The following is a 57,425-nucleotide window of genomic DNA, read 5'->3' on the forward strand; positions in this document are numbered from 1 at the left end:
CAGCGGAATGACAGCATCAAGGCGTATGAAGAAGCCGGGCGCTGTGAGTTGGCTGAGCGTGAGCGTGAAGAAATTGGCATCATTCAGGACTTCCTGCCCAAGCAGTTGACGGACGCTGAGATCAAGGCTGTGTGTGAAGCTGTAGTGGCAGAGATTGGCGCGACCGGCCTTAAGGACATTGGTCGCTGCATGGCGGTGCTGAAGGACAAATACGCAGGCCAGATGGATTTTGCGAAAGCCAGCGGCACGATCAAGGCTCTGCTGAGCTAGGCTGCACTTGGTATAATGGCCAGAGAATTATTAGGGGGCTTGGTCCGCGAGGTTACCAAGCCCCCTTTTCGCTGTCGTTTCCGCTGTCGTGGGGTGACTAGTGTGGGCATCCTGTCGGCTAGACACTGCCTAGATGCCGGGCGGAGCGGATGAGGATGAACGTCGGCTTGCCGTCGCGGTCATACTCAACACCCTTGCGCTCGTCTTTTGGTGCCTGCATGGCCGCATAGCGCATTAACTCGTCCTGCGGTGCCAGCATCACCAGAAGTTTCGAGAGAAAACTCCTCTTGTATGGTGGGGCTTCGGTGTCCTGTGTCTCTTCTGCTTTGGTGCTCATTTTATCCTCTTGCTGTTTTGGCTTATGTGTTTCGGGGGGGCTCGTTCAGCAACTCGGTGCCTGGCAGACTTGATCAAAGGACGGACCCGCAACGACAGGCGTTGGGCGTTTCGGTTCAGTCTGCTCCAGTTTTTCTGCTTCCTTATGGATAATGCGGGTGGTGTAGAGCAGCTTCTTGTCGTTTGGTGCCAATAGCGTAGCTAAATTCTGCCAGAAGCTGGTGTTGTGTCTGTGGTTTGGATATTTCTTAGTCATTGTTATCCTCCTGCGTGGCTGTTATCGTTGATTTTGTTACGATGAGACGAAATTACAAATTCGTAGTTTTAAGCCTAAGGCTTAATTTAACTAAGGCTTGGTATGCGCTATAAATTGCAATCACTCTCAGGTTTGCTTGCCTTTGACGCCACAGCGCGGCACGGCAGCCTGACCCTTGCGGCAAAAGAGCTGGGCCGTACCCAAAGCGCGGTTAGCCAGCAGGTGAAGGGTCTTGAAGAGCAGCTTGGCTTTTCCCTCTTCATCCGTCGTCCGCGTGAGGTTGAGCTGACACCAGCCGGGCGGGCGCTCGCGAAATCTGTCAAAAACGGTCTGGAGGGCATTGATGCGACTGTCACGCGCTTAAGCAGGCGTAACGAGCCCAATGTTATTCGTCTTTCGGCCTATCATTCCTTTGCCATCCAGTGGCTGATCCCGTGCCTGCCGCGCTTCAACATGATCCACCCTGAGATTGATATTCGGGTAAACGCTGACGATCATCAGGTCGATGTGGCGGCGGAAGGATACGATCTGGCGATCCGTGGTGGCTGGCTCGGCAAGTTGCCGCCCGGTGTGAAACCGCTCAGGGTTGAGACCTATATGCCGGTGTATGCGCCCAGCCTTTCCGGTGGCGAGCTGATCACGCGGGACAACTTGGCTGACTATCCGCTTGTTGGATATGAGGACCGCAGCTATTGGAACGACTGGCTCGAGCATAATGATATCCAGCTTGAAAAACCGGATTACAGCAAAACCTATAGCCACTCAGGCCTCCTCGTGCAGGCAGCTATTGTGGGGGCAGGGGTTGGCCTTGCGCCACTCGCGACGGCCGCACAGGCATTGATGGACGGGCGGCTAAAATGTGTGGGTGGTAATCCATCCAGCAACGGTTACTGTTTTTACACCGTGCCGTCAGAAGAACCGCCGCAGGAAAAAGTGGCTGTGTTTATCGATTGGCTGCATGATGAGATGGCGCAGATGGAAGTGGACCTGCAGCAGTATTTCGCCGGATAATTTCTGCGTCTCGTACTGGCATCATATGGTGGACACCTGCTAGCTTTCTCCGTTAAACAGAACAGGTTGCCACGCTGTGGTTGGGCGCGGCGAGGGGACGATTTCTTTTCTCTGATGGTTTGGTGAGTATGGCGCTTAGTCCGCAATTTCTGGATGAGCTGAAGCACAGGTTTACACTGTCTGACGTGGTTGGGCGGCAAGTGAAGCTTGTGCACCGCGGGCGTGAACATTCCGGCCTGTGCCCTTTCCATAGTGAAAAGTCACCGTCTTTTACCGTGAATGACCAAAAAGGCTTTTATCACTGCTTTGGCTGTGGCGCGCATGGCAGCGTGATCGACTTTGTCATGAACACCCAGGGTATGGAGTTCATGGAGGCGATTGAAGTGCTGGCGGGCGAGGTAGGCATGGAAGTGCCGAAACCAAGCCGTGAGCAGGTCGAGCGGGACAAAAAGCGCGGCACCCTCTCCGAGGTGATGGAGGTTGTGACCAATTGGTATATGGCGCAGCTCAAGGGGCAGGTTGGCCGCGCGGCATATGACTATATTAAAGGCCGTGGCCTCACAGATGAGACCCTCAAACGTTTCCAGCTTGGATATGCACCTGCGAGCCGCACCGCGCTCAAGGATGCCATGTTGGCGCGTAATATTGGGGAAGATCAGCTTATCGAAACCGGGATGCTCATAAAACCGGAAGGCGGCGGCGCATCCTATGACCGCTTCAGGGATAGGCTGATGTTTCCGATCACCGACCGGCAGGGCCGGGTGATCGCCTTTGGTGGCCGTGCGCTTTCAAAAGATGCCAAAGCGAAATATCTGAACAGCCCGGAAACCCCCATCTTCCACAAAGGGGCAACGCTCTATAATTGGGCCAACGCGCGTGCGGCATCCTATGATGCGGGCCAGGTGATGGTGGTTGAGGGCTATATGGACGTGATTGCACTCGCGCAATACGGCATTGATTACGCAGTGGCGCCTTTGGGCACAGCCTTGACAGAAGAACAGATATCGCACCTTTGGCAGATGGCGGATGAGCCCATTCTGTCGTTCGATGGGGATAACGCGGGTCTGAGGGCGGCAAGCCGGGCGGTTGAGCGCGCGCTGCCGATGCTGAAGGCGGGCAAATCGCTTCGGTTTATCATTATGCCGGAAGGGGAAGATCCCGACAGCCTGGTGCAGAAAGAGGGCAGGCAGGCGATCGAGACACTGATTGATAGCGCGAGCCCACTTGTGAATGTGCTCTGGAATAACCTAACCGGTGGTGTGGCATCTGACACACCAGAGCGGCGTGCAGGGCTTGAGAAGAAGATATTTGGCGCGCTTTCCGAAATTGAAGACGAAAACGTCAAGAAGCTTTATCAGAGCGAGTTTCGCTCACGACTGTGGGACCTCTTCAAGCCAGCCAAGGCAAAAGGGCAGCAGACGCGCGGGCAATCCGCTTTTGTGCCGTCACGTAACGCGGGTGGGTTCAAACGCCGGCCACCCCCAGCCACTGGGCTTCTTGGCCAAACATCGATCGGGCGCAGCCGGGGCATTGGTCCCGTTACCGACCGGATGGAGAAGGTGATTATCCTCACACTGGTGCATCACCCGGAAATCATGATCAAACATGAAGAAGAGGTGGCGCACCTTGAATTCAGCGTTCCGGGGCTTGACGGCATCCGCAACGCCCTATTAGAGAAGGCCGCACTTGCGGAAAGACTTGACCATGAGGCTATCCTTACCCATCTGGAGGGGAAGGCCGAGATGGTAACGCTCACGAAGCTTCTGGGCGAACGCGCGTTGAGGGACGACTGGTTCGCCTGGGATGATGCGGCCTTGTCCGACGCATTGACGGGATTTGAACACACGGTATCGAGGTTTCAGCACATTACGGCGGCGCATGCAGCTTATGTGCAGGCTGAGGCCGATTATGCGGCCGATATGACGGATGAAAATCACGCGCGCTTTGTGGCTGCACAGGAAGCCTATCGTGCGCTTGAGGAAAAAGTTGCAGATAAAGAAGGCTACCGGCTCGAATCAGGACGGTTTTCTTTCAATTAATATGGTATAGACTGCGATTCGCGCAGATCTGGAGATAAAATACATGGCAAAAGAAGCGAATCAGGACGACGATAAAGACACCGGCTCGGAAGAAAGTGGTTCCGGCCCAATCGTCGATTCTGCGGAAGCTGCTGTCAAAAAGATGATCGCTAAGGCGAAGGAGCGGGGCTACATCTCCTATGATGAGCTCAATAGTGCTCTGCCGACCGAAGAAATGTCATCTGAGAAAATCGAAGACGTCATGACGATGCTGTCCGAGATGGGCATCAACGTTACGGATGGCGATGATCCTGATGAGGGTGATTCGGACGATAAATCCGACGATAATGACGACGACGAACAGGAAGAATTTAAAACCACCGATAAAAAAGAGGCGACAGACCGCACGGATGACCCTGTGCGTATGTACCTGCGTGAGATGGGCTCGGTTGAGCTATTGTCTCGTGAGGGTGAGATCGCCATCGCCAAGCGGATTGAAGCTGGCCGCGCGACAATGATTGAAGGGCTTTGCATGAGCCCGCTCACATTCCGCGCGATTATCGAGTGGGCAGAGCGTCTTGAAAATGAAGAGATGCTGCTGCGCGATATCATCGACCTTGAAGCCACGCTTGGCAAAGAGCCGGATAGTGCCGACCTCGAGGACGAGGATGGCGGTGACGTGCTCAAGGAAGGCGCGGAAGGCAAGGACGAAGATAAAAGCGAAAGCAAAGCCGAAGCCAAGCCAAGCGAAGCACCTGCGAAGCCATCACGGTCTGATGATGACGAAGACGATGAAGAGAGCGACGGCGAAGAAACCTCGAGCTCCGACGACGATGACGACGACGATGATGAAGAGGCAGCAATGTCGCTTTCTGCCATGGAAGCACACCTGAAGCCGGAAACCATCGAGAAGTTTCAGCTCATCACCTCGACCTATAAGAAGTATGCCAAGCTTCAGGACGCGCGCCTGGCTGCTGCTGTGCAGAATGATACGCTGACCACACCGCAGGAACGCCGGTTCAAGAACCTGCGTGAAGAGCTGATTGCGCTCGTGGCGTCGGTCAAGTTCAACAATATGCGTATTGAAGAACTGGTGGATGAGCTATACGGCCTGAATAAGCGTTTGATGAGCCTTTCCGGCCGCTTGCTCCGGTTGGCGGAAAGCCACAAGGTTAGCCGCACCGCCTTCCTTGATGAATATCAGGGCAACGAACTTGAAGAGGGCTGGGCTGAGCGTGTAGGCAAGCTCAAAGGCAAGGGCTGGGCGTCATTCGTGGCGGGCGAAGCCGTGGCCATCAACAACATCCGCGACCAGGTGGGTGAAGTTGTTGGCCGCACCGGTCTTCATGTGGCTGAGTTCCGCCGCATTGTACGCACGGTACAAAAGGGTGAAAAAGAAGCCCGCATCGCCAAGAAAGAAATGGTGGAGGCCAACCTCCGCCTCGTGATCTCGATCGCGAAGAAATACACCAACCGTGGCCTGCAGTTCCTTGACCTAATTCAGGAAGGTAACATTGGCCTGATGAAGGCGGTGGACAAGTTTGAATACCGCCGGGGTTACAAATTCTCGACCTACGCCACATGGTGGATCAGGCAGGCAATCACGCGCTCTATCGCAGATCAGGCCCGCACCATCCGTATCCCTGTGCATATGATCGAGACGATCAACAAGCTGGTGCGTACCGGTCGTCAGATGCTGCACGAAATTGGCCGCGAAGCGACGCCGGAAGAACTGGCTGAGCGCCTCTCCATGCCGCTTGAAAAAGTGCGCAAGGTGATGAAGATCGCCAAGGAACCTATCTCCCTCGAGACGCCGATTGGCGACGAGGAAGACAGCCACTTGGGTGACTTCATTGAAGATAAAAACGCGATCCTGCCGGTGGACGCTGCGATCCAGTCAAATCTTCGCGAAACCACAACCCGCGTGTTGGCGTCCCTGACGCCGCGCGAGGAGCGCGTGCTGCGTATGCGCTTTGGTATCGGGATGAACACCGACCACACGCTCGAGGAAGTTGGCCAGCAGTTCTCGGTGACACGGGAACGTATTCGCCAGATCGAAGCAAAAGCGCTGAGGAAACTCAAGCACCCAAGCCGGTCGCGTCAGCTCAGAAGTTTCCTCGACACCTAGGATGCGGGTGAGAGCTATAATGACTATATCAAGGGGTAGCCTTTATTGGCTGCCCCTTTTTGTCATGTGGGTATGTGTCGCCACAAGCGTCGCGGCGAATGAATATTTCACGAGCAAAGACGCACAAGGCCGCCGCCTGATCGACGTTCAGGTTGACCATTACGGTAATTTCCCTTTTCTGATTGATACAGCAGCGAGCCATACGGTGCTTTACCGTCGCCTTGTGGATGAACTCGGGCTGGAGCCGATCCCTCGGCGGTCCGCCGCCGTGATTACGGCGACGGGTGAGCGGCCCATGCGTTTTTATCAGGTTCGCCGGTTTTCCACGCTTGGGACAGTGCTGGAGTTGGAGCGCACCATCGCGATGCCTGACCAGAATGGGCCTGATACACCGTACGGCATTGTTGGCGTTGACCTTATGCGGGGCCGGGTGCTTATGCTCGGGCCAGACGGCGCCCAACTTTTTGAAAGTGCTGCTGTTTTTGAGACGGCGGAACATGAGGGAATTCGTTGGCAAAGGGCGGACGGGCGACCAGTGGGGCGTGGCTCCGTTGCGCTTGATATCAACATTGGTGGGCACATTTTCCCGGCGGTTGTGGATACCGGCGCAGGTGCAACCGTGATAAACCGCGCGGCAGCAGACAAACTTAGAAAAGTGCAAGGGAGCGAGGTTGAATTTCGCAGCACAACCTTGTCAGCCGCAGGTGGCCGTATGCGCGCGGAAAACGCTCATGTGGGGCGCGTGTCAATCGGTGATGTCAATCTCGGCTCAAGGGATATTCTTGTCGCGAACCTGCCAGTTTTTAACACCTATGTGCCGAGGTCTGTGCCTGCAGTAATATTGGGCGCTGATATTCTGCTCAGCCAACCAGTAGCGATCGATTTTGATAGCTGGGCCATCTATCTGGGGCAAGTAGAGAAAGCTGCTGAATAAAGGAAAAGCCCGATGAAGATCGGGCTTTTTGTTGGAGCGCTGTGGCAAGTGATTAGCTCTGGAAAAGGCCCAGAATTGCCGCAGGTTGTCGGTTCGCGATAGAGAGGCTTTGAATGCCCAGCGCCTGCTTCACCTGACTTGCCTGTAGGTCTGCGCTCGAAGATGCCAGGTTTGCGTCTACCAAATTACCGATACCAGCTTCCGTCGTGTTACTGAGAGCCTCAGTAAAATCTTTGGTTTGCTGCAACTGCCCTGCACCCGATCCTAATTCTGAAAGTGCGCTGGTGAGGTTGCTGAGGGAATCGTCAATTGCTGCGACTGCGGCTTGTGCATCGGCGGCTGAGCCAATGCTTTGACCCTCAGAGAGCGTAATATTACCGCCGCCTAAAGATAGGTCCTGTGCTTCAATGGTGATATTGCCGTCACCTTCCGCGCCTGTAACGGCGACGATGTCGTCACCGCCAGCTTTGATGGCGTTCGTGCCGTTAAATTCGGCTGTGCCGACGATGCTGGTGATCTGATCCTTGATCGCCGCAAAATCCTGGTTGAGCGCACTGCGACTTGCATCGTCAAGGCCCGGGTCTGCGGCCTGAACGGCCTTCTCCTTGGCTTGCAGGAGAAGATCTGAGATTGAGCTGCCAGCAGCCAATGCCACATCCGTGCTTGAGATAGCGCGGTCGAGCGAGTTTTTCACGCTGCCAAGCCCCGCGACATCGCTTTCCAGAAGCTTCGAGATCGCGAGGATTGCAGCGTTGTCTTTCACGCTGTTCACGTCTTTGCCGGTGGCAATCTCCTTCTGGGTGCTTCCCAGCGTGGAGTTTGTTTTCTGCAGTGAACGAACGCCCAGCAGACTGCTGGCGTTTGTATTAATCGAATCTACCATTTTCAGCACCACTTAGCGGTTTCGCAGTCCCCACCGCAAAACCTGTTACCCAAGCGCTATTATGGCAGATATCAGTGAAAAAATGAAGAGATGGTTAAAATTGTGCGGGCTAAGTAGGCCCGCACAATGTGCGCTGCCTTTACCGGCTGTAGCTCAGGAAGGCCGCAACTCCGTCCTTGAGCGCCAAAACGTCCATCTTGTCGCTCACTGCGTAGGGGGTGTGGATGGAAAGCACAGGCACGCCAAAATCGATGGTATCGATATTATAGTGCGCGAGCTCAGACCCAAGCGTGCCGCCACCCGCACGGCCAACTTTATAGGTGGTGGTTTGCCAAGCAACATTGCGGTCATCGAGTGCGGCGCGTGTCCAGGCAATAAATTCGCTGTTGGCGTTAAACCCACGCCCGTAAAGCTTGATATTCACACCGTAGCCAAGGCGGGGCGCGTTTGTGAGCTCCCATGCACCCGGGTTCATAGGGTTTACACCGGGGTTCACATCGATCGAGAGCGCTTTGGAGGCAGTGAGCGCACGGGTCAGCATCGGGTGGCGATAGTCAGAGCCCTTCTCGGCGTATAAAAGCTCACCAACAAAGTCGGTCAGGAAAGTGGAAGACGCGCCTGTCACGTTCACGTTGCCACTCTCTTCATTGTCGGCAAAATGAATGAGTGCAGTGTTCGGTGGTGTTTCGAGCTCATAAGCTGCCTTAAGGCTCGCGAAAGCACCAAGCCTGTCATCCTGCCCATAGGCCGCGAGCAGGCGGCGGTCAAAACCCACATCGCGCGGCGCGAGTGCGGGCACAAGGGAAAGCTCGGCCGAGACAAGGTCTGCGGCGTCCACCCCGTAAGTTTCTTTCAAGTGCTCAAACACCCAGTCAGCGACAGCGGTTTTGCCGTGCGGGCCGGAAGCCGCGAGTGGGTCAAGGTCCTCATGGGCCACCACTTCGCTTGCGCTCCGTTTCATCTGGTCGCGGGCTGTGTGGGGGGAAAGGTCCGGTATGATGAAAATCGGGTCATCTGCCTTTAGCCCGAGCGACACTTCAACCGTGCTGCCATCCTTGCGGTCGATCCGGCCAATCAGGGCGAGCGGGATATTCGTCCACTGGTAGGTTTTGATGCCGCCATGATAGTTGGTCTGGAAAAGGGCAAAACCCTGCGCGTTATCAATGGGGCGTCCCTTCAGCTCCAGCCGGGGGCTATCGATATGGCTCGCAACAATGCGTACCCCTTTTGAGACCGGTTCACGCCCCCCAATTATCAAGGTGAAAGCGCGGCCACGGTTGTGCACAAAATAGCGGTCACCCGCTTTGATGCGCTGGCCCTCTTTCCAAGCCTTGAAGCCAAGACGCTCAGCCTCGCGCTGGATCATTGATACGGTGGAAAGCTCTGTGCGCGCCCCGTTCAGGAAATTGGCGTAGTCTCGCGCGAGCTCCATGGCGGTTGCGGCGGTTGCGTCGCTCGCGTCTTTCCACGCACTTTCACACGTGCCTTGGGCACAGGGAGCGGCGGCTGAGGGTTGTGCGATGCTCAGGCAGGCTGCAGCCAAAAGCGCTGCGCCAAGGGTAGGGCGGATGGTCACGGGCTTTCCTCCTATCGTCCGTTTCTTTTAAAACTTTCTTAGATTGTCACCCGGCCCATTGCAATCGACATTGGGGCAACTTATATCGAAATGATACAGGGATCAGCTTCACATCTGTGAGAGGGGGAGTAATGAACGAGTTTGAGATGGTGCCGCTTATTGTGCTGTTTGTGATGTCGGCGGTAATCGTGATGCGCTGGATCAGTGCGAAGGAACGTATCGCAAAGGCAGGCAGCCTGAATGTCGCGGCAGATGAACGCATCAAAGCGCTTGAAGAGCGGGTGAAGGTGCTGGAACGCATTGCGACCGACAAGCGCACCCAACTGCGTGATGAGATCGACGCACTTTCAGACTAAACAAAAAGGAAGAGGCGCGGGAAAACCAGCGCCCACCGACCGAAAAATGCGAGGATAGGAGCAGGCCGATGGAAGGCAAAACATTTGTATTGTTGATCATATTCGGGACATTTGCGTTTGCAGGTATCTCACAGTGGTTGAAAGCAAAAACCGATGCCCTCAAGCATGCGGCAAAATCAGGGGACAGTGACTTGAAGGCGCAAGTGCGGACCCTTGAGGAGCGTGTGCGGGTGCTTGAGCGTATAGTGACCGACAAGAAAACTCGCCTGAAGGAAGAAATCGACGCGCTATAAGGGGCAGTGGGGGTTGGTGACAGCGTATGCTTCCCGCCATCTCGGCACTTATCTGCATGTGGGTCATTTTTCCACTACCCAAGCCAAGCTTCATTTGCTACACGAAGCCCCGTGGTTGGGGCCTGTAGCTCAGTTGGTTAGAGCCGGCCGCTCATAACGGCTTGGTCGGGGGTTCGAGTCCCTCCGGGCCCACCACTTTTCCCTTGTGTTGCAAATGACCGCGACATTTAATTGGATCGTGAAACACTGACGATAATCGCTATAGTCGGCGGACAGTCGGTTCTTCGTGCACGATCTTACAGGGTCAATTTGTGACAAAATATATCCAGACCGGTGATTTTCATATCCACCCTATGGCCGGGCAGGTCTGGTATAATGGCGAGACCGTCAAAATCCGTCCAAAAACTTTTGAGCTTCTGTTGCTGTTAGTGGAAGCTCGCGGTGAGCTTATCAGCAAACAGGAAATTTTGCGTGAAATCTGGGATGACGTCAGCGTTGACGAGCAGGTTGTTTTTCAGTCAGTTAAAGAACTGAGAAAGGTTTTTGGGGACGCGAGCGTGATAAAAACCGTGCCCAGAAAAGGTTATGCTTGGGCGCTGGCAGTTGAGCCGTGTGATCAAGGGGGGCAACCGCGGCAGCTTGGGCACGGGCCCAGACGGGAGCACACCGCCGCATCAGGTTGGAGGCTCCGCTATATGCTCTCAGCCATAGGCGGTTTGGTGCTTCTGCTTGTTTTTGTGATGACGTTTTTTTCTTTGAATGAAGATAAAACCCCACCCAAAACAGGTGCGGTTATTGTTTTGCCGGTCGCGAATAGTTTGTCCGACGCGGACCACCGATGGGTGCGTTACGGTGCGATGGATCATCTCATTCACCGTCTACCGGCTTCCGATACATATGGTGTTTACCAAGCGGGTGATGTGCTGGATGTGGTGAAGCGTGCGGGTATAACGCACCAGCTTTATTCCCGCGCCGATATAGCAAGGATATTTGCCGTCACCGGGGCGACTTTGGTGGTTGAGGTAACACTCGCAGGTACGCCGCGCGAATACCAACTGGTATATAGGTTGCATGAACGCGGCGGCATGGAGAAGGGCGCCCTCTTGGCAGACCGAGTATATGGCGGGCTTGATCAACTGGCGACAATAATAACCCAGAAGGTCGATCGCAGGCTGGTGGTTGAAGATAGTGCATACAGTTCCGATTTTGCGAACGAGATGATCGCCACAGCGCTTGAGCTGATACAGGCGGAAGACTTTAGCTCAGCAGAGAAATTTCTGGTTGCTGCAACAGCTACCGAGCCGGACAACATTGTTGCCAAGAGGTTGCTTGCACAGGCTCTGGTATCTCAGAACAAGTCATCTAGTGCGCGATCGGTGCTGGAGGCTGGTTTAAAGCAGGCACGTGACAAGGGTAACAGGCAGGAACTGCTGCGCCTCAACTACTGGGCGGGCGTTGACAGGATGCGAAACAGGGAATGGCAGCTTGGGCTCGATTTTATGGAGCAAGCCGCTATTGAAGCAGAGGCCCTGAAAGATTGGCTCTATCTGGGCTATATAGCGGAATTCAAGGGTCATGCTCAGCGGGCGATGGGTGATCTCATAGCTGCTGAGGAGCTTTATCAGGCAGCGATCAAACATCATCAGGTTATTCAATGCCCCTATGGTCAGGCCCAAGGGCTTTTGAACCTTGCTCGTGTGTCGCTGGAGTTGGATGAAATGCCTAATGCTGTTGAGCTTACCCGGGCTGCACTTCGCATTATAGAAGATCGGGACCTGCATTCTCTTGAACAGGCCGCCACTGACTGGATGGCAGTCCTCAAGGCACAAAGGTCTGAGCCAGCGAGCTGAAGTGCTCGGTGCCTTCAGTGTTTGGAGGCGTTGTCTATTAAGCTATTGATATAAATAATTTAAAATCAATTTCAGATAATTTCAGAAGATTTCATTGGCGCTTCCGCTGTGCCAAAAGCATCTATCCAGCACCAGTCGGTGCAGGTTTGCGCTGCAGATCAATAACAACAAATAAAAGGTGCTTTGATGAAACAAAATACGTTTGGAAAAGTGAGCTATGGCGCGAGGAAAACACTTTCACGTCTTACCTGTGTCGCGATATTTAGCGCGAGCGTGATGGCGCAGTCATCTGCCGAGACACCTCCTGCGGGTGATCAGTCGGGCCCAGATAATGACAGGGTCGCTTTTGTCGGGGGTACAGTGGTAAGCCCCCATCTGGCATCGCCGATCTTGGATGCAGTGGTATTAATCCGGAATGGCAAGATCGAGGCTGTTGGCCCTGCGTCGCTGACGTTTGATGACGACTATCAGGTGATTGATGTTGCGGGGCGCTTTTTGGCACCGGGGTATATTGATGCACATATGCATTTCTTCCAGTCAGGCAGCGCGTTCACTCGGCCTGACAGTTTTGATTATAGCCAGATTCAACCCTATAAAGATGATCGCACCTGGGTCGAACAACATTTAGAAGACACATCTGTTCGATACCTGATGAGCGGTGTTACCAGTGTTGTGGATATGTGTGGGCCGTCACTCAACTATGAAGTTCGCGAAAACGCCAACAAGTCTTTGTTCGCGCCAACGGTAGCGACGGCGGGTGCCTGCATTTCCAGTTTCGCGGCTCCCGTTCTTGATCTCGGCGATGATGACCCTGTGTTTCAGCGTGCCACCTCACCGGAGGACGCTATCACCTACGTGAGAGAGCAGTTAAAGCGTGAGCCTGATTTGATTAAAATAATCTGGTCTCCAGATAATGGCGAAACACCCCAGCAACTTTTTGACCTGTTTGAGCACGCAATAAGGTTGGCGCGTAGTGAAGGCGTTCGGGTTGCCGTTCACGCGACAGATCTCGAGAACGCCAAAATGGCAATTCGGGCAGGGGCAAATGTTCTGGTGCATGGTGTGATGACCGGCCCGATAGATGATGAGTTTATCGCGCTTGTTAAGCAGTATCACATCACTTATGTGCCGACACTTGCAGTGCATCAGAAAATGGCGGACATCGCGCGAAACGATCTAAGTTTTTCCGGCCACGAACATGAGCTTATTCACCCCGACGTGCTTGAGAGTTTTCGAAAGGCTGCATCCATGCCGGAAAAGGCTGGCATGATGGTTCAGATGCTCAACAAATATATGCCCTATATTGATGCTGAAGAAGCGGCTATTGCCGAGCTTTCGCCGCAAGAACAGGCTATTGTCGCTCAGTTGAAGGGTCTTTTTGCCGAAGAAATAACCCATGTTCAGCGGGACAACCTTAAGCGTCTCTACGACGAAGGCGTCACCCTGGCTCTCGGCACAGATGCAGGTAACCCCGGTGTGTTACACGGTGGTTCGCTGCTAACAGAGATGGCAGAATGGCAGAAAGCAGGGCTTCCACTTCACGCTATATTCAAAGCGGCTACCATCAATGGTGCCAAGGTGATGGAACGTGAAACTTCTTTGGGTTCTATTGAGGTTGGAAAATGGGCGGACCTTGTTGTCCTTAGTAAAAACCCGCTGGATGCACTTCAAAATCTAGGTGCTATTGAAGGGGTGATGAAACACGGCCGGTATCACACCGTTGATCAATTGCAGTACAGGATTCAGATGCTGCCATAGGTGCCGCCTCGCACATAACGGATCAACTTGCGGTACATCAGGTACGAATTACTGCAAGTTGAACCTCTAAAGAGCTGTTAGGCTTTTGGTCAGATGCTTATGACAACGCGCTGAATCAATACTCTAAACGGTCAGGTCCTGCGTATAAAACTGCTCGTTTGAGAAGATGGTATTGAGAATACGTTCTTCCGTTTGCGTGAGGATGTCGTGAATAACCGTGCGGATGCGGTTGGGTTCGTCACTTTTCATCACCTCAATAGTCATGCCTTGCTGATCTGATGAGTAGGGGAAGCGTTTCTGTGTTTTGAGGTAGAGCCAATAGATGCGCATGGCGGTGTCTTCCAACTGTCGCGCCCAATCAATCATCAGTGGATAACCAGCATTTTCACAGAAAATAAGGTTCAGTTCCTTGTTCTTCTTGAGAAGGTTGAGGGCAGCGTCGTCATCTTTGATCGGTTGTAATTCCTCGATCTCTTTATTGATCCTTTTCATCTTCTCGAAATCCACATTGGCTGCCGTGAGCGCAAAAATCGCCGGGAGCAACACCTTCCTGAGGGTGAAGTTCTGTTTGATGTCGAGGAGCGTTAGCGGCGCAACAACTGTCACCCGTGGTGACACGGAAACCAGAAACTGCTTGGCGATAAGGCGTTCAATAAGGTTGCGGGAGATGGTGCGGCTTATGCCAAACATATCACTGAAGATATTCTCAGACACCTTCTGACTCGGCGCCAGCTTCTGCGTCACAATAGCATCCATGATCATCTCGGATGCTTTTCGTGCATCGCTGTTTTGTAGATCTTCTCTGGTCATCCCTTGCCCTTTTTAATCCGACCTTGTCCACCCAAGTGGCTGCTAACGGCAGCTTCTTTCAGCATTATTAAACAGGTCAGCCGATATTTTCAACGCGACAATCTTGCTATTTTCCATTTAAAGCGGTCAAATTAATAATTAAAGCTGCCAAATTATGCTTGATAAAGGAATTAAGGCAGCTATAGTCGAATCAAACAGAACAGGAATTGTCGGCGCGGGGAGCGCAACGTGGGAAATTCAGGGAGGTGAGGATGCAAAGAAGCATTTTCCGAAAAAGTTCGTTTTTGAATGCCGTGTCCAGTATCGGCATCGCTGTAGGCTTGAGTGGATTGAGCGCAGTGAGTGTGGCTGCTCAGGATACAGCGGGACAATCCACCGAATTGGTACTCGAAGAAATTATCGTAACCGCAGGTCGCCGGGAGCAAAGCCTGCAGGATGTGCCTGCTGCAGTATCTGCCATTGATCCAGGCGACTTCACTGTCAAAGGGCTCAAACAGGTAGGTGAAATCCTGAACTATACGCCAGGTGTCACCTACACAGACATCGGCACCAAGGGTTTTGGGAATATCTCCGCCCGCGGTGTACCGCAGTCATCCTCCATTCCAGTGTTCGGTGTGTATCTGGATGATACGCCGATCTCGACAAACAGCACCTTCTCGGGCGGCAGCACCGTTATGTTCGATGCTATGCTGATGGATATCGAGCGCGTTGAGGTAATCAAGGGTCCACAGGGTACGCTTTATGGTGCCACGTCGGTGGGCGGCATGATGCGTTATATTTCCCGCGATCCGGCGATGGAGGAACTGCGCGTGACAGCGGGTGCCGATATTGCCACCACCAAGGACGGCGAAATCAGCCAAGTTTATAATGGCCGCGTAAGTGTGCCGCTTGTGAAAGACAAGCTGGGCATTACGCTCTCCGGCTTCTGGCAGGATATTGGTGGCTATGTGGACTATGTAAACCCAGCCACTGGTGCGGTTGTGGAAGAGGATGTGGACGGGTCTGAGAATCTTGGCTACGCGGCAGACATTCTGTTCAAGCCGGCAGAAGAGCTGAGTATCCGCCTCAAATACATGAAGCAGGAAACCGACTACGGCATCGACAGCGGCGTACAGCTTGGGAGCTATACGTCTGATGCCTCCATGTTTGACGGCTATACCACCATCAGCGAACCCGGTGTGAGCTATCTCGATTATGAGATCATCTCTGGCAGCATTAACTATGACTTCGATAGTGTGAGCCTGACTTCTACGTCAAGTTGGGTCGAATACAAATTCGGCGGTATCAGCGATCTGACAGCAGCCTATGGTCCGGCGATTGACTTCTTCGATGGTCGTGCGCCAGGCACCACCACCAGCGTTCTGCTCGATCTTCTCGCTGGGTCGGAAAAGTTCGTACAGGAAGTTCGCCTAACGTCCGAGCGCATGGGCAACTTTGAGTGGATCGCTGGCCTCTACTATTCCGAGGAAGACACGGTAAACAATCAGGATGTCATTGCTACACCTGCTTTTGATCTGCTGACCATCTCCTTTCCGTCTAAATACAAGGAATTCGCGGGTTTCGGCGACGTGACCTATTACTTCAACGAGAAGTTTGACGTTACGGCGGGCGTACGTCTCAGCAAGAACAAGACGACACTTTCCTATGTGTCGACCGGCCTTTTGCTCGGTGCAGCTGATTTCGAGAGCGACCCGATCAAAGACACCGTCGACACCTACCTCTTCTCAGCGCGTTATCGTCCTACCGACAACCTGTCGCTCTATACTCGTGTCGCCAGCGGTTATCGTCCGGCGTCAGCCAACCTGCCGATCCTTGATCCCGCAACGGGTGACAACCTCGCGCCGCCGATGATTGCCCCAGACAATGCCTGGAGCTATGAGATCGGTGCCAAGGGCAACACGGAAAGCGGTGTGTTCGGTTATGATATTGCGATCTGGAAAATCGACTGGAGCAACTTCCAGGCCTTCACCTCCTTCAGTGGTGTGAACACGGGTGGGAACGCGGCCCATGGTCTGAACGCCTACGGTGTCGAGGGCGCGTTCAACCTGCGTCCAACCGATGCTCTGTCGTTGACAGCCAATGCCACCTACTCGCGCTCCAAACTCAATGAGGATGAGCCGGGCTTTGGCGGTATCAAGGGCGAACAGTTGCCTGACTTGCCGAAATGGAAACTCTCGCTTCTCGCTGACTATATGTTTGATGTTACGGATACATGGGCCGGTAACGCTGGCTTTGGCGTGCGTTACACTGGCAAGTTCATGTCCAGCTATGGTGCGTCAACCTCTACCTATCCAGTAGAAGTGGAAGCCCGCACTCTTGTGGATGCACATGTGTCCTTCACAAACGACAATGTGACACTTGGCTTGTATGCCACGAACCTCTTCAACGAGCGTGCGCTGCAGGGTCGGTCTGATACGATCCTTGGCGGTGGTTCTAGCGATAGTAACGGCATCTTTGAACGTCCGCGCACTATCGGTGCGAACGTGAAGGTGGATTTCTAAACCTCTGCTCAGTGCGACTTCCGGGGTGCCGGGTACTGTTATGGCGCCCCGGATTTTTCTGGCCAGAATGTAAAGTAGCGCACGAGGGCCTAGGCCCTCGTTGCAGGGAAGCATACCCGCACACGCCATCTTTGGTGAACGGGTCTTAAAATTTGGGGAGCATATTCATGAAACTTGTTGGGCGACTTATCACCGCTTGCCTCATTGGTCTAGGTACCTTCCTGGCGCCAGTTCAGGCGGAGGGCTACGACCTTGTTATCAGTGGTGGGCGGGTGATCGACCCTGAAACTGGCCTCGATGCAGTGCGCAACGTTGGCATCAAGGACGGTAAGATCAAGGCGGTGAGCGAAGCGGCTCTTGAGGGCACTCGTACGCTTGATGCCGCCGGTCGTATTGTTAGCCCAGGTTTCATTGATATGCATGCTCATGGCCAGGACATCCTATCAGCGCGTATGCAGGCGCTTGACGGCGTAACAACCGGGCTGGAGCTTGAAGCAGGTATCCTGCCGATAGCGGACTATTATGATCGGCTTGAAAAGGAAGGTCGTCCCATCAACTATGGTGCTTCGGTCAATTGGGCTAGTGCCCGGATCGCGACCTTCTTTGAAGCGAAACCAAGGAGCGACCTTTCGTGGTTCCTTGAAGCGTTCCGCCGCACAGACTGGCAAAAAGAGGTAGCAACCCCTGCCCAGATGAAAGAGATCATGGCTTATGTCCAAGAGGGGCTTGATCAGGGTGGTTTAGGTGTTGGCATTCTGATCGGTTACGCGCCGGGCACGGGCTACAAAGAGTTCTTTGAGGTCAACAAACTGGCCGCGAAAAACGGCATGCCTACATTTACGCACGCTCGTTATCTATCCATGCTTGAGCCCAAAAGTTCGTTTGAAGGGATGGCCGAAGTAGTAGCCGCCGCAGCGGGTACAGGCGCGCACACACATATTGTGCACCTCAATTCCATGAGCCTCCGGGACATCGAAATCATCGGACCGATGATCAAAAATGCCCAGGAACAGGGGCTGCGTGTCACGACGGAGGCATATCCTTACGGCGCCGGGTCGACCGGTATTGGGGCGGCAATGTTCCGTGGTGATCGTTGGCGGGAACGCGTTGGCGGTGTTGATGCTTCAAGCTTTGACGTGGGCGGCAAGCGCCTGAGCGAAGATGAGCTGAAATATTACCAGACAGAAAAGCCCGAAACACAGACCGTTATTCATTTTCTTGAGCTGGATGACCCGAAGGACCGTGCGCTTCTTGATCAGTCCGTACTGTTTCCTGGCGGTGTGATTGCGTCAGATGGTGGGGATTGGCTTGTCGATGGCCAACCTGTACCGCAAGAAACCTGGCCTGTACCAGAAAACGCCTGGAGCCATCCTCGTAGCGCTGGCACTTACTCAAAATTCATCAAGGAATATGTGCGCGACCAAAAAGTGACCAGCTTGATGGACGCGATCACCCGTGTGAGCTACGGCCCTGCGAAAATCTTGCAAGACGCAGTGCCTCAGATGAAATCCAAGGGCCGTATTCAGGTAGGTGCGGACGCGGACGTGGTAGTGTTTGACCTGAATAAAGTTGCGGACAAGGCGACCTATGCGAAGCCTGCGCAAGCATCTGAAGGGTTTGACTATGTCATCGTGAATGGTGTGGTGCTGGTTGATGGTGGTGAGCTTGATACATCCGTCATGCCCGGTAAAGCCGTGCGGAATCAGGTGCGTTAAGCATGGAATTCTTCAAAAAATACCTGTTGCCTGGTTTTGTGTTTCAGAGCGTCGTTATCGGCGGCGGTTATGCAACAGGCCGCGAGCTTGTCGAGTTCTTCTTTTCAATTGGACCCCTAGGTGGTGTGCTCGGGCTTCTCATGTCTGGTTTGGTTTTTGGTCTTGTTTTGGCCGCCGGATTTGAGTTTGCCCGGGTCACCCAGGCCTATGATTACCGTCATTTTTGCCGGGCGCTTCTTGGTCGTGGTTGGGTGATTTTTGAGATAGCATTCATCGTATTGCTTCTGCTCATCCTGTCCGTTATTGGCTCGGCCGCTGGCGAACTCACGTCGGTGAGCTTCGGGGTGCCATCTGTTGTTGGCACGCTTGTGCTGATGGCGCTTATTGCACTGCTCACCTTCTCGGGCTCAGAGGCGATCAAAAAAGTTTTGGCGGCATGGTCTTTCCTTCTCTATTTCGTTTATGCCGCGCTGTTGTTGCTGGCATTCCTGAAATTTGGCGACGCAATATCCGGTGTATTTAGCGCCATAGCCGTGGGTGACGGTTGGATCAAAAGTGGCGTTCTTTATTCCGGTTACAATCTGGCGGTATTGCCTGCCGTGTTGTTCGCGGTCAAAGGCCAGAAAAGCAGGCGTGAAAGCGTAGGTTCAGGGTTGATGGCAGGCGCTATTGCGGTCGTTCCCGCCGTGCTGTTTTTTGTCGCCATGATGGCGCTTTACCCTGAAATTGGGACAGCACCGGTGCCAGCAAGTATGCTGATGGCAGCGCTTGAGATGCCGGTTTTGAGTTTCCTGTTTCAGGTTGTGGTTTTTGGTACCTTCGTTGAAACAGGCACAGCGCTGCTGCACGCAGTCAACGAGCGGTTGGACGCAAGCTTTACGGAAATGGGGCGTGAGATGCCCCAGTTCGCGCGTCCATTGGTGGCGGTTGGTATCCTCGCTGTAGCAATCATTGCCGGTACTTACTTTGGCATTATCGACCTCATCGCCAGTGGTTACGGCTTCCTGACCCTTGTGTTCATTGCGGTTCTCGTTGTGCCTCTGCTCACCATTGGTGTGTGGCGGGCAATCAAAGGGGAGGCAAAAAATGCTTAAGCAGCTCATCACGGCCGCAGCCATCTTTTCTTTGGCGCTGCCGCTTTACGCTACAGATGCGGATTATGATGTCGTCATCCGTGGTGGCCGTGTGCTGGACGGTGCTGGCAATCCTTGGGTGCCAGCCGATGTAGCCGTAAAAAATGGTCTCATCGTGAAGGTTGGTGAAGTGACTGGCTTGGGTGCGCGTGAGATTGACGCCGATGGTAAATACGTCACGCCAGGTTGGATCGATATGATGGACCAATCTGGCGAGGCTCTCCGTCACGTTGGGTTGGCGCCAAACAAGATCAATATGGGTGTGACAACGCTTATAGGCGGTGAGGGCGGTACCCCGGTTGAAGCGGAGGAGATTGACGCCTATTTCCGCGAGTTGGAAACCAAGGGCATCTCCGTCAACTTTGGTACATATTATAGCGCGACCCAGGCGCGAGTGGCCGTGCTTGGCGAAGGGGATGATGACCCAACCCCCGCACAGCTTGAAGAGATGAAGAAGCTCGTGGCAACCGCGATGGATGCGGGTGCCATGGGTATCACCACAGCACTTATTTATCCGCCGTCCGCATACCATAAAACGGCGAACCTGATCGAGTTGGCACGTGTGGCTGGCTCAAAGGGCGGGCTTTACGCCAGCCATATCAGGGGCGAAAGCGCTGAGTTTCTGGATGCGGTTAAGGAAGCCATACGTATTGGTGAAGAAGGCGGTGCAGGTGTTGAAATTTTCCACCTGAAGGCGGCTTATTATCCCAACTGGGGTAAAGACATGAAAGAGGCGCTCAAGCTGATTGACGCTGCGCGTGCCCGTGGTGTGAATGTGGCGGCAGACTTGTATCCGTACGTCGCTGGCGGAACCGGTCTTGAGGTTACGGCACCCAATTGGGTCTATGCTGATGGTGTTGAAAAGGCACTAGAGCGCCTTCGCGACCCCGCTATCCGTACCCAACTCAAAGATGAAATAAAAGCCGGGCCGACACCAAGCTGGACCAATCTGGTTTATGTGTCAGGTGGCTGGAAAAATGTTGTTCTCGCCAATTCCTATCTGGAGGAGTACACGCGCTTTCACGGTAAGAATTTTGATGACATTGGCCGCGAACTCGGCCGTGATCCCGCGGACGTTGCATGGGATATAATGCTCAAGGCTTATCCTGAGCGGCCCTTCGCACTCTATTTTATGATGAGCGAAGAAGATGTTCGCACTGCCATGAAAGCGCCGTGGGCCAGCATTGGCAGCGATGCCGCCAGCGCGCTCAAAGAAGGCGACTTTGACGCCCTTGGATTACCGCATCCCAGAAGCTACGGCACATTCCCCCGTATTGTAGCACACTATGTGCGGGATGAGGGCGTGCTGACCCTTCCTGAAGCCATCCGTAAGATGACATCCTGGCCTGCAGCCCGCATGGGGCTGATGGACAGGGGACTCATTCGGGAAGGTCTAAAAGCAGATATTACCGTTTTTGATTTTGACCAAATCGAGGACACCGCGTCGTGGGAAAACCCGACTGCGAAACCTAAAGGTATTGATTATGTGCTCGTGAACGGCGGCATCGTTCTTGACGCCGGGCACCATACGGGCGCGACCCCAGGGAAGGTGCTGCGTGGCCCCGGCTACAAGCCAGTAACCGATGTAAATAAGGACTAAGTGTATGAAGACGATTGAGTTGAGAGCGCCCTATCTCATATTTTTGGGAAGCGAAACCAGAATAACCTACGCCAAAACCGGCGCAGGTCTTGTTGAGTGGCGGCGTGAGCTCTGTAAAGGGCAGATCAGCCTTCCTGGTGGCACAATTGATCTTGGCTTGCCAAGGTTAAGCATCAAAGATGCTGTTGAAGCGGGAATTCAGTCCTTGGTAATCGGTACTGCGTCAGTCGGTGGCGGTATTCCTGACGACTGGTTGGAGCTTCTGGAAGAAGCGGCGCTTGCGGGCCTTGATATTGTTGCAGGTGTTCATTACCGCCTAAATGGTATCGACCGTTTGTGCCGGGCTGCGGAAAAATCTGGCTCACGCCTTGTAGATGTCCGGGTTCCTCCAGCAACGCTCCCTGTTGGTACAGGCCGTAAACGTGGCGGCAAGCGTCTGCTTATGGTTGGAACCGACTGCGCTGTTGGAAAAAAATACACTGCCCTACAAATGGAAAAGGACATGAAACGCCTTGGTATGAACGCTGATTTCCGAGCGTCCGGCCAGACGGGTATCATGATCGCAGGCCAGGGTATTCCGATCGATTCAGTTGTGTCTGATTTTGTGTCTGGTGCAGCGGAGCTTCTTTCGCCTGACAATACCGACGACCACTGGGATGTGGTTGAAGGTCAGGGCGGTATTTTCCACCCTGGATACTCAGCCGTCAGCATGGGCCTTCTCGTTGGCTCACAGCCTGATGCTTTTGTGGTGTGCCATGAAGCAGGCCGGACCCACATTGAAGGCTGGGATGATTTTAAACTGCCAAGCATTGAGGAAGTGATCGAGCGCACTATTGCAATCGGTTCGCTGACGAATCCCGAGATCGAATGCGTTGGCGTTAGTGTGAACACGTCCTGCCTCAAGGCAGGCGAGCGCGAAGCCTATCTGGCCGAACTTACGACCCGACTAGGCCTCCCTTGTGTCGACCCCCTCCAGGAAGGCACGGATAGCATTATTGCCCGTTTGAATGCTGTCATGGCTTCGCGCGCCCAAAAACTGAAGAGTGCCTAACATGAAGATGAGTTTTGAGAAGGTATCCTTTCCCTTAAAGGCCCCATTTGTCATTACCGGCTATACTTTCAATACCACCGATACGGTGCGTGTAACCCTTGAGGCGGACGGTGTTAAGGGCCACGGCGAAGGGGTTGGCGTTTATTATTTGAATGACACCGCAGATGTGATGATGGAGCAGTTGGCAGAAATCGCACCGCGCGTTGAGGCGGGACTGTCCTACGATAGTATTCAAAGCATGTTGCCGCCCGGAGGTGCCCGCAACGCCCTTGATTGTGCGTTTTGGGATCTGGAGGCCAAGCGCACAAACACGAGTGTTTGGGAACATCTCAACATGACTCCCAAGAGCCTTAAAACCGTGTGTACCATCGGAATTGGCAGTGCGGAGGCCATGGCGGATGCGGCACGCGGGTTCGCGAAGTATCCTAACCTCAAGATCAAGCTGGATGCAGACAACCCTGTGGGTAAGCTTGAGGCAATCAGGGCTGAGCGGCCAGATGCGACGCTCATCATTGATGTGAACCAGGGTTGGACATTTGACGAGCTTAAAGAGTATGCGCCCGCCTGCGCTAAGCTTGATATTGCGATGATCGAGCAACCGCTCAAGCGCGGTGCAGACGATGAACTGATAGGGTTTACCTCACCTGTGCCCCTTGGGGCGGATGAAAGCTGCCTTGATGCGCATGAGTATGAGCAGGCGGCGAGCAGGTATGACGTTATCAATATCAAGCTCGATAAATGCGGGGGGCTTACGGCAGGCCTGTTGCTTGCCAATCTTGCCCTTCGCGACGGCAAAGCTCTGATGGTTGGGAACATGACTGGGTCATCACTATCGATGGCGCCAGCGTATGTCATTGGTCAGTTTTGCCATTTCGTGGACATTGATGGCCCGCTTCTGCTGGCGGGTGATGTGGAAAATAACCTGTTTTACGGCGCAGGTGGGGTGGTCGAAGTGCCAAACCGAGCGCTCTGGGGATAGCAGAAAACCGTGGGAAGAAGCTTCGGCTTCAATGAAAAACTGGGAGTGAGGAAAATGATACGGAAATTGGTGGCGTTGTTTGCAGCGCTTATGATGGGGGTCTATCTTCCTGCATCAGCGCAGGAAGATACCCAAACGCCCGACGTCGAAACTGAAGCTTCGGCTCAAGTACTGGCTTATGAGGGCTTGGAAAGCTTTATTGACGGTATGGTTGAGAGCCACCGTAAAACGCTTGATATTTCAGGTGTTACGGTATCGGTCGTCAAAGATGGTGAGCTTATCTTCGCCAAGGGGTATGGCATGCAGGATATCGATAAAGGTATCCCTGTCGACCCTGAGACGTCACTTTTCCGTATCGGTTCAACCTCAAAATTGTTTACTTGGACGTCCGTGATGCAGCAGGTGGAGCGTGGTAACATCGACCTTGATGCCGATGTAAACACCTATCTCAAAACCTTCCAGATTCCTGACACTTATGATGATCCCATCACCATGCGGCATATCCTTACCCACACTGCGGGCTTTGAGGAGGGAGCGCTCGGTTACCTGATCAATTATGACATCAATAACATCACTCAACTCAGGGAAGCGATGTCGACATATATCCCTGCGCGCATAAACCCACCGGGCAAATATTCGTCCTACTCCAACTACGCGACAGCACTCGCAGGACTGATTGTGGCTAACGTTTCGGGGGTGCCATTCAACGAATATGTTGAGAAGAATATCTATGAGCCCTTGGGCATGACACAGTCTACCTTTGTCGAACCTCTTCCAGCGCGTCTCGCTGGCGGGCAGACCATGGGGTATCTCAATGAAGCAGGCAAACCGGTTGCACAGCCCTATGAGTTGATCACCGGGTTTGGTCCTGCGGGGGCCATGGCATCCTCGGCCACGGATATGGCAAAATTCATGCTCGCGCACCTGAATGCAGGTGAGCTTGATGGCAATCGTATCCTCAAAGAGGAGACAGCGGCACAGATGCATTCGGTGCTGTTTCAGGGCGATAAGCGCCTTGGTGGTATGGCGCACGGTTTTTACGAAGAGTATGTGAACGGACACAGGCTGATCGGCCATGGCGGTGATACTTTCCAGTTCCATACCAACATGCTGATCGATGAGGCGGAGGAACTGGGCATTTTCATCTCCTATGCCACACCGTCTGATACCAAGGGTCGTGATACGTTTGTGGAGACTTTCTACGACCACTACTACCCGGTTGAACTTGAGGTAATTACACCTCCTGCAGACTTTGATGAACGGGCCGCTAAATATGCGGGTACCTACAAATTCTGGCGTCACAACCAGAGCACTCTTGAAAAGGCCATGGGCATCATTTCTGGTGGGTTGGAAGTTGCTCCGTCAGGGGAAGGTACGCTCATCTTCGCGGGCTTTGGCGAGCCGCGTCGCTACGTGGAAATTGGTGAAAATCTGTTCCGCCAAGTCGATGGCCCACACAAGATAGCTTTCGGCGAGAATGAAAACGGCGAAATCATGGACCTTTATATTGAGGGGCTGCCCTTCATGGACTCAAGCCGGGCCCCGGCCTTTGAAGGCGGCCTCTTCAAGATGCTGCTGCCGCTTGTGAGTTTCCTGTTGTTTGTGACCGTATTTGTTGGCTGGTGCTACCGTCGCAAGGAATACAAGCTGATGGAGGCGCGGGAGAGAACCGCTATTCGTCTCTCCATGGGTATGGCGGGCGCGAACTTGTTGTTCGTTATTTTCCTCGGGCTCATTGTCTCGGTCTACAAAATGGAGCTCTATCAAAATATTCCGTTCATCTTTGACCTAAACCTTGTGTTGCCAATTGTTTCAAGCCTGCTGACCATCGGCGTGGTTTACCACGCGGTAAAGGCATGGCGTGAGGGGTATTGGCGCAAAGGTCGGCGCGTGCACTATACGCTCGTTGCGCTCGCGGGTGCCTATATGACGGTGTTCTACTACTATTGGAACATCCTCGGCTTCCAGCACTACTAGGACCAGGAAAGGATAGAGAACAATGACACAGTCAAAGTTTAATCGTCGTTCTTTCCTGCGCGGTGCTGCGGCAACAGCCATTGCAATGCCTATGGTAAACTTCGGCTCTTTCAAGGTGTTTGCGAGCGACGCCGCGTACAGCACCAAAGTGCTTGATGTGGTGAACTCGGTGCAGGTGTTCGACATGTTGTCGATCCTCTCGCCTTTCAAGCACATGATGACGGCGGCCTTCAGCAAGAACCCGAAGCTGTCTGACGGTTTGGCTGTCAGCCGGGAAGAACTCGATCTGTTATTGGCGTCAGGGGTGGATGTATTCCACCCCGCAGTGGGCCTTGGGGCGGATGATGCTGCCCCCTTTATCGCGCGGCTCAACGCTTATGCAGCGGAGTACCCAGAGCATCTGCAGCGCATTGACAGCATCGCTGACCTAGGCACGCTGAAAAAGGGTGAACGTATAGGTTATATTCTCGGTATCCAGAATTCAGACCATTTCCGTTCAGTCGACGATGTGAACCAGTTCTACTATATGGGCCAGCGCATTAGTCAACTGACCTATAATAGCCAAAACCTTATCGGCTCGGGCTCTACGGACCGGGTGGACGGTGGTATCAGCGATTTTGGTGCGGCCGTTGTGGGGCGCATGAACGAACTTGGTATGGCTGTTGATGTCTCGCACTGTGGCGACAAAACAACCCTTGATGCATTCGAGCTTTCCACAAAGCCGGTTCTCATTACCCACTCGAACGTGCGGGCACTGGCGGAAGGTCATGTGCGTTGCAAATCGGATGAGGCGATTAGGGCCATGGGCAAGGCTGGCAGTGTGATGGGGATCACTGGTGTAAGAAACTTCCTCTCTGCCAAGGAACCCACCACTATCGAGACCCTCATTGATCACATCGACTATGTGGCCAAGCTTGTGGGGATAGAGCATGTAGGCGTCGGCTCCGACATGGACATGAACGGCTATGACGATATCCCTGAACCTGCCTATAGCGCGCTTAAGGGGCAGTATAAAGCCAGCTACGGCTTCCGGGGCAAGATTGATGCAGACGGCTTTGACCATCCGAAACGCATCTTTGACCTCACAGACCGCATGCTCGCGCGAGGCTACTCAGAAGATCATATCCGCCTTGTGCTTGGCGACAACTTCAAACGCGTGCTGGGCGATATTTGGACCGCATAATACGAACGTGCTGGGGGCGACATGACAGGACCATTTGAGATTATTGTCTTTGGCGTGCTTTTTGTCGCCCTTGTCCTCAGCTTTTTGCCGAAAGCGCGGTTTGCTCGAGCCGCCTTTCTGGCGTCGGGCATAGCCTTTGCCGGTTTTGTAGCAATTTCTACGTTTGGTACGCCACGCGGGCCGTTGGTGCCTGGAGCTATCCTGGCACTCATCTTGCCCTTCGTGACTTTCGCCCGGCTTGAGTACCCAAAACCGGGGAACTGGCGACGTGGTACGGTCTTTGGCATTTATATCGTGCTATCATCGCTTCTTGCTGTGATTTCGGTTGTTATGCCGCTCGGTTTCCCGGTCTTCAATCCGCCAGCACCCTCGGGAGCGTATGGGGTTGGTTACATGCGGGCTGTCATCGTAGATGATGCACGCGCTGAGGCCGCGACTGATGATGCGGACCGCCGTGAGTTGGTTGTGCAGGTATGGTATCCGGGAAAGGTGCCAATTGACGCAGACCCGCTGCCTTTCATTCCTGACCCTGAACAGGCAGCCCACCTGATGGGAGATAATTTGGGCTTACCCTTAGAGTTTTTCGACTATCTGGAAGACATCAAGGGGCATAGTTTTTCAGGGGTGAATATCGTCAGCTCAGGGGGTACTCTTCCCACGCTGGTGTTCAGTCATGGTTTTGGTTCCATCGGTGCGCAAAATGTTCTCTTGATGGAACACCTTGCCAGCAACGGATATGTGGTTTTCTCCATTGAACACCCTTATCAGGCCGCTTGGGTGCGCTTAGGCGACGGTCGCGAGGTCAGCTTTGATCCCACCAAGCAGTTTCGTGCGCGTCCAGATACGCCGGAAGAAACCCAGGCACTCATCGACACAATAGTCCGTATGGCGGATGCTGAAGATTATGAAGCATACTTGAAGGAAGTATCCGCCCTTATGACTAACCAGCCGGGGTTCATTACCGGTCTTCAAGTGTGGGTCGAGGACACCGAGTTTTTGTTCGATCAATTGCAGGCTGAGGCGATTCCTGAGTTCTCCGATCTCTACAGCAAAATTAGAACCGATCGGTTTGGTGTTTTTGGTATGTCCTATGGTGGGGCAGCAGCCGGGATGGTGTGCCTGAATGACAGTCGTTGTCAGGCAGGCATCAATATGGACGGCCTGCAGTTTGGGGAACACAATATGGAGTTTCCTATAAGTCGACCGTTCATGATCATGAATTCGGATCAGAGTTTGTTCAAAGAAACCGCGAGCCGTGGTGGGCCAGTTCGGTTCAAAACCAATGAGTTTGTATACCTGCAGGCAACCGGGCCGATTTACAGCCTTACCGTTGGTGACGCGCAGCACATGAACTACAGCGATTTCGCGTATCTGATGCCGATAGCGGCTCAATTCGACATGTTTGGGCCGGTGTCGCCTGATACCATGAACCGCATCATGAATACTTATGTGCTTGGCTTCTTTGATAAATACATAAAAGGGCATGCCGGTTCAGCGTTTGGACACGCTGCTCCGCGAGATCCAGACATATTGGAATTCATTCACCGGAATGTGGATGAGGGGAAAATTGTCAGCGAGTGACAACTGAAGGAGGGACAGAAGAATGTTGGTTAAAAGGGGACAATGGAGTTTGAAAAGGATGGCGGCAACGCTTGGCCTTTCCATGCTCTTTGGGTTTGGGAGTGCCTTCGCAGGCGCGCCTGACCTGAATGATGCGGACGAGGTGGAAGCCTTTGTTGATGGTGTCGTAAAACCGTTGATGCAGAAGGAACATAGCCCGTCCGGGATTGTCGCGGTCATGAAGGATGACAAGATCATCTTTCAGAAAGGTTACGGCTATATTGATGTTGAAAAGCGTATTCCTGTGGACGCTGAAACCAGCATGTTCCGACCGGGCTCTATCTCGAAGCTGTTTACGTGGGTCTCCGTGATGCAGCTTGCCGAACAGGGTAAGCTGGATATCGATGCGGATGTGAATAATTACGTCAGCCAGTTCAAGGTTAAGGACACATTCCCGGGTCAACCCATTACGCTCAGGCATATCCTCACGCATACACCAGGGTTTGAGGATGGGGCACTTGGGTATCTGATCCTTAACGATGCCGGCCGTATTATGCCGCTTGCGGAAGCGCTTGAAAAATACCAGCCCACACGGGTGGTGGCACCGGGCACCCGGGTGTCATACTCCAACTGGGCTACGGCGCTCGCTGGCTTGATCGTCGCCAATGTGTCGGGTGAAGATTTCAACACATATGTTGACAATCATATTTTTAAGCCGCTTGGCATGACCCACTCCACCTTTGCGGAGCCACTTCCGGCTGAGCTCGAGCCTTTCATGGCCAAAGCATATACCTACGGTGCGGGCAAATACAAAGAAACGCCGTACGAGATTATCTCCAACTTTGGCCCGGCGGGGGCTGCTGCTGTGTCTGCGCCTGATATGGCTAAATTTGCGCGTGCGCTGCTGAATGGTGGGGCGTATGACGGTGTTCGCATCCTGAAAGAGGAGACGCTTAACCAAATGCTGAGCGAGGGCTTTGCCCATGACCCGCGTGCGCGTGGTACCGGGCTTGGTTTCCTTAAGCGGGACTTTGGTGGACCTGCATTTGAGAACTTCGGTCACGACGGTGGCACGACTATATTCATTTCACATTTTGGGCTCTCAATCCCAAACGACTTCATGCTGTTTTCAAGCTTCTCGGGCCCGGGTGCTGGGCCGGTGCATCAGGCTTTTGTAGAAAATTTCTATGATGAGTTTTTCCCTCAAGAACTGCCACATGTTGAGCCGCCAGCGGACTTCCAAGAACGCGGGCAGAAATATGCAGGAACCTATATCTCGTCGCGCAATAGCTACAGTAAGGTTGAAAGCATCCTTCGCGGGCTTGGTAGTGTGGCTGTTGCTGTGATGCCCGATAATACTCTGATGATCAACGACACCCGTTATGTGGAGGTTGGAAAGAATGTTTTCCGGCAAGTAGATGATAACGATCAGGTTATCTTTCAGGAAAACGACAGCGGCGAAATCACCGGCTATGTATTTGACGGCATGGGAGTGATGCAGTTTTACCCGGCAGCTTTCTACGAAACCAAGGGATATATCACCACGGTGGTGGTGCTTTCGCTTCTTGTGTTCATTGGCGTAGTTGTGCGGTTATGCCTTCAGTGGGCCCGGTACCGTGGCCTCGAAGGAGCAGCAAAAAAAGCCTACAACGCGACACTTGCGGTTTCGCTTGCGAACATTCTGTTCTTTGTATTCATTGGGCTTACGTTGGCCGGTGGCATGCAGGCGTTGTTTTATAGCATTCCAGGTACACTGAAGTTAGCACTTGTGTTCCCGATCCTTGCTTTGCTCGCCACGCTCTACCACCTCTATACAACGTTTGTGGTGTGGCGTGATGGAGAGTTTGAGGGTGTCTGGCCGCGCATTAGACACACGATTGTGGCTTTCGTTGCGGTGCTGACGGTGAGCTTCTATTACACATGGAATCTGATCGGGTTTAACTACTTCGCCTGATAAATCGCGTGATAGATCGATATTTATGGAGGGGCTGCCTGCTTGGTAGCCCCTTTTATTGTGCGAAGTATTCTGCAGCCTCTGACCCTCCTTCGGAGAGAAATACAAACCACTCGGTGAGTTGTTGTTGTTGAGCATAGCGCCTAGTCTGCTTTTTATTCCAACGATAGGCCATGCCTAGTTGGTCCTTGAGGAGGTCGATATCTTCCTCTGTAAGTTGGTCATAAAGTAATATACCCATATGAACACGCTGGATGAGAAGGAAGGGTTCAAAACGGGCGGTTGCTATGGATAGACGCCAGGCTGTGGCGGCTTCGGGATAGTTTTCTTCGCCAAGTATGATATTTGCTGCCGTAATGCGGGCCCATGCAAAGGTGTTGAGTGGCGCCATCTCGACACTTGTCGTGGATGCCTCAATAGATTTTTCTGCAAACATTTTTCTATCGGCGTCCGTCGTCGCACGTTGTGCTCGCACCAGATAAGATGCACCTAAATCGCTGTAGGCTGCGGGTAGTTCCACAAACCTAAGGGCTTGAAGGCGCGAATCTTCCAAGACATCAAGGTCGTCGTCACTTACATTTTCCCCCCGGGATACCCGCTCATGGATTGGTGTCCCTGGCACCAGCATGAGTTCATGCAAAAAGCGGGGCACCCCAACAATCAGCAGGATAATGCTTGAGACGAGCATGAAGGTGGGCAGAAAATATTGCTTTATCTTTTCCATGATCTTCCTGACACGGGAACTGGCACTCATTGGGGGAATTTAGTTGCAGGGCCATGTAATGGCAATGATGCAATGTGCGTCTAAGGATTTGACGGGGTTTGATTGGCAATTTTTGTCAGAACGCGAATGGTCTCGGGGGCTGAAACTGTGATGCGGAAGCGCGCGTCCGTGTGCCAGAAATCTCCTCGCCTGCCGGTTGGTGGCAAGCATTCTTTATGAAGCCAGAGTGGCAGCGTAGTCGTATAACTATCTTTGATGACGAGTATGGGCCCTTGTTGGGTTTGCTTCAGGTCTGCCGTCCATAACCTCTCGGTGCCAGCGATGGATGCGGTCACGCGGATTTCGTCATCTGGAGCAACGACGGTCTCCACCCGTCCGCGAATGATGTCTATCTGGATTGCCTCGATGCCACTCGCGTCTTTAGTCCAGGACCACACGCTGCTAAGATCATCGTTTGCGTGTGATGCTCGCGAAAACGCATGCGTCGCTATCGATAAAAAGACAGCTGCTAAACCCATGCCTATCAGAGTACAGGAAGTGCGTGTTTTCCGGCTGCCACACGTGTTCATAAAATTCTCCATCCTTGCTTCAACCAAGGTAGGGATGGAGAAGGCTGGTAAAACTCCGCTTCTTGCGTCTGAATTCAATTCACGAAGTTATTACTCCGCAGGTTTGAGTGACACCGGTTTGCGGCCACTTAGCTGGTTGATCGTTAGGCCGCAGATAACCAGCGCGGCAGCAATCAACCTTAGTGGGCCAAACTCTTCCCCCAGCAGAAGGGATGAAAAACTCATGCCAAAAATGGGGACGAGCAGTGAATAGGGAGCCACCTTACCTGCGCCATATATATTGATGAGTTTCCCCCAGACAGCAAAGCCAAAGATGGTGGCCACAAAAGCGATGTATAGTGTGGCACCAATGCCGACCAGCCGAAGATTCTGGAAAGCAGCAACAATGGCATCTCCACCCTCAAACAGGAAGGAGAGCAACATTAGTGGAAGGGGCGGGACCAGGCTTACCCAAACCATCAAGCTCAGCATGTCAGCGGGCCCGGCTTTTTTCATGATCAGGTTTGAGCAGGCCCAGGCCAGCGCCGAGGCGATCGCTAAGCTGAGCCCAAGGGCGGACAGGTCACCACCAACGGTGGAAGCTACAAGGGCTATGCCCGAGAAAGCAACGAACATGCCCGCAAGTTGCCCACCACTTGGCCGTTCACCCAATACCAGACCTGCCAGAATGATGGTGAAGAAGGCTTGGGTTTGTAGAACGAGAGACGCCAGTCCTGCCGACAAGCCCACATCCATGCCGATAAACAATAGTGAAAACTTCACGACCCCTAACATGCCACCAATGCCGAGTATTATTCGCCAGGGAACATCAGGTTTACGGATAAAGAATACGAGCGGAATGGCCGCAAGAGTAAATCTCAGGGCGGAGAATAGGAGCGGCGGGAAGTCGCCAATGCCCACATGGATGACCACAAAATTGAACCCCCATGCGGCGGCAACCAGCGTTGCCAATAAGGTATGACGAAGGTGCATCTTGCGGCTCCCGATTGACTCTGAATGTAACTACTATTAAAGGTTACATATGACAAGAAGAAAGTTCGAAACTTGCAGCGGTGCTCCTTGCCTGGATCTCGTGGATACAGTCGCGAACCGATCTGGCTGCGCGATAGAGTTGCTTGAGGGGCCTGCCGATCTTGATAGGTGGTTTGGGGTCGTGTTTGGAGATTTGGGCCTAGATGTTTTAAGTTCTAGTGCAGACCTGCAGGCAGCGACCGAATTGAGGGAAGCGATATACCGCGGTGCATCGGCACGGTTGAAGGGCGAGGTGCCGGCGGCAGATGACACGGCGATAATCAATCGGTATGCACGGTTGCCTCAGCCCGTTCCTCAGTTGGTTGAGGGCAAAGTCGTCTACACTGCTATATCTGCCGTTCAGTCGTTTTTTTCGTCGTTGGCTGCAGACGCTATCAGATGCCTATCACAAAGTAATATGGCACGCCTGCGAAGCTGTCCTGAGTGTCGGATGATTTTCTTTGATAATTCGCACCCCGGTCGACGTGTCTGGTGCTCAAGTGCCAAAGGGTGTGGCAATCGTGCAAAAGTCAGGCGGCATCGCGCGAGGAAGGCGGAATAGAGGCTTGGTGTTTAGGCCTTTTTATCTAGCAGCATATCAAGCTCAGAAAGACGTGCCGACCAGAGTGAACGTTGTGCATTGATCCATTCTGCGGCTTCGTCTAGCGGGGCGGGGGCGATAGAGAGTATGTGCTCGCGGCCTTGTTTCTGACGTCTTACCAGATTGGCGCGCTCAAGAATTCGAATATGTTTCGATACTGAATTGAGTGATATGTCAAACGGCGCCGCGATCTCCGTCACACGCGCTTCTCCCTCCAGTAACCGCCTGAGAATTGCCCGTCGAGTAGGATCGGCGAGAGCAATCAGGGTCTGATCGAGTGTTGACTCTTTAACAATCATCTATAAATTCACCCATATGGATTAATATATGATGTAAGGCCTTGCTCCACAATACCTAACCCTTGGTTCGTCTCGTGGTGGTCTACGCATCATCATCCATTTATACAGGGAGGAAATGAGAATGCGAATGGTATTGCCGATAGCTGTCGGCTGGTTGATAGCCGGTACACTCGATATAATCTACGCAATTACAGCGCATGGGTTGCGCGGTGTGCCTGCGATCAAAATCTGGCAATCTGTTGCCAGTGGGGTGCAGGGTGCGGAAGCCTACTCTGGTGGCATGGCATCAGCCATCCTTGGTGGTGGATTGCACTATTTTATCATACTGATCATGGCGAGTGTTTATGTTGGGGCTAGCCAGATCTTTCCGATCCTCACATCAAGGCCTGTTGCTTCCGGGCTGGCCTATGGTGTGGTGCTGATGGGGGTGATGAATTATATCGTTGTTCCCTTGTCTGCGGCAGTGCCTGGCAAGGTACCTGAAGGGTGGTATTTTGTGGGAGCGATTTTTGCCCATACTTGTTTGGTCGGGCTCCCCATTGCTTTGGCCGCAGCTAAGCTTACTGACAGATAGGTTAAGTGCGGCGGGGCGTTAGTTAACCAGTTCAGACAGTATGGCAAACTCGGCCCGCCAGCGCATCTCAACGAAGCGAATATAGTCTTCCGCACAGGCCCCCAACTCATGGGTGAGGTTTAGCTCACAGCCCGTCCCATTTTTTTGAATGGTTACCGACACCAGCGTCTTCTTGTGGTCCTTTGCGGATATCCAACTGAAAACCAACTGAGTAGGGCGGTTAACGTCATAATAGGTGCCGTAGTACTCCAGCATCTCGTCTCCACGACGCACGTGGAACCGAAAAGTGCCGCCAGGTCTCCCGTCCAACGAGAGGTTAATCACTTCTTCCTGGCGGATATTGGGGTGAAACATCCAGCGAGCAAGTATGTCAGCGTCAAGCCAGGCATCAAAAACATCCTCGGGGCTTGCGGTGAATGTATGCCTTACATGAGCTCTTGCTGATCGTGATGTCTTTGTATTCGCCAAAGGCATTGTTACTTTCCTGTCTAATCGCACCTTGACGGGCCGGTTAATCGACCATGGAATTCATCAGGAGTGTGTGGGTGTGGGACAAGAGTTCTGTCCCGCCCGGTGTGCCGTGCCCAGGGATGACAACTTGAGCGTTTGAATATTGTTTCATCAGCGTTGAAACCACGATCTGCCAGGATGCCAGGTCTCCGTCTGCGGTATTGCCCATGGTGGTGGCGTCCATTGCTCTTATCGGGCAGCCGCCGAAAAGTATTCGCTCGCCGGCTAGCCATATCATGATGTTGTCAGTAGCATGGGCCGGGCCGGGGTATAGTACCGTCAACTTACCTAGTTCCATCGATGTGCCCGCTGCTGAGATATCGTTCAGGCTTCGGTTAGGCGCGGTACCGCCGTTTTCTGTCACGAGTTGTCGGGTCATGGGGTGGGCGTATACTTCTACGTCCCTGGCTTGAAGTGTTGCCACCCCCGCCACGCGATCGTCATGATGGTGGGTCACAATGGCCTTGGTAACAGCCAAACCTATGGTGCGTTCGATCTTGTCTAACAACACCTTGGTTGGCTCGATGCCCCATGCGGTGTCAATGAGCGTGAGTGTATTGCCTTCCTTCACGATCAACCCGTTAGAAGGATAGCGCAAACCGTTGGAGAATGTATGATAAGAGGTGTGAACCCACACACCTTCCGCGAGCGGCGCGATATCCACTTCACCATCTGATTCACGAGAATTGTTCGCCAACGTTTGTGATGGCAGCAAGTATAGAAAAAGTAGGGAAATAAGAGTTTTAAAATATATGCGCATGCGGGTGTCCGGTTTCGGTTGGGCTATAAGTCTTTGCCGTTCACGTGATTGATCGGAAGCGCGCTCAAGTCAATATCATCAACGCAGCATACGTTAATTGCACGTACTTCGCTGCCGTCGGGCATCTTGCCTTTTGCGAAGCTGTTTACGCCGCAAGTTGAGCAGAAAAGGTGGTGGATGGTCTTGGAGCCGAACTGGTAGTCGGTGAGGTTGTTTTCGCCACTTTCGAGAGCGAATTGATCTGCCGGAACAAAAGTGAGCAGGTGTCCTCGTTTCGCGCACATGGAGCAGTTGCAGGCCATGACATCATTAATTTCCGCGGTGAACTGATACCTTACAGCACCGCAGTGGCAGCCCCCTTTGTAGTTCTTTTGCATGTGTTTTCCCCTCAATGTTGTCTTGTTGGGGCATCATGGCGGCAAAACAGGATCGAGCAAGGGTTAACATCGTATCTCACGATGTCTTGACCAAGTTTTGTGCGTAAAAGCATTTATGGTCTGTTTGTAAATCCTGCGCCATGCCCAGTACCGACGAAACAATTGCGCGTCCCAAGAGGGGCGAAAGTCGGCACAAAAGTGGCAGTCTTTTCAGTCAGGACTTCTCTATTTCGCCGATATCCAGAATAGGGGAGGCGTCGAGGTCTTCCGCGTCCATCATTGTTGAGATGCGTTGAAGTGCGCTCACAAGCATGGTGCGTTCCCATTCCTCCAGTTGCCTGTATTGCCGCAGGAATCCCGCCTGCAAGAGCTCGGGGGCTTCCTCGAGCCGCTTCTGGCCTTCAGTGGTGAGGCAGGCATAGACAATGCGTTTGTCCGTTTCGCTGCGTTCACGGCGTACTAGGTTCGCTTTCTCCAGCCGATCAAGAATGGAGGTGATGGTTGCCTGGCTCAGTGCTACGGTGCGGGCAACGGAGCTTGGGGAGACTTTGCCGTCTCGTCTCAAGGCTTGCATCACCACAAGTTGTGGAGCCGTCAAACCTGACATTTTCACGAGGCGCTTTGACTGGAGATCAATCGCGCGCATGATGCGGCGGATCGAAATCAGGATATCGTCATAGTCGTTCATAGCTTGCTGACCTAGAGATGGCTGGTCAGTTTGCATTAGCGGTAAAACCATGAGGTGGCAATCCTTAAGGCTTGTCGGTCGCGAGCTCGACCACGCAGTCTAATAGCAAATTGGTGCCTTGCTCGATGTCGCCCCAATGGGTGAGCTCGTCCGGGGCGTGGCTTACACCGCCTACGCTGGGCACAAAAATGAGGCCGGTTTTGGTGATGTTGCTGAAGAACTGTACATCGTGACCAGCCCCTGAGGGCATGCGCATATAGCTGTAGCCGCGGTCGATCGTTTTCTGTTCAATCAGGTCAACAACTTCCGTGTCGCAATACTGTGGCTCAAGCCAGCTCATCTGCTCATATTCGAACATCAGGCGGTGCCGCCGTGCGATGGTGGAGAGTACCCTGCGACATGCATTGGCGAGGCCCTTCATAATTTCTGGGTCGAGATCACGGCCAACGATGGTGAAATCGACCTCGCCAGGCACAGTATGAGGAAAGCCGGGTTTGAGCGCTACGTGTCCGATTGTGATGCGTGATTTATCAGTACCTTCTTCGTCAATGATACGCTGAATTTGATGCGCGAAGTCAGCGAGGCCCAAAAAGGCGTCAGAGCGCATATTCATCGGTGCGGTGCCCGCGTGGTCCGCTTTGCCAATCAGTCTTACGATCCATTTGAAGACGCCTGAAATCCCTTCAACAACGCCAATGGATTTTTTCTCCGCTTCAAGGACGGGGCCTTGTTCAACATGAATTTCCAGGAAGGCTTTCAGGCTTTTCGGATCACGTCTGGCATGCAGCACATCGTGGTGGTTCAGTCCGTGTTGAGCCATGGCATCTTTCAGCATAATGCCATTTTCGTCCTTGGCTTTCTCCAGCCAGTCCAGTGTGATGCTGCCTGTGAGAGCCTGTGCGCCGAGCATGCCGCCAAAGCGGCCCTCTTCTTCACTGGTACCAACTATCTCAATTGGGTAATCGAGCTCGATGTCGTTTTCCTTAATGGTGCGAATGCATTCAATGCCAGCAATAACGCCTAAAGTGCCGTCATAGATGCCGCCTGCGGGCACGGAATCAAGATGGGACCCGATCATCACTGCGGGGCGGTCCATCTCACCGTATCGTCCGATGACATTCCCTGCGCCATCCATGCGCGCACTCATGCCTTCTTGCTCGAGTAGGTTGATCAGCCATTTTCGGGCAGCCATGTCTGCGTCCGTGAAGCCTTGGCGATATACACCCTTGTCCTCTTCGTTAAAGCCGAACTTGGAGAGCTCAAAAAGATCGTGTTCGATACGTTTTATTGAAACATTGGCCATGTAGCCTTCCTTTTCTTGGGGCGCCTCGCCGATGGACCATAACGCGAAGATGTAGCGGAGAACAAATAATTTGAATTCAAAATAATATTACAGTAAGTTGCCCATCGGCCAAGGCAGTTATTTGACAATAATACAGGAAAAGGGTCGGGATAATCCGCGCTACAGCCCCATACCATTTAGTTTTAGCCGTAATAATAATGTCATTTTTCGGAGCGCAACTTCCTGCGGTGCTCGCCGATGATCTTGTGCTTGTGGATAATGGTCTATTGGCGGGTTATGCAACAGTGGCATGGCCTGATGCGGATGGAAACTCCTTCGTTCTGGAACAGAAAACAGCGACCGGCTGGCGGGAGCTGTATAGTGGACCTGACCGTGCATCGACGCTGAGTGGTCTTGCTGATGGGACTTATCTATTTCGCCTAAAAGTTGAAGGTGTGCCAGCGCCGGAGCTGCTTGAAATTAAGGTAGAACATCATCCGCTTGTACGGGCGTGGACCTTCTTTGCGATCGGCGCGGTCATGTTTCTGGTCCTCGTGGGCCTGCTGCTCAAGGGGCAGGGAGCCGGATCTGCCCAATCTTTCGACAAGATATCCTCAGACAACGTGGAGCAATGATCCATGATGAACGCTGATGCAGTTCTGCCAGCAGAAATAGCTTGGCTGATAATCGGGCTCTTTTCCTTATTGTGGGTATGGCTGGGCTGGCGTCTTGGCCGTGATAATGACAGCCTTGATGATTACATTCTGGCGGGCCGCAAGGTCGGTATGGGGTTTGCTGTCGCTACAGCGATGGCGACATGGGTCACCAGCAATACGACTATGACAGCGCCGCAACTCGCCTATCAGCTCGGTATCTGGGGCATGGTGGGATATTCACTTGGTGCCGTGGGGCTGTTGCTGTTTGCGCCACTCGCGCGGCGTATCCGCGAGATGATGCCCGAGGGGTATACGAGCGGCGACTTTATCCGCTTACGATATGGCAATCTGGCATGGCGTATATTTCTGCTGATCTCCTTCTTCTACAGCATTGGATGGCTCATAAGCCTCGGAATGGCTGGGGGCCTCCTAATTAACGCACTCGCGGGCATACCTTATGCTTACGGGATGACCGTCATCGTGGTGATCTGCACGCTCTATACAGTCTTCGGTGGTCTCAAGGCTGTTATCGGTACGGACTTTGTGCAGACCATCCTCATTCTTGTTGGTGTTGTAGCGCTTGCGGTACTGGTGATTAACGAGGTTGGGTTTGAGGCTATTCACACTGAATTGAAGGCGGAACGTCCTGAGCTCCTTAATCTGCTGCTACCCGCCTCCATCATGTTTTTGTTTAACAACCTGTTTTTTGGCGTTGGTGAGATATTCCACTCGAACGTCTGGTGGTCGCGGGCCTTTGCGTTTGCACCGGGTGTGGGGTTCCGTGCTTATGCGCTGGCTGGGGTGTTTTGGCTGCCTATCCCGATCGTTGCCGGGCTTATTGCGCTCGCGGCGCCCGCGCTGGGCATCAATGTGCCGTCGCCTGATATGGTGGCACCGTTGGTGGCAGGCAAGCTTTTCGGTCTTGTGGGCGCTATCCTCGTGTTCGTGGTGGTATTTGCGGCACTTGCTTCCAGTCTTGATAGTGTGTTGGCGGCCACGTCAGATCTGATCGTCAAAGATATCTACAAAGGGCATATTCGCCCGCACGCCAGCAATGCGGAACTTAGAAAAGCTGCGGTTGCAATTATCCTTGGGCTTGGTGCCCTCACGTGGGCTTTGAGCTTGCCGAAACTGGCAACACTTGGGTCGCTATTGCATTTCACCGGTGCGTTTGTGGCCAGTACGATCTGGCCGATCACTGTTGGCCTGCTATTCCGGAAGGGGAGCGGTATGCTTGCCAGCCTCGCGATGGTGCTTGGTACTGCTAGTGGTCTATACGCGTATTTTGCCATTGGCTTTTATGTTGCGGCCCTTGTGTCTGCCGCCGTTTCAATGCTCGTGATGCTTTTTGCGCTTATGGGAAAACCTGAATTCGAGTGGGCCCGCCTCGGCGAAGCCCGCAATCCTGCAAATGGAGACAATCCATGATTTCCGTCGAAGGGCTTGAAGCCCTCGTGGTGCCTGCACTCGTGCTTACGTGTGTGGCGCCTGTTGTTCTGATTTATCTTGTTTGGCGTGATGTGAAGGAGAAAACGTTATGGTAGGCGCAGAAAAAGCAATTTTTGACGGTGCAGCCACGTTTGAGCCCGCGCGCCCGGATGTGTATGGCGATGCACACCCAAAAGACCTGTTGCGTGCTATCACGGAAGAGCATGAATTTTTGCAAGCACTCTCCAATAGCCATATTGCGAGCGCAGCGCAGTTTGAGCGGCCGCTTCTGATGCAGCTTTTCCGTCTGGCTGCCAAGTTTGAGGCCAATCCCGAACGGTTTTCTGTTCCGATCAAACCACTTGCAGGCAAGCTGCTCATCAGTGCTTTTTATGAGCCCTCAACCCGCACACGATTGAGTTTTGAGAGTGCGTGGCACCGGCTTGGTGGTGACATCATGTCGATCACAGACCGCTCCACTACAGGTATTGCGAAGGGCGAGAGCCTCTCGGATGTGGCGGAAATGTTCAACAATTACGGTGATTGTGTGGTTTTGCGTGACAGCCGCGAAGAGTCGGTAATGGAGATGATGGATACACTGCGTATCCCCATTATTAACGCAGGAAATGGCACGGATGAGCACCCAACCCAAGCGCTCGCAGACCTCTACACAATCATGAAATGGAAACCTGCCTTGATGGCAGAGGAGCCAACCGAGAAAATCCGCATCGGTATCGTTGGTGTGCCGAGGCGGATGCGTACGGTACGGAGCTTCCTGACATTGCTAGCGCGGTTTGCGCCCATGGTTGAGGAAGTTGTGGTGATCCATGACGGTAGCGACGAAGAACTATACGGCCCAAGCCAGCGGGAAGGGTTGATGCGGGAAGGGCTCAATATCCGCGAAAGCACAGTGCTCAATGACGAACTCCCCGACTTAGACGTTGTTTACATCAACGCAATTGCCTGGGTTGAAGACAGTTTTGAGGTGATGGGCAAAACGCTGAAGCTGGATGCCAGTTCCCCTCTCAAGCCTTCCGCCATTGTGTTACATCCGCTCGCGCGCGGTGAAGAGCTGTGTCGGTCGCTCGATAGTACGCCTCACAACTGGTATTTCGCGCAAGCCCGCGGGGCGGTGTTCATGCGTATGGCGCTTCTGACCTGCATGGTGCAGCGCACTGAAATGGTGATGGACATCGTTTAAAAGGCTGCGGTAGCGCGCCAATCTTCCCCTAATTAAGTAGAAAGCAGAGAGTAATATGTGCGGTATAGCTGGAATTTTCTATCGCGAACGCAATCGTCCCGTTAATCCCCAGTTGTTGGCCAACATGGCTGCAATCCAGCACCACCGAGGCCCGGACGGTTTTGGTGTTGAGGTTGTGGACGGTGAAGGCGTGGGCTTTTCTCACGCGCGCCTTTCGATCATTGATCTCGATGAAGACCGTGCTCGCCAACCCTTCAGAAGCACTGACGGGAAACTCCTGCTCGCGCATAATGGTGAATTTTACGACTATCAGCGTATCCGCACTGACCTGACCAGCAGGGGCGACCGTTTCCGCACAAAAAGTGACAGTGAAATTATCCTGCATTTGATGCCACGGTTTGGCTTGCAGGAGACATTGCGCCGCCTGCGCGGTGAGTTTGCATTTGCACTCTATGACGCTGAGGAAGATGCGCTTCATCTGGTGCGGGACCGGTTCGGTATCAAACCACTTTACTATTATGCCCACGACGAAGGTGTTGTGTTTGGGTCTGAGATCAAGGTCGTGATGGCACACCCTGATGTGCCTCGCCGGTTCAATAACGAAGGCCTTTTGCACCAGTTGATGCAGGTGATGGTGCCCGGCACCACGGCTTATGAGGGCATTAATCAGGTCAAGCCGGGGCACGTCGTGACCTTCCGCAGGCAGGGGCTCGGGTATCAGGTGGAGGATCGTCCCTATTGGGATTTTGAGTTCCCTGAGGCGGAGTTCCATAAAGGCGAGAAGGACGAGGCTGAGAGCATTGAGGCGGTGCGTGAAGGTCTCACAGAAGCCGTGCGTTTGCGTTTGATGGCAGACGTGCCTGTTGGTTGTTATCTCTCTGGTGGGGTTGATAGTTGCTCCATTCTCGGGCTTTCCGCCGCGATGCGGCAGGGGCCAGTGAAAGCCTTCACCATTGGTTTTGCTGACGCGGCCTATGATGAGACACCCATCGCGCAAGAGATGGCAGCAGCAACCGGTGCCGATCAGGATATCCTGCGGCTGGACGGCAACCAGCTCTATGGTCATTTCGAGAAAACCGTCTGGCACGCTGAACGCACGATCTATAACACGCTCGCTGTCGCTAAATATTTGATGAGCCAACATGTGCGCGACGCAGGTTATAAGGTGGTGGTGACAGGGGAGGGCTCAGACGAGTTGTTCGCCGGGTATCCGTCCTTCCGCCGAGATTTGTTCCTGCATGGCCTTGAAGATATGGACGCAGCTGAGCGGCAGCGCTGGGAAGCCATGCTTGGTGAAAGCAACAAGCTTGTAAAAGGTGCGATGTTATCGGCGGAAGAACATGATGATATGTATCTGACTGACCGCATCGGTTTTACGCCAAGCTGTTTGCAGCCGTGGCTATCGTGCGAAGACACTGCGCGCACAATTATGAACCAGGACAGGAGGGCTCTTCTTGAAACCTATAAGCCGGGGCTCGCTATCGCCGAAAAGTTAGACAGGACCAAGCTTGATGGCCGGCACCCGCTTGATAGGGCACAATACGTCTGGTCTAAAACCATGCTTGAGGGGCAGATCCTTACGTGGGGTGGGGACCGGGTAGACATGGCAAACTCGATGGAAGCGCGCCCGGCGTTCCTTGATCACCATCTCGCAGAAATGGCGGTAAAAATACCGCCCTTACACCGAATTAAGGACCGGAAAGAAAAATATGTGCTGAAAGAAGCCATGAAGGGCCTTTTGCCTAAGACGTTATATGAGCGAGAAAAATTTGCCTTCATGGCACCGCCCGCGACGACCAATAAAGACAAATGGTCTTCCATGATGGAGCTTGCCCAAGAATTTTTGGGCGATAAGGCCATCCTTGATAGTGGTCTTCTTGACCGCTTTGGCGTGCAGCAGCTTATTGGCGAAGCTCAAAATGACGATACGCCGCGTGCGCGCAAGGTACAGCTGGATGCCATGATCAACCATATGCTCGGTGTTCAGGTGCTGCATAAAAACTTCATTGCGACTGATATTCCGGCGCTTGCTGCCCAGCGGGCCGAGGATTTAGGTTGGACTGTTAAGCCCGGTGTGAAGACAGCAGTCTAATTACCGAACTCAGTAAAAAGACAGCGGGTATCTTAAGATACCCGCTGCGGCACATGATGTGGCTATCGCGCTTTGATCTGTGAGCTTAGGGAAAGGCGCTATTGACCGGGGTGGTGGTCTAGGGCGCCACTATCATGTACCAAGTTTCCTAACTCGTTTGTTTCGGCTCTTTGTCGCGATACACCTCGAAATCCATCTTCCGGACATCCTCCGTGCGAAGGGCGAGGCCAATGCCAAAGATGATGCATAGCTGCATATAAAAGCTTGCGAGTACCGGGTCGAAGAGTTCGAGAGCGTATTGGTCTGCGGCCTGTGTCGCCATCATGAAAATGCTGACCCCGATGCTTGAAAGAACCAATGCTTTCACGGTTGATTCAATTTGTTTGTTGCGGTCTGCTGCTCCCTTGTAGGGGTCAAGCCTCTTACCGCTAATAAAGAAGGTAATGATGGCCACATAGGCGAGGTTCATGCCTGTGATAAGGCCGATTACAGCAAAGATTTTTACCGGTTCATCCGCGCCAAAATTATTGCCACTCAGGAAAAACGCAAGCCACCCGATAAAGAGCACTACCGCAGTGACCACATATCTTGGCGCGACATAATCGAATAGGTGCCGGGGGTTAAGGTCCGCTTTTCGCGTTTGTGAAACAAAGGTCGTGCGCATGAGTTTATATTGGCGCATCTCAGAGATTGAGATGAGAATAAGTGGTATCGCCTGCAAGAAGAAATAGAGCATAACAAATATCTCATCTCCTCCCTTGGGTGAAGGGCGGTACCCCATAGCCAGCATTGCTACAAGAATGGCGAAGCCAATTAATGCGACGACGGTGTTATAGGCCTTATAGAAGCCGAGCTTGCTTCTTATAACCTCAGGTTTGTTTTGGTCTGACGGGTAAAGTTTCGGGTAGTCGGATGGTGGGTAGTTGTCCAGCACATATAGTATGCGGGCCGCAATCTTGCCGGGGTAGTAAATTGAGATCAGATAGATCTGGCCCAAAAAAACGGTGTAGAAAATCATCAGTGTAGCTGTCATTGACTCGGGCATTTTAATGTCCCTCTTTTAATTGGTTTAATCTGTTTGGATTTAATGTGTGATGAGGAGGCAGCATCATGTCCCTCCCTGCATGGCATGAGAGAAAGCGATGCGGATCTCGCTGTCTGTGGCTCCTTCTGCGCGGCAGGCGTTAATTGTGGCGGTCACCTGATCAAGGACCCACGCGCTCATGTCTGCGGTGCAGTTGATAAGTGCTTCGGGGTGAACAAACGTTCCCCGATACCCCCTTGTCTGGATTACGCTATCGCGCTCAAGAAGTTTATAAGCTTTGGCAACGGTTTTGTTGTTCAGTTCCAGATCATTCGCCAACTGCCGAATGGACGGCAGGGCAGCGCCAGGTTTTAGGTGGCCAGCTTTAACAGCGCCCTTTATCTGTTCAATCAATTGAGAAAACAGCGGTTCTGGGCTTTCTATATCGACTATAATTTCCATATTTTGCTGTCTGTTTCTTTTGTTCCATATGTACCATGTATACGAAGGGTACATATGGAACACGTGTGGCGCAAGAGAAAAATGATGCCTTAACTTCCTGTGGGTGTGTGACGCTAGCGCTGAAGGCGTTAAGCTGGTATCAAGAGCATATTAATTTCAAAGGGTTGAGGGACGCCGGTGTTTCGAAAATTATTCAAAGGAAAAGATAAACCAACGGCGCTTGATCGTGAGATTGCAGAACTTGCGGCTGAACTTGGTGTGGCACAAAAGGACAAAGGTGTGGCGCCGGGTGTGGCGCCGGGTGTGGCACGGGATTTGTTGCGATCGCTGATGATGCGGCAGGCTGATCTTCTTGTCCGCACTGATGAGGGGCGCGGTGCTGCTGTTCTTTATGAATTCGCGGCCAGGCTTTCCGGGCAATCTGTTTCTGAGGCTCTAGGGCAGGGTGACAAACACTCACTGCTTCAACGTGGATATGCTCTTATGGGGAGCGGCCAACTTGATGCTGCAAAAACCGCCCTTGAGGCGGCGTCGAGCCGGTATCCAGAACATCACCGTGTGCACGCCTGTCTGGCTGCAGTGCTTGAAGCTCTTGGGCAAGAAGACGAAGCGCTATCAGTGATGCAGCGTTTCTACACCCGCAAACCAGTGAAGTTGAAAGCGGCAACACACAGCGCGGAGACGGCTCCGACCTTGATGTGTTTCTACGGGTATGAGGGTACCCGGTATAAACTTGCATCGAATGGTGACGGTAGCTTTCAGAAGTTCCGGCGTGGTGGACATTTCATGCTCCGTTACCTGCTGGACAAAACAAAATTCAACATTCATCATTTCACGGTGTCGGACGGCAATCTGGATACCTATACCGCCCCCACGCCTTGCAACTTGATCCTGAATACAGTTGCTGATCCGGACGTGGAACTAGCCTCCCTTCAAACTATTCAGGCTTTCATTGACCGAACTCCGGATGTGCCGGTTCTCAACCGGCCTGACCGGGTGATCGAGACCACGCGGGATAGAAACTATGAGCGCCTGAACGCAATAGACGGTATCCGTTTCCCTATGACACGCCGTTTCACGAGGGATGCACGTGACGACCAAGCCCTGGCGGCCTATGTCGAGAATATGGGGTATAGTTATCCGCTTATTATACGTGAAACGGGTACGCATACTGCCGTCTCAACTGAGTTGGTGCATGACAGAAATGGGCTCGCTAGCTACTTCAGCAACAGTTCGGGCGATAGCTTTTACGCTATCGAGTTTGTCGAGAACGCTTCCCAAGCGGGGCATTACACCAAGATGCGCTTCTTCTATGTGGACGGTGTCATGTACCCCGTGGTGCATCACATTGATGAAGTTTGGAATGTGCACGGTAGCAACCGCAAAACCTTTATGGCGACGCACTCTTGGATGCTGGAGAAAGAACAACAATTTCTCGCGAACCCGAGGGCTGTGATTGGAGACGAGAATTATGAACGCCTGCAGTCACTTTATGAGTTGATAGGACTCGATTTCTTCGGTGTCGACTTCACGCTGCTGCCGGACGGCACAATATTGATTTTTGAATTGAACCCAGCTATGCGGCACAGCTTCGTCCATGCTCGGACTTTTTCCTATATGACCATACCGCTCCAGCGCATATCCAATGCGTTTGAAGCTATGGTTAGAGCGCGTGCGAGCGGTGGTTAAGGCAAGCGTGCGAACACTCCAAGCGCTCGATCAAATGTGGATTGTTCCGAGCATAGTATCATGCGCAGGTGATCCTGGCTTTCAGGACCATAGACGCCGCCAGGGATGGTGGCGAGGCGGTGTTCTTCCATAAAATAGTTGGCAACCTTATGACCTGAGCCCTGGCCACTTTCGGCGAACCGATCAGGTATCTTTCTCGCAAAGTCAGCGACATTTGGGAAGGCAAACATCGCCCCCATGGGCTTGCGAGGCCAGCTAAAACCTTTTGTGTTGGGTAGGGCTTCCATCAGTTGCTGCGCGCGCCCGCCCAACATGTCGCTCATGTCATCCATCCAAGGGTCAGCACTGGTGTCCGATAGCATGCGCATACCGATGCGCTCAGACATGATATTGACCCCAAGATAAATGAAATCATGCAGTTTAGCGGCAAGATCGATAGCGTTGGCTGGGCCACAAAGCCACCCCGTCCTGAGGCCGGGAACACCGTACTTTTTGGAAAAACTATTGATCATCAGGGTGCGGTCTTCAAGCCCCGACCATAGCCTTGCAGGTGTATGTTTCCTGCCAAACGCCATGCTGTCATAAACTTCATCGTGAATGATCCAGCAATCATGTTTTGCAGAAGCCTCAGCGATGGCGTCAAGGTCTTCACCGCTAAGGACATACCCCGATGGGTTTTCTGGTGAATTTACGATAAATGACGACACTTGGCGGAGTGTTTCGGCAGCATTTGGTAGAGCGCTTACATACTCATGAGCCTGATCAGCGGGACGGGGTATCACCTTGAGCGTACGGCCGAGAGCTTTGATGGCACGACTATACAACATATAGCTGGGGTCGGTTACCGCTACGGCGCTGGTTTGGTTGGTGGTTGCAAGAACCGCCAGCGTGATCGCCTCCACACCGCCATGGGTGATCAGAACTTCCCGTTCCGGGTCCACCTTCATGCCGTGTCGACGTGCGTAGTAGGACGCGACACTTTCTCGTAGCTCTGGCATGCCGCGGCTTTTTTCATACCGCTTGCTGGACGCGATAAAAGCATCCCAATTGAGGTCATTGGCCTCAATGGCGGCTTTACTGGTGGCTGGAGGACCGAAGGCCGGTTCCCCAAAAGCAAGGTTGATAGTGCCCGGGGTGTTGCGGGCCTGTTCCGCCATTGCCTTGGTGGCATATGCGTCTAAGGCGGAAAGTTCGTCGCTTAGGTTGGGCTGGGGCACGGTTTCACCTGCGTTTCGGGTGGGATATAAGTATCTCTCATAAACGTTACAGAAGGGTGGCGCAACTTATTGCCCACCCTATGGTTTTACTGTGTGTCGGTTGATAGAAGAAGGTAGGCGGCGAGAGCTTTTTTGTCCTCTTCGCTCAAATGTGCATAGGAGGGCATTGGGCCGGGCGGTGTATCCAATAGCTGGGCGATTGCTCGTGCGTTATAACGTGCCTTTAAGGTCTTCAGCTCTTTAACTTGCACGCCCTCTGGCGCATCGGTTTTGCTGTGGCAGCTTGCGCAACCATTTTCTTGAAAGAGAGACCGACCACTTTCAATTAGGGATACGCGCACGCTTTCGCTGAGGTCCGAAAATGGTTCTGCCGCTAATGCGTCGCTGGCTTTGTGCTGAGGCTCACCCACTGTAATTTCGCCCCATCCAACCCTGTAGATAACACCGGCATAGTCATCTGAGATATAAATCGCACCATCTGGTCCCTGTGCTATATCAACGGGGCGCCCGATAACGTCTTCGTTCTCTTCAAATCCGGTCAGGAAGTCTTGTTCCTCTATTGTACCATCCGCATTGAAGTGCAGGGCCACAACCTTATAGCCAACAAGCTTGCTACTGTTCCAAGACCCATGCAGGGCAACAAGAGCCGTGTTTTCATAACCACGCGGTGTGGTGGTGCCTGAGAGGAAACGCATGCCAAGGGGCGCCCGGTGCGCACCAAACCCATGTACGGGCGCGCGGGAACTGGCAATTCGTTCTTCATTGCCTTCGCCGAAATCCGGGTCGGCAATCTTGTCGTCGTAGGCGTATGGCCAGCCGTAGTCTGCTTCTGCTTCGATGAGGTTCAACTCACAGTTGGGGGTCTCGTCTCCCAGAAGATCACGTCCATTATCCGTGCCATATAGTTTACCCGTCATCGGGTGCCAGTCAAAGCCAACGGTATTTCTCAATCCGGTCGCGAAAACCTTGGCGCCACTGCCGTCCGCTTCCATTTGAAGCATGGTTGCACGGTAAGGGTGGTCTTCTATGCACACGTTGCAACTGGAGCCTGTAGTTACATAAAGCTTGCCGCCCGGCCCGAAGCCAATGGTGCGCGTGCGGTGATTACCACCGGGGGGCAAGCCACGAAAAATTACTTCAAGTTGGCCTGCTTTGCGTTCCACAGCATTAAAGGATGCTCGTGATATACGATCTGTTTCGGCGACATAGATGTAACCGTCTGCCAGTGCAAGACCGTGGGGGATATTGAGGCCGCTGAACAGTGTGGTTCTGCCATCCGATTGGCCATCACCATCAGCATCTTTGTGTAGAAGAATAACATTTCCCTCCCGCATGCTTGTGACGACAATGTCACCGGTGTTGGTTACGCGCATCATGCGTGCGTGCGGGACGTCTGCCGCAAATATACCTATGCGAAAACCTTCGGGTAGTTTGAAGCGCTCCTGTATTTCTGTGGGTTTAGGTGTCTCGGCCTGTTTGCCGGTCAGGAAATCAAGGAACGGGCCTTTGGCAACGAGGTTCTCGGGCCACCAAATCCATATGCCAACACCAGCGACAAAGATTATAGCGAGGAGGCTATATAATAGTTTCCTGAACATCGTGGCTCTCCCTGATCCTATTCCCACAACCCTAAAATTGCGCCGAATGAGGAATGTGTCCAGCATTCATGCCGATGAAGTGATCGCATTGCTGGACAAAGGGCGCTTTAAAGCTGTAATCGAAGGCCTATATTCAAGCGCTAGCATGCCGCAAAGGACAGGTGAATGAGTAAACACGAGATATATGCTGAAACCGCCGCACAGATTGAGGCAGTGCTTGAGGGAGAAACAGACCGTACAGCACAAATGGCCACGGTCAGTTGTTTGTTATCTCAAGCTTTTCCCAACAGCTATTTCTGGACAGGATTTTATGTTGTTGATCCGGCGCGTGAGAGCGAGTTGGTAGTAGGCCCATATCAAGGCACTCTTGGCTGTTTGCGCATTCCGTTTGGGCGCGGCGTTTGCGGCACCGCTGCGGCGGAGCGCGAAACTCAGATTGTCGAGGATGTGCATGCCATTCCCAATCACATAGCGTGCGATAGCCGTAGCAACTCTGAGATCGTGGTGCCGGTGTTTGACCGGGCAGGGAAGTTAATCGCTGTTTTTGACGTTGATTCCACCGAGAAAGGCACGTTCGACGAGGTGGATAAGGATTGGCTGGAGCGTATTGTCGCTTCTATATTTGCCAAATAAATAAATTTTACAGATCAGACATAGGGCCGAAAATGAAATATCTACATACGATGGTGCGTGTTCGCGACCTGGACGAATCTCTCGATTTTTATTGCAATAAACTCGGGCTAAAGGAAGTTGGGCGCAAGGATGTACCGGCCGGTCGCTTCACGCTGGTGTTTTTAGCGGCTCCCGGCGATGAAGACGCGCAGGTTGAACTCACCTATAACTGGGATGCTGAAGAGTATTCAGGTGGGCGGAACTTTGGCCATCTGGCCTATTCGGTCGAAGATATTTATGATACTTGTCAAAGGCTTATGGACGCGGGGGTAACCATCAACAGACCGCCAAGAGACGGCAGAATGGCCTTCGTGCGTAGCCCTGACAATATTTCTATCGAGCTTTTGCAGCGCGGAGAGGCCTTGCCTGCCAAAGAGCCTTGGGCCAGTATGGGAAATACGGGTGAGTGGTAATCTGAGAGCCTAGGTCTTTAATGGCCGAGGATATTTATTGCGAGTGTTAATGAAGTTTTTAGTCTTCGGATGCTCAATATAGATAAAGCAAGGGTAGTTGAGGGGATGATCTTTGCAGCTTCATTGGTCTGACAGGATTTCATTTAAGCTGGCGCGAACGGCGGTTATTATCGCTTTCGCGGTTGGCCTTGTCCTTTCTGCGGGTCAAGTTTACCTCGATTATCTGGAGGAAGGCGGGATTCTCGCGCAGAAGGTGAACAAAAGCCTTCAGGTGGCGGAGAAAGCAGCAACACGTGCGGTGCTTATCCTCGATAGTGACCTTGCTCAGGAAGTTGTTTCCGGCCTCATGGAATATGAATATGTGGCCGAGGCGGCGATCCTTGATGATCATGGCTCTGTGCTTGCTGGTAACCAGCGCGATACCAGCTCGTTTGGTACGGCGAGCGTGAACTACTCTCGTTATTTCATTAACGATACAGCGACATATAACTTTCCGCTTGCGCTGCCTGATACAATGGCTGAGCGACCCGGTAGCTTGCGGGTTGTGATCGACAGGGCCGTCGGTTTGCAGCCGTTTTTCTCTCGCGCCGTGACGACCTTCCTGTCTGGGTTTGTGCGCAACCTTCTCTTGGTGATGTTGCTTTACTTCGCTTTCCACCAAGGCCTGACCAAACCGCTGGCGCAGATTGTGGAAAAGATTTCGGGTATTAATCCTGAGCATCCGGGCGAGCAGCGCATCAGCGTGCATCGTCGTCACAAAAAAGATGAGTTGGGCCTTTTGGTTGGCCAGATCAATCTGTCGTTTGATGCGGTGCAGGTACTTCTTGATAACCTGCGGTCAACGAACAAGGCGCTCTCGTCGTCGGAAGAGGCGCTAAGAAAACGTTCGTGGGAGCTGGAGCAGGAAGTTGAACGCACGAAGAAGACCTCAGTTGAGCTCATCGTGACCAAAGAGCAGGCTGAGGCCGCCAACCGGGCGAAAAGTGTGTTCCTCGCGAACGTGAGCCATGAGTTGCGGACACCGCTGAATGCAATCATCGGCTTTTCTAGCATCATGGCGGACCAGATGTTCGGCCCCATCGGGCATAAAAAATATCGTGAGTATCTGCAGGACATCCGCTCATCCAGCGAACATCTCTCAGACGTGCTTGGAGAAGTGCTTGATCTTGCTAAAATTGAGGCTGGCCAGTTTAAAATGGAAGAGGAAGAGGTTGATATGGTCAAGCTCTTCCACGAAAGCAACGCGCTGGTTTCCGGGCAGGCAACGCAAAAGGGCCTGCGGATCGAAGTGGACGTGCCAGAGACATTGCCGCGCGTGAATGGCGACCGCCTCCGTATCAAGCAAAGCGTATTGAACCTATTGTCCAATGCCGTGAAATTTACTCCTGATGGGCGTGGCAATGTGAGCCTTAGTGCTGCCATCGAAGACGATGGCCGTATGGCGATCAAGATTTCCGACAATGGGATTGGTATTCCGCGTGAAGAACAGGACCTTGTTTTCTCGCCCTTTATGCGGTCCGCTTCCGCTCTTAGTCGTAGCCATGAAGGAACAGGCCTGGGCCTCTCGCTCGTGAAGGCGTTTGTCGATATGCACGGCGGCGACATCATCCTTGAGAGCGAAGTGGACAAAGGCACCACATTCACCATCTTCATGCCAGCTGAACGGGTTTTGAAGGCGGCCTAAGTGTGAGCGACGCCAGGGGAGGCAATCTTGAAAATATTTGTATTGGTATGTGCCGTGCTGGTGACCTCACTCCCTGTTCAGGCGCAGGAGCAAGGGCCCGCTGAAGCCGTCGTGCATGCGCTTTTTGATGCCATGCGTGCCGGTGATGGTGCTGCAGCCCGTGCGCTCGTGAAAGCTGGCGCCCCGCTTGAGCGGCTGCAGGCCGATGGCACCGTGAAGGCTGGCAGCTTCGAGAAATGGACCGCATGGATCGATGAGCAAGCACCGGGTGATGCGGATGAACAAATTTTTGCCGTGAAAACCTTCCACTCCACGGCAGGGCTCGCCACTGTCGCCGCGCCCTTTGTCATCTACTATAAGGGCGAGCTGGTTGGTTGTGGGGTAAACCAGTTCTCACTTGCACTCACGAGTGATGGCTGGCGTATTATTCATGGCATTGACGTGCCCTATGCAGGGGACTGCGCAACATACCGGGATATGGTTGAGGGCGAATAAGCCCGGCTTGGTATTCAAAAAGCCGGGCTTTAAGGTCTATGTCGAGGTTTTACGCAGCATCAAGTGCCTGCGTGAGGTCGGCAATCAGGTCATCAGCGTTCTCAACACCCACGGATATCCGCAGCATCGATTCCGAAATGCCAAGGCGGCGCTTCACATCATCAGGCACATCTGCATGTGTCATGGCAAAAGGATGCTCCATAAGGCTTTCGGTGCCGCCGAGGCTGACGGCGAGCTTGATGATCTGCAATGCATCAAGCACACGGAAGGCAGCGGCTTCGTCACCATCAATGTCGAATGCGAAGGTGGAACCTGCTGCGCCAGCGCATTGTTCCTTAAAGATGCGATAAGCCGGTTCGTCTTCCTTGAGGAAGCCAAGATAGTGAACCTGTTTTACCTTAGGGTGATCGTGCAGAAATTCAGCAATTTTCTTGGCGTTGTCTGCCGCAGCGGTCATGCGAAGTTTGAGTGTCTCGAGCGAACGCATGATCAGCCAGCCGGTGTGCGGGTCACACATGGTACCCAAAATGGTGCGGAACCCCATGACCGGCGCCATTTTCTCCATGCTGCCAACGGCCGCGCCCGCGACAACGTCTGAGTGCCCAGCCACATATTTGGTAAGTGAGTAGATAACAATGTCAGCACCATGCTCCAGTGGCTTTTGCCAAACCGGGCCAAGGAAGGTGTTGTCTGTCATGATCACCGGGCGATAGCCGGTTTCAGCGCCAAGGGCGTCAGCTTGGTCACGGCAGGCGTGAAGGTCGATCAGGCCATTTGTCGGGTTGGCTGGCGTTTCTGTGTAGATAACAGCGACGCGGCCAAGTTTTTTGGCAGCCTCAAGGGCTGGTGCGAGAGTTGGTTTGTCACCCCCCGCGGTGAACTCAACGGATTTGATGCCAAACTCGGGCAGAATATTCCGGATCAGAAATTCAGTGCCGCCGTAGATCGGAGCAGAATAGACGATGACATCGCCGGGGCGAAGGTACGACCATAGGCAGGTGGAAATTGCCGCCATGCCGCTTGAAAATGTCAGGCCTTTTTCTGCGTCTTCCCAAAGCGCCAACCGATCTTCAAGAACTTCAAGGTCGGGGTTGTTGATGCGGGAATAGATGAGCCCAGGTTCTTCGCCCTCGGCAGCTTGCCGTTTCCCGTAAGCCAGCTCGAAAAACTCTTTACCGTGTTTTGCGCTCTCGAACACAAAAGTGGATGTCATAAACACGGGCGGTTTCAACGCGCCTTCGGACAAGGCCGGATCATAACCATATCCCATCATTTGTGTCTCTGGGCTAAGGCGATGATTGCCAATCATTTTTTTGCGGTAGTCTTTCCGGCTTGCGGTCATTGGGGCATCCTTATGAAGTTTTTCTTATCCATGGTGATGGATTATCTTTTGCGCTCTTTTGCCTTGAAAAAGACGTTCTCGCAACCGGATTTTGGAATGGTTTCCATTAATTGAGTGGGGGTGTCTGCGGGAACATCGAGAGCAGAGGGCCGGAGGTTCTCAATACTTCAACCTTGCGTGCATGACGCTTGATTATTCTCGCGTGCGGTGCTTTTGTGACGACGGTTTTGTGAAGGGAAACATATATGTCAGACGGGACTGACGCGGAGCATCTAGGCGCAGGCAGCTTTTGGCAAGCCAACCGCAATGTCATCGTACTGATGATTGCTCAGGCCTGTTATCTGGCGTGCAGCATGACGGTTGTGACATATGCGGGCCTGGCTGGGCAAACACTCGCCGCCGATAAAGCGCTGGCGACATTGCCGGTCTCCCTCACCATTCTCGCGACCGCGCTGTCTACGGGGCCGATGTCTATTCTTATGCAGCGTACGTCACGGCGGTTTGGCTTTCGCGTAGGCGCGATGTCCGGGCTTTTGGGTGCAGCTGTTGCGGCTTATAGCGTTTATTCAGGTAGCTTCCTCGCGCTTTGCATTGGTACAGCTGCTTTTGGGCCGTTCCAGGCCAGTGCACAGTATTTCCGGTTTGCTGCGGCTGAGAGTGTTCCTGCATCCAAAGCACCACGGGCGATCTCTCTCGTGCTCATCGGCGGGTTATTGGGGGCGCTTGTTACCCCAAGTCTCACGCGGGCATTCAATGAGGCGTTTTTGCCTGTGAATATGATGGGTGTGTTTGTCTTTACCGGCGTGATGGCAGCTATTGTTCTTATCCCAACTGCATTGCTTAGACCGCTTGATAAACCTTTCGAGGCGGAAGTGGGAGCGAACGAAGACAACGAAGGGCGACCGCTAAGGGTAATATTCCGCGACCCGGCTTTCATTGTCGCGGTACTGAATGGCGCGCTGGGATACGCGATGATGAGTTTCGTGATGACCGCGACGCCGCTTGCAATGAAGGTGTGCGGGCTGTTGGATCAAAGTCTTGATGTTATTCAGGGGCATGTGATTGCGATGTTCTTGCCAAGCTTGTTCAGTGGTTCCCTTATTCAGCGTTTTGGCGTTTTACCGATTTTGCTCACGGGGCACGCCTTTTTTGCTGTGGCATTTATCACGGCATTGTCTGGCGTCGAGATCGCTCAGTTCTCTGTAGCGCTGCTCGCGTTGGGCGTGGGGTGGAACCTCTGCTTCGTTGGCGGTACAACGCTTTTAACCCGTGTGCACACTGAGGCAGAGAAGGGCCGTGTGCAGGGGCTGAATGAGTTTCTGGTCTTTGGAACGACAGCAGTTGCCTCGCTTTCCGCTGGGGTAATTCTTAACCAGTTCGGATGGCGCATTGTTAATCAGTCAGCTTTCGTTATGCTAACCATCGCTGCGGGGGCAACAATCATCTGGGGTATTCTGGCGCGTAACAAACCGGTCGCTGGTTGACGCATAGTACAGGACAGTTTTGAGGGAGTTAAAATGCTTGTAGTTATATCGCCTGCAAAAAAGCTCGATTTTGAAAGCGAAAATTTTGCGAGTTCAAGTGATGTGCCACGCATGCTTGATCAGGCAGAAATGCTCGCAAAAAAAGCCAAGCGCCTTCGTGCGGCAGACCTCAAGGCTATGATGGGCATATCGGATGCGTTGGCGGAACTAAACGTTGCGCGGTTTAAAGCGTTCGAGACACCATTCACACCCGCTAATGCACGGCCTGCGATTGATGCTTTTAAGGGCGATGTTTACATCGGGATGGACGCACCGACGATGTCGGGCGAGGACCGTAAGTACGCCAATGAGCGAATTCGTATTTTGTCTGGGCTATATGGTTTGTTGCGGCCCCTTGATTTGATGCAGGCCTACCGGCTTGAAATGGGCACCAAATTTGTGACCCGGCGCGGTAAAGATCTATACACCTTCTGGGGTAAACGAATTTCAAAAGCGTTAAATGAAGATTTTGAGGGAGATGAAGATCCCGTTCTCGTCAATCTTGCATCAGGCGAGTATTTCAAGGCAGTGCAACAAAAAGCACTTAAGGCGCGGGTCATAACCCCGGTCTTCAAGGAAGTGAAAGACGGTAACGCCAGGGTTATTTCTTTCCTTGCAAAAAAAGCGAGGGGCATGATGGCGCGCTATATTGTCGATGGTCGCATCAACGATGTGGCAGAGCTTAAAGCGTTTGATCGCGAGGGTTACCAGTACGATGCGGCAGCTTCAACCGCCACCGAGTGGGTGTTCTCTCGCCCCCAGCCGTAGGAATAGGCATCACAACCGAAGTATCCGGTAAACAGAAGTTGTTTCGACACCGCCCTCATTGACGGTATAGTATCCCCTCACTGTCAGGACAAGTGAGGGGAAGTTCCATGGAATTCAAGATCAATGGCAAAGCTGTTTCCTATGAGGGTGACGGCGAGATGCCACTTTTGTGGTTTTTGCGCGACCTTCAGGGCATGACCGGCACCAAGTTTGGCTGCGGCGCGGGCCTTTGTGGTGCGTGCACGGTTCATGTTGATGGCATGGCTGTACGGTCCTGCCAGACCTGGATGGATGATGTTGAGGGCACAAACATTACGACCATCGAGGGGCTGGCAAATGGCGATACCTACCATGCACTTCAAGTCGCCTGGGCCAAAAACGATGTACCACAGTGTGGCTATTGCCAATCAGGCCAGATCATGCAGGCAGCATCACTATTGGCTGAAACGCCAAACCCGTCTGATGAAGAAATAGATATGGCAATGTCTGGCAATATTTGCCGTTGCGGCACCTACCAGCGGATCAAGAAAGCAATTCGCGATGTGGCGGACGGCAAGGTGACGGGAGGTACGCTATGACCTTCAAGACAGAAAATGTATCGCGGCGTGGTGTCCTCAAGGGAGCTGGCATTGCTGGCGGTTTAGTGCTTACAGCCCCGCTGGTTTCCAAAGGCTTGATGGCAGAAATCAATAAGGCTGCGGGTAAACTTGAGGCAACGAACTATTTGTCCATCTCCGAAGACGGAACCGTGAATATTTATATTCACCGAGTTGAAATGGGGCAGGGTAGCCGTACGGGTTTGCCGCAGATCATCGCAGATGAACTGGACGCTGACTGGAGCCGCATTAATTTCGTGGCCGCTTTTGGTGACCAGAAGTTTGGTGACCAGAATACCGATGGTTCCACTTCCATTCGCAAGTTTTATGATGCCTTCAGGCACGCTGGTGCTGCTGCGCGTATGATGCTTGAGCAGGCTGCGGCCAAGCGCTGGGGAGTGGCTGCCTCAGACGTTATGGCGAAAGAACACCGCATCCATAACAAGGTGTCCGGCCAATCGGCAGACTTCAGCGACTTTGTGGCCGATGCAGCAGCACTTCCTGTGCCTGACGCAAGTGCGGTGACCTATAAAGCTAAGGCCGACCGCAAATTTATCGGCAAGCCTGTCCGCAATATCTACATGAAAGATTTTGTGACAGGCTCAAGCCAGTTTGGCCAAGATGTCAAGCGTGAGGGCATGCTTTATGCTGCCGCTGCGCGTCCGCCGGTAGTGGGTGGTAAGGTGACATCCTATGACAAGGACGCCGCGATGGCTGTGTCGGGTGTTGTAGATGTGGTTGAGCTCCCTGCTGTGAGCAAGCCCTTCATGTTCAAACCTCTCGGTGGTGTTGCAGTGCTTGCGACCAATACCTGGGCTGCAAAAAAAGGACTTGAAGCTCTGAATGCAGAGTTTGAGGCGGGCGACAATGGTGGGTATGACACTACCGAGTACGAAAAAACGCTCTGGCAGTCTATTGACGGTGAAGATGTCCACCACCTGAAGCGCGGTGACGTTGATGCGGCACTTTCGGCAGCGGCCAAAGTGATTGAAGCGGACTATTTTGTGCCACACTTGCATCACGCGCCGATGGAGCCAC

Annotated in this window: 53 protein-coding genes and 1 tRNA gene (2 of these 54 running past the window's edge); 35 read left to right on the plus strand and 19 right to left on the minus strand. The window is 53.0% G+C overall.

The features are described from left to right. Positions 1–270, plus strand: the 3' portion of a protein-coding gene (locus ACN0XZ_RS13005; protein WP_417458207.1) for a GatB/YqeY domain-containing protein. 186 nt of this gene lie to the left of the window's left edge; only the last 270 of its 456 coding nucleotides appear in the window; the start codon falls outside the window, past its left edge; its stop codon occupies positions 268–270. 118 nt (positions 271–388) lie between these two features. Here the strand turns inward: ACN0XZ_RS13005 and ACN0XZ_RS13010 are convergent, their stop codons facing one another. Together ACN0XZ_RS13010 and ACN0XZ_RS13015 are read right to left on the minus strand one after the other, a co-directional pair. Then, on the minus strand, positions 389–607 hold the full coding sequence (locus ACN0XZ_RS13010; protein WP_417458208.1) for a hypothetical protein: 219 nt from the start codon (positions 605–607) through the stop codon (positions 389–391). Positions 608–652: 45 nt separating this feature from the next. Continuing rightward, positions 653–862 (minus strand): hypothetical protein, encoded by a 210-nt coding sequence (locus ACN0XZ_RS13015; protein ID WP_417458209.1) that lies wholly within the window; start codon positions 860–862, stop codon positions 653–655. 102 nt (positions 863–964) lie between these two features. On the opposite strand from ACN0XZ_RS13015, the gene ACN0XZ_RS13020 reads away from it, so the two are divergent. The 4 genes from ACN0XZ_RS13020 to ACN0XZ_RS13035 all read left to right on the plus strand — a co-directional run bounded on the left by ACN0XZ_RS13020 (position 965) and on the right by ACN0XZ_RS13035 (position 6,953). Beyond that, positions 965–1,873: a LysR substrate-binding domain-containing protein gene (locus tag ACN0XZ_RS13020; RefSeq protein WP_417458210.1), complete on the plus strand. Its 909-nt coding sequence runs from the start codon at positions 965–967 to the stop codon at positions 1,871–1,873. A gap of 128 nt (positions 1,874–2,001) precedes the next feature. Then, positions 2,002–3,912 carry a DNA primase gene (gene dnaG, locus ACN0XZ_RS13025; protein WP_417458385.1) on the plus strand — a complete coding sequence of 637 codons (1,911 nt, stop codon included), beginning with the start codon at positions 2,002–2,004 and terminating at the stop codon, positions 3,910–3,912. Positions 3,913–3,955: 43 nt separating this feature from the next. After that, positions 3,956–6,019: an RNA polymerase sigma factor RpoD gene (gene rpoD / locus ACN0XZ_RS13030; protein ID WP_417458211.1), complete on the plus strand. Its 2,064-nt coding sequence runs from the start codon at positions 3,956–3,958 to the stop codon at positions 6,017–6,019. A gap of 19 nt (positions 6,020–6,038) precedes the next feature. Continuing rightward, the gene (locus ACN0XZ_RS13035; protein ID WP_417458212.1) at positions 6,039–6,953 is read left to right on the plus strand and encodes an aspartyl protease family protein; all 915 of its coding nucleotides are present in this window, start codon (positions 6,039–6,041) and stop codon (positions 6,951–6,953) included. A gap of 52 nt (positions 6,954–7,005) precedes the next feature. On the opposite strand, the gene ACN0XZ_RS13040 is transcribed toward ACN0XZ_RS13035, so the two are convergent. Continuing rightward, entirely contained in the window at positions 7,006–7,836 is an 831-nt protein-coding gene (locus ACN0XZ_RS13040; RefSeq protein ID WP_417458213.1) for a flagellin, read from the minus strand. A gap of 139 nt (positions 7,837–7,975) precedes the next feature. Then, positions 7,976–9,412: an aminopeptidase 1 gene (locus ACN0XZ_RS13045; RefSeq protein ID WP_417458214.1), complete on the minus strand. Its 1,437-nt coding sequence runs from the start codon at positions 9,410–9,412 to the stop codon at positions 7,976–7,978. A gap of 131 nt (positions 9,413–9,543) precedes the next feature. On the opposite strand from ACN0XZ_RS13045, the gene ACN0XZ_RS13050 reads away from it, so the two are divergent. From ACN0XZ_RS13050 to ACN0XZ_RS13070, 5 genes are all read left to right on the plus strand, one after another. Beyond that, positions 9,544–9,768 (plus strand): hypothetical protein, encoded by a 225-nt coding sequence (locus tag ACN0XZ_RS13050; protein ID WP_417458215.1) that lies wholly within the window; start codon positions 9,544–9,546, stop codon positions 9,766–9,768. A gap of 68 nt (positions 9,769–9,836) precedes the next feature. Further along, entirely contained in the window at positions 9,837–10,061 is a 225-nt protein-coding gene (locus ACN0XZ_RS13055) for a hypothetical protein (RefSeq protein ID WP_417458216.1), read from the plus strand. A 118-nt stretch (positions 10,062–10,179) separates the two neighbouring features. Then, positions 10,180–10,256: transfer RNA gene (locus ACN0XZ_RS13060), tRNA-Ile, on the plus strand. 116 nt (positions 10,257–10,372) lie between these two features. Beyond that, on the plus strand, positions 10,373–11,911 hold the full coding sequence (locus tag ACN0XZ_RS13065; protein WP_417458217.1) for a winged helix-turn-helix domain-containing protein: 1,539 nt from the start codon (positions 10,373–10,375) through the stop codon (positions 11,909–11,911). Between the two features lie 186 nt (positions 11,912–12,097). Further along, on the plus strand, positions 12,098–13,669 hold the full coding sequence (locus tag ACN0XZ_RS13070; RefSeq protein ID WP_417458218.1) for an amidohydrolase family protein: 1,572 nt from the start codon (positions 12,098–12,100) through the stop codon (positions 13,667–13,669). 123 nt (positions 13,670–13,792) lie between these two features. Here ACN0XZ_RS13070 and ACN0XZ_RS13075 read toward each other — a convergent pair whose 3' ends face one another. After that, entirely contained in the window at positions 13,793–14,479 is a 687-nt protein-coding gene (locus tag ACN0XZ_RS13075) for a GntR family transcriptional regulator (protein ID WP_417458219.1), read from the minus strand. A gap of 251 nt (positions 14,480–14,730) precedes the next feature. Between ACN0XZ_RS13075 and ACN0XZ_RS13080 the strand changes: the two genes are divergently transcribed. The 10 genes from ACN0XZ_RS13080 to ACN0XZ_RS13125 all read left to right on the plus strand — a co-directional run bounded on the left by ACN0XZ_RS13080 (position 14,731) and on the right by ACN0XZ_RS13125 (position 30,132). Beyond that, positions 14,731–16,980 carry a TonB-dependent receptor gene (locus ACN0XZ_RS13080; protein WP_417458220.1) on the plus strand — a complete coding sequence of 750 codons (2,250 nt, stop codon included), beginning with the start codon at positions 14,731–14,733 and terminating at the stop codon, positions 16,978–16,980. Positions 16,981–17,147: 167 nt separating this feature from the next. Beyond that, entirely contained in the window at positions 17,148–18,695 is a 1,548-nt protein-coding gene (locus tag ACN0XZ_RS13085; RefSeq protein ID WP_417458221.1) for an amidohydrolase family protein, read from the plus strand. 2 nt (positions 18,696–18,697) lie between these two features. Beyond that, positions 18,698–19,789 carry a hypothetical protein gene (locus ACN0XZ_RS13090; protein WP_417458222.1) on the plus strand — a complete coding sequence of 364 codons (1,092 nt, stop codon included), beginning with the start codon at positions 18,698–18,700 and terminating at the stop codon, positions 19,787–19,789. Continuing rightward, on the plus strand, positions 19,782–21,428 hold the full coding sequence (locus ACN0XZ_RS13095; protein ID WP_417458223.1) for an N-acyl-D-amino-acid deacylase family protein: 1,647 nt from the start codon (positions 19,782–19,784) through the stop codon (positions 21,426–21,428). The genes ACN0XZ_RS13090 and ACN0XZ_RS13095 overlap by 8 nt, the downstream gene beginning before the upstream one ends. Before the next feature lie 4 nt (positions 21,429–21,432). Beyond that, positions 21,433–22,479, plus strand: a complete 1,047-nt coding sequence (locus ACN0XZ_RS13100; RefSeq protein ID WP_417458224.1) for a DUF1611 domain-containing protein — start codon at positions 21,433–21,435, stop codon at positions 22,477–22,479. A gap of 1 nt (position 22,480) precedes the next feature. Further along, positions 22,481–23,458, plus strand: coding sequence for a dipeptide epimerase (locus tag ACN0XZ_RS13105; protein WP_417458225.1), 978 nt, complete (start codon positions 22,481–22,483; stop codon positions 23,456–23,458). Between the two features lie 54 nt (positions 23,459–23,512). Continuing rightward, positions 23,513–25,435, plus strand: a complete 1,923-nt coding sequence (locus ACN0XZ_RS13110; protein WP_417458226.1) for a serine hydrolase domain-containing protein — start codon at positions 23,513–23,515, stop codon at positions 25,433–25,435. A 22-nt stretch (positions 25,436–25,457) separates the two neighbouring features. Further along, complete coding sequence (locus ACN0XZ_RS13115) at positions 25,458–26,618, plus strand: dipeptidase (RefSeq protein WP_417458227.1); 1,161 nt, start codon at positions 25,458–25,460, stop codon at positions 26,616–26,618. A 54-nt stretch (positions 26,619–26,672) separates the two neighbouring features. Next, entirely contained in the window at positions 26,673–28,199 is a 1,527-nt protein-coding gene (locus ACN0XZ_RS13120; RefSeq protein WP_417458228.1) for an alpha/beta hydrolase family protein, read from the plus strand. Between the two features lie 58 nt (positions 28,200–28,257). Continuing rightward, positions 28,258–30,132 (plus strand): serine hydrolase domain-containing protein, encoded by a 1,875-nt coding sequence (locus ACN0XZ_RS13125; RefSeq protein ID WP_417458229.1) that lies wholly within the window; start codon positions 28,258–28,260, stop codon positions 30,130–30,132. 55 nt (positions 30,133–30,187) lie between these two features. On the opposite strand, the gene ACN0XZ_RS13130 is transcribed toward ACN0XZ_RS13125, so the two are convergent. The 3 genes from ACN0XZ_RS13130 to ACN0XZ_RS13140 all read right to left on the minus strand — a co-directional run bounded on the left by ACN0XZ_RS13130 (position 30,188) and on the right by ACN0XZ_RS13140 (position 32,397). After that, positions 30,188–30,856, minus strand: coding sequence for a hypothetical protein (locus tag ACN0XZ_RS13130; RefSeq protein WP_417458230.1), 669 nt, complete (start codon positions 30,854–30,856; stop codon positions 30,188–30,190). 80 nt (positions 30,857–30,936) lie between these two features. Further along, positions 30,937–31,293 (minus strand): hypothetical protein, encoded by a 357-nt coding sequence (locus ACN0XZ_RS13135; RefSeq protein ID WP_417458231.1) that lies wholly within the window; start codon positions 31,291–31,293, stop codon positions 30,937–30,939. 222 nt (positions 31,294–31,515) lie between these two features. Continuing rightward, the gene (locus tag ACN0XZ_RS13140; RefSeq protein WP_417458232.1) at positions 31,516–32,397 is read right to left on the minus strand and encodes an EamA family transporter; all 882 of its coding nucleotides are present in this window, start codon (positions 32,395–32,397) and stop codon (positions 31,516–31,518) included. A 49-nt stretch (positions 32,398–32,446) separates the two neighbouring features. Here ACN0XZ_RS13140 and ACN0XZ_RS13145 point away from each other — a divergent pair, with 49 nt between their 5' ends. Continuing rightward, positions 32,447–32,998, plus strand: coding sequence for a CGNR zinc finger domain-containing protein (locus ACN0XZ_RS13145; protein ID WP_417458233.1), 552 nt, complete (start codon positions 32,447–32,449; stop codon positions 32,996–32,998). An 11-nt stretch (positions 32,999–33,009) separates the two neighbouring features. Here the strand turns inward: ACN0XZ_RS13145 and ACN0XZ_RS13150 are convergent, their stop codons facing one another. Continuing rightward, entirely contained in the window at positions 33,010–33,336 is a 327-nt protein-coding gene (locus ACN0XZ_RS13150) for an ArsR/SmtB family transcription factor (RefSeq protein WP_417458234.1), read from the minus strand. 121 nt (positions 33,337–33,457) lie between these two features. Here ACN0XZ_RS13150 and ACN0XZ_RS13155 point away from each other — a divergent pair, with 121 nt between their 5' ends. After that, positions 33,458–33,910 (plus strand): DUF1440 domain-containing protein, encoded by a 453-nt coding sequence (locus ACN0XZ_RS13155; RefSeq protein WP_417458235.1) that lies wholly within the window; start codon positions 33,458–33,460, stop codon positions 33,908–33,910. Between the two features lie 18 nt (positions 33,911–33,928). Here the strand turns inward: ACN0XZ_RS13155 and ACN0XZ_RS13160 are convergent, their stop codons facing one another. From ACN0XZ_RS13160 to ACN0XZ_RS13180, 5 genes are all read right to left on the minus strand, one after another. Continuing rightward, positions 33,929–34,384, minus strand: coding sequence for an SRPBCC family protein (locus tag ACN0XZ_RS13160; protein ID WP_417458236.1), 456 nt, complete (start codon positions 34,382–34,384; stop codon positions 33,929–33,931). A gap of 37 nt (positions 34,385–34,421) precedes the next feature. Then, entirely contained in the window at positions 34,422–35,117 is a 696-nt protein-coding gene (gene bla / locus ACN0XZ_RS13165; protein WP_417458237.1) for a subclass B1 metallo-beta-lactamase, read from the minus strand. Between the two features lie 86 nt (positions 35,118–35,203). Further along, positions 35,204–35,557, minus strand: a complete 354-nt coding sequence (locus ACN0XZ_RS13170; protein ID WP_417458238.1) for a GFA family protein — start codon at positions 35,555–35,557, stop codon at positions 35,204–35,206. Between the two features lie 214 nt (positions 35,558–35,771). Further along, positions 35,772–36,245: a MarR family winged helix-turn-helix transcriptional regulator gene (locus ACN0XZ_RS13175; RefSeq protein ID WP_417458239.1), complete on the minus strand. Its 474-nt coding sequence runs from the start codon at positions 36,243–36,245 to the stop codon at positions 35,772–35,774. 64 nt (positions 36,246–36,309) lie between these two features. Beyond that, entirely contained in the window at positions 36,310–37,548 is a 1,239-nt protein-coding gene (locus tag ACN0XZ_RS13180; RefSeq protein ID WP_417458240.1) for a Zn-dependent hydrolase, read from the minus strand. A gap of 197 nt (positions 37,549–37,745) precedes the next feature. On the opposite strand from ACN0XZ_RS13180, the gene ACN0XZ_RS13185 reads away from it, so the two are divergent. The 4 genes from ACN0XZ_RS13185 (at position 37,746) to asnB (ending at position 42,904) form a co-directional block, all read left to right on the plus strand. Further along, positions 37,746–38,162, plus strand: a complete 417-nt coding sequence (locus ACN0XZ_RS13185; RefSeq protein ID WP_417458241.1) for a hypothetical protein — start codon at positions 37,746–37,748, stop codon at positions 38,160–38,162. Between the two features lie 3 nt (positions 38,163–38,165). After that, a complete protein-coding gene (locus ACN0XZ_RS13190; RefSeq protein ID WP_417458242.1) occupies positions 38,166–39,611 on the plus strand; it encodes a sodium:solute symporter family protein in 1,446 nt (481 codons plus the stop codon). 109 nt (positions 39,612–39,720) lie between these two features. Continuing rightward, positions 39,721–40,812: an aspartate/ornithine carbamoyltransferase family protein gene (locus ACN0XZ_RS13195; protein WP_417458243.1), complete on the plus strand. Its 1,092-nt coding sequence runs from the start codon at positions 39,721–39,723 to the stop codon at positions 40,810–40,812. Between the two features lie 55 nt (positions 40,813–40,867). Next, positions 40,868–42,904 carry an asparagine synthase (glutamine-hydrolyzing) gene (asnB, locus tag ACN0XZ_RS13200; protein ID WP_417458244.1) on the plus strand — a complete coding sequence of 679 codons (2,037 nt, stop codon included), beginning with the start codon at positions 40,868–40,870 and terminating at the stop codon, positions 42,902–42,904. A gap of 148 nt (positions 42,905–43,052) precedes the next feature. Here asnB and ACN0XZ_RS13205 read toward each other — a convergent pair whose 3' ends face one another. Then, positions 43,053–43,949, minus strand: coding sequence for a hypothetical protein (locus ACN0XZ_RS13205; RefSeq protein WP_417458245.1), 897 nt, complete (start codon positions 43,947–43,949; stop codon positions 43,053–43,055). Positions 43,950–44,012: 63 nt separating this feature from the next. After that, the gene (locus ACN0XZ_RS13210) at positions 44,013–44,390 is read right to left on the minus strand and encodes a GntR family transcriptional regulator (RefSeq protein WP_417458246.1); all 378 of its coding nucleotides are present in this window, start codon (positions 44,388–44,390) and stop codon (positions 44,013–44,015) included. Positions 44,391–44,567: 177 nt separating this feature from the next. Between ACN0XZ_RS13210 and ACN0XZ_RS13215 the strand changes: the two genes are divergently transcribed. Beyond that, positions 44,568–46,079, plus strand: coding sequence for a tetratricopeptide repeat protein (locus ACN0XZ_RS13215; protein ID WP_417458247.1), 1,512 nt, complete (start codon positions 44,568–44,570; stop codon positions 46,077–46,079). Here ACN0XZ_RS13215 and ACN0XZ_RS13220 read toward each other — a convergent pair. Next, positions 46,076–47,296 (minus strand): pyridoxal phosphate-dependent aminotransferase, encoded by a 1,221-nt coding sequence (locus ACN0XZ_RS13220; protein ID WP_417458248.1) that lies wholly within the window; start codon positions 47,294–47,296, stop codon positions 46,076–46,078. The genes ACN0XZ_RS13215 and ACN0XZ_RS13220 overlap by 4 nt on opposite strands. 86 nt (positions 47,297–47,382) lie before the next feature. Next, on the minus strand, positions 47,383–48,894 hold the full coding sequence (locus tag ACN0XZ_RS13225) for a PQQ-dependent sugar dehydrogenase (RefSeq protein WP_417458249.1): 1,512 nt from the start codon (positions 48,892–48,894) through the stop codon (positions 47,383–47,385). Between the two features lie 165 nt (positions 48,895–49,059). On the opposite strand from ACN0XZ_RS13225, the gene ACN0XZ_RS13230 reads away from it, so the two are divergent. The 4 genes from ACN0XZ_RS13230 (at position 49,060) to ACN0XZ_RS13245 (ending at position 52,158) form a co-directional block, all read left to right on the plus strand. Beyond that, positions 49,060–49,527, plus strand: a complete 468-nt coding sequence (locus ACN0XZ_RS13230; protein WP_417458250.1) for a GAF domain-containing protein — start codon at positions 49,060–49,062, stop codon at positions 49,525–49,527. A 32-nt stretch (positions 49,528–49,559) separates the two neighbouring features. Continuing rightward, entirely contained in the window at positions 49,560–49,979 is a 420-nt protein-coding gene (locus tag ACN0XZ_RS13235; RefSeq protein ID WP_417458251.1) for a VOC family protein, read from the plus strand. Between the two features lie 112 nt (positions 49,980–50,091). Beyond that, positions 50,092–51,663: an ATP-binding protein gene (locus ACN0XZ_RS13240; RefSeq protein WP_417458252.1), complete on the plus strand. Its 1,572-nt coding sequence runs from the start codon at positions 50,092–50,094 to the stop codon at positions 51,661–51,663. Between the two features lie 27 nt (positions 51,664–51,690). Then, the gene (locus ACN0XZ_RS13245) at positions 51,691–52,158 is read left to right on the plus strand and encodes a hypothetical protein (RefSeq protein ID WP_417458253.1); all 468 of its coding nucleotides are present in this window, start codon (positions 51,691–51,693) and stop codon (positions 52,156–52,158) included. Positions 52,159–52,207: 49 nt separating this feature from the next. Here the strand turns inward: ACN0XZ_RS13245 and ACN0XZ_RS13250 are convergent, their stop codons facing one another. Next, positions 52,208–53,500 carry a cystathionine gamma-synthase family protein gene (locus ACN0XZ_RS13250; RefSeq protein WP_417458254.1) on the minus strand — a complete coding sequence of 431 codons (1,293 nt, stop codon included), beginning with the start codon at positions 53,498–53,500 and terminating at the stop codon, positions 52,208–52,210. Positions 53,501–53,745: 245 nt separating this feature from the next. On the opposite strand from ACN0XZ_RS13250, the gene ACN0XZ_RS13255 reads away from it, so the two are divergent. The 4 genes from ACN0XZ_RS13255 to ACN0XZ_RS13270 all read left to right on the plus strand — a co-directional run. Then, positions 53,746–54,984: an MFS transporter gene (locus tag ACN0XZ_RS13255; RefSeq protein WP_417458255.1), complete on the plus strand. Its 1,239-nt coding sequence runs from the start codon at positions 53,746–53,748 to the stop codon at positions 54,982–54,984. 33 nt (positions 54,985–55,017) lie between these two features. Next, positions 55,018–55,791, plus strand: a complete 774-nt coding sequence (gene yaaA / locus ACN0XZ_RS13260) for a peroxide stress protein YaaA (RefSeq protein WP_417458256.1) — start codon at positions 55,018–55,020, stop codon at positions 55,789–55,791. A 107-nt stretch (positions 55,792–55,898) separates the two neighbouring features. Continuing rightward, complete coding sequence (locus tag ACN0XZ_RS13265; protein WP_417458257.1) at positions 55,899–56,369, plus strand: (2Fe-2S)-binding protein; 471 nt, start codon at positions 55,899–55,901, stop codon at positions 56,367–56,369. Beyond that, positions 56,366–57,425, plus strand: the beginning of a protein-coding gene (locus tag ACN0XZ_RS13270; protein ID WP_417458258.1) for a molybdopterin cofactor-binding domain-containing protein. It continues 1,187 nt past the right edge of the window; only the first 1,060 of its 2,247 coding nucleotides appear in the window; the start codon lies at positions 56,366–56,368; its stop codon lies beyond the right edge, outside the window. The genes ACN0XZ_RS13265 and ACN0XZ_RS13270 overlap by 4 nt, the downstream gene beginning before the upstream one ends.

The sequence above is a fragment of the Kordiimonas sp. genome (assembly GCF_048264555.1).
Lineage (GTDB): Bacteria > Pseudomonadota > Alphaproteobacteria > Sphingomonadales > Kordiimonadaceae > Kordiimonas.

Coding starts and splice junctions, on each gene's coding strand:
- ACN0XZ_RS13010 (WP_417458208.1), bottom strand. CDS start 607: ATGAGCACCAAAGCAGAAGAGACACAGGACACCGAAGCCCCACCATAC.
- ACN0XZ_RS13015 (WP_417458209.1), bottom strand. CDS start 862: ATGACTAAGAAATATCCAAACCACAGACACAACACCAGCTTCTGGCAG.
- ACN0XZ_RS13020 (WP_417458210.1), top strand. CDS start 965: ATGCGCTATAAATTGCAATCACTCTCAGGTTTGCTTGCCTTTGACGCC.
- dnaG (WP_417458385.1), top strand. CDS start 2,002: ATGGCGCTTAGTCCGCAATTTCTGGATGAGCTGAAGCACAGGTTTACA.
- rpoD (WP_417458211.1), top strand. CDS start 3,956: ATGGCAAAAGAAGCGAATCAGGACGACGATAAAGACACCGGCTCGGAA.
- ACN0XZ_RS13035 (WP_417458212.1), top strand. CDS start 6,039: ATGACTATATCAAGGGGTAGCCTTTATTGGCTGCCCCTTTTTGTCATG.
- ACN0XZ_RS13040 (WP_417458213.1), bottom strand. CDS start 7,836: ATGGTAGATTCGATTAATACAAACGCCAGCAGTCTGCTGGGCGTTCGT.
- ACN0XZ_RS13050 (WP_417458215.1), top strand. CDS start 9,544: ATGAACGAGTTTGAGATGGTGCCGCTTATTGTGCTGTTTGTGATGTCG.
- ACN0XZ_RS13055 (WP_417458216.1), top strand. CDS start 9,837: ATGGAAGGCAAAACATTTGTATTGTTGATCATATTCGGGACATTTGCG.
- ACN0XZ_RS13070 (WP_417458218.1), top strand. CDS start 12,098: ATGAAACAAAATACGTTTGGAAAAGTGAGCTATGGCGCGAGGAAAACA.
- ACN0XZ_RS13075 (WP_417458219.1), bottom strand. CDS start 14,479: ATGACCAGAGAAGATCTACAAAACAGCGATGCACGAAAAGCATCCGAG.
- ACN0XZ_RS13080 (WP_417458220.1), top strand. CDS start 14,731: ATGCAAAGAAGCATTTTCCGAAAAAGTTCGTTTTTGAATGCCGTGTCC.
- ACN0XZ_RS13085 (WP_417458221.1), top strand. CDS start 17,148: ATGAAACTTGTTGGGCGACTTATCACCGCTTGCCTCATTGGTCTAGGT.
- ACN0XZ_RS13090 (WP_417458222.1), top strand. CDS start 18,698: ATGGAATTCTTCAAAAAATACCTGTTGCCTGGTTTTGTGTTTCAGAGC.
- ACN0XZ_RS13095 (WP_417458223.1), top strand. CDS start 19,782: ATGCTTAAGCAGCTCATCACGGCCGCAGCCATCTTTTCTTTGGCGCTG.
- ACN0XZ_RS13100 (WP_417458224.1), top strand. CDS start 21,433: ATGAAGACGATTGAGTTGAGAGCGCCCTATCTCATATTTTTGGGAAGC.
- ACN0XZ_RS13105 (WP_417458225.1), top strand. CDS start 22,481: ATGAAGATGAGTTTTGAGAAGGTATCCTTTCCCTTAAAGGCCCCATTT.
- ACN0XZ_RS13110 (WP_417458226.1), top strand. CDS start 23,513: ATGATACGGAAATTGGTGGCGTTGTTTGCAGCGCTTATGATGGGGGTC.
- ACN0XZ_RS13115 (WP_417458227.1), top strand. CDS start 25,458: ATGACACAGTCAAAGTTTAATCGTCGTTCTTTCCTGCGCGGTGCTGCG.
- ACN0XZ_RS13125 (WP_417458229.1), top strand. CDS start 28,258: ATGGCGGCAACGCTTGGCCTTTCCATGCTCTTTGGGTTTGGGAGTGCC.
- ACN0XZ_RS13130 (WP_417458230.1), bottom strand. CDS start 30,856: ATGGAAAAGATAAAGCAATATTTTCTGCCCACCTTCATGCTCGTCTCA.
- ACN0XZ_RS13140 (WP_417458232.1), bottom strand. CDS start 32,397: ATGCACCTTCGTCATACCTTATTGGCAACGCTGGTTGCCGCCGCATGG.
- ACN0XZ_RS13145 (WP_417458233.1), top strand. CDS start 32,447: ATGACAAGAAGAAAGTTCGAAACTTGCAGCGGTGCTCCTTGCCTGGAT.
- ACN0XZ_RS13150 (WP_417458234.1), bottom strand. CDS start 33,336: ATGATTGTTAAAGAGTCAACACTCGATCAGACCCTGATTGCTCTCGCC.
- ACN0XZ_RS13155 (WP_417458235.1), top strand. CDS start 33,458: ATGCGAATGGTATTGCCGATAGCTGTCGGCTGGTTGATAGCCGGTACA.
- ACN0XZ_RS13160 (WP_417458236.1), bottom strand. CDS start 34,384: ATGCCTTTGGCGAATACAAAGACATCACGATCAGCAAGAGCTCATGTA.
- ACN0XZ_RS13170 (WP_417458238.1), bottom strand. CDS start 35,557: ATGCAAAAGAACTACAAAGGGGGCTGCCACTGCGGTGCTGTAAGGTAT.
- ACN0XZ_RS13175 (WP_417458239.1), bottom strand. CDS start 36,245: ATGAACGACTATGACGATATCCTGATTTCGATCCGCCGCATCATGCGC.
- ACN0XZ_RS13180 (WP_417458240.1), bottom strand. CDS start 37,548: ATGGCCAATGTTTCAATAAAACGTATCGAACACGATCTTTTTGAGCTC.
- ACN0XZ_RS13185 (WP_417458241.1), top strand. CDS start 37,746: ATGTCATTTTTCGGAGCGCAACTTCCTGCGGTGCTCGCCGATGATCTT.
- ACN0XZ_RS13190 (WP_417458242.1), top strand. CDS start 38,166: ATGATGAACGCTGATGCAGTTCTGCCAGCAGAAATAGCTTGGCTGATA.
- ACN0XZ_RS13195 (WP_417458243.1), top strand. CDS start 39,721: ATGGTAGGCGCAGAAAAAGCAATTTTTGACGGTGCAGCCACGTTTGAG.
- asnB (WP_417458244.1), top strand. CDS start 40,868: ATGTGCGGTATAGCTGGAATTTTCTATCGCGAACGCAATCGTCCCGTT.
- ACN0XZ_RS13205 (WP_417458245.1), bottom strand. CDS start 43,949: ATGCCCGAGTCAATGACAGCTACACTGATGATTTTCTACACCGTTTTT.
- ACN0XZ_RS13210 (WP_417458246.1), bottom strand. CDS start 44,390: ATGGAAATTATAGTCGATATAGAAAGCCCAGAACCGCTGTTTTCTCAA.
- ACN0XZ_RS13225 (WP_417458249.1), bottom strand. CDS start 48,894: ATGTTCAGGAAACTATTATATAGCCTCCTCGCTATAATCTTTGTCGCT.
- ACN0XZ_RS13230 (WP_417458250.1), top strand. CDS start 49,060: ATGAGTAAACACGAGATATATGCTGAAACCGCCGCACAGATTGAGGCA.
- ACN0XZ_RS13235 (WP_417458251.1), top strand. CDS start 49,560: ATGAAATATCTACATACGATGGTGCGTGTTCGCGACCTGGACGAATCT.
- ACN0XZ_RS13250 (WP_417458254.1), bottom strand. CDS start 53,500: ATGACCGCAAGCCGGAAAGACTACCGCAAAAAAATGATTGGCAATCAT.
- ACN0XZ_RS13255 (WP_417458255.1), top strand. CDS start 53,746: ATGTCAGACGGGACTGACGCGGAGCATCTAGGCGCAGGCAGCTTTTGG.
- yaaA (WP_417458256.1), top strand. CDS start 55,018: ATGCTTGTAGTTATATCGCCTGCAAAAAAGCTCGATTTTGAAAGCGAA.
- ACN0XZ_RS13265 (WP_417458257.1), top strand. CDS start 55,899: ATGGAATTCAAGATCAATGGCAAAGCTGTTTCCTATGAGGGTGACGGC.